The sequence below is a fragment of the Neobacillus sp. genome (assembly GCF_031988165.1).
GTDB lineage: Bacteria > Bacillota > Bacilli > Bacillales > Cytobacillaceae > Neobacillus > Neobacillus rhizosphaerae.
The window spans coordinates 57,672-115,342 of the sequence record NZ_DALZYO010000014.1 but is presented as its reverse complement, the minus strand read 5'-3'; the positions used below and the strand labels follow the sequence as shown (position 1 = coordinate 115,342).

Sequence of the window (57,671 nt, the reverse complement as noted above, 5' to 3'; positions counted from 1 at the left end):
TGTTTGATCACCAAAAGTAACGGTTATTTCAGTTGTTCCTGGAGCCACTGCTGTGACAAGACCGTCTCTCACGCTTACAACCTTACTATTGAAGCCGCTGTATGTGGCTTTTTTCGTTACATCTGTCTTTGTAACCTTATCTCCTTTTGTCGCTACAGATTCCACAGATAACAGTGAAGTCTTACCTTTAGCAAGCTTAAGTGAGTTTTTGTTAACCTTAAGCTCTGTGATCGTTTTATGGTCGACAGTTACTTTTACGGTGGCTTTATTTCCACCATGTGCTACTGTAATTTCTGTAGTACCAGGTGCTATTGCTGTGACAAGACCGTCCTTCACGCTTACAACTTTACTATTAAAGCCGCTGTATGTGGCTTCTTTCGTTACATCCGTTTCTGTGACCTTGTCTCCTTTTGCCTCTACAGATTTCAAGGTAAGCTGTGCGGTTCCTCCTTCGATTAGGTCAAGGGAGGCCGTGTTAACCTTAAGTTCCTTGACCGTTTTATGATCGACAGTAACTTTTACGGTGGCTTTATTTTCACCATGTTCTACTGTGATTTCTGTAGTACCAGGTGCTATTGCTGTGACAAGACCGTCCTTCACGCTTACAACTTTACTATTAAAGCCGCTGTATGTGGCTTCTTTCGTTACATCCGTTTCTGTGACCTTGTCTCCTTTTGCCTCTACAGATTTCAAGGTAAGCTGTGCGGTTCCTCCTTCGATTAGGTCAAGGGAGGCCGTGTTAACCTTAAGTTCCTTGACCGTTTTATGATCGACAGTAACTTTTACATTTGCTGAAAAATCACCATATACAACCGTTACAGTGGTCTCTCCTGCGCCCACTGCCGTAACGACCCCGTTTTTCACTTTTGCGATACTTTCATTAGCACTTGTATATGTTGCATCAGCCGTTACATCCTTTTTAGTTGTCGTTCCATCCGGTTTTGTTGTCGTTTCCGTTACTTTAAAATGGCCCGTATCTCCAACAAGCAAGGATAGTTCTTCCCTATCGACAGAAACTGTGACAACATCTTTCGGAGTTTCCTTCACATTGAAAAAGACCGCTGATTGCGAGGTATTTCCGGCAATATCTTGGGCAATCACTACCACTCTATTTTTTCCTTCAGATAGCCCACTTAGTGAAGCAGAGAAAGTGCCGTCTTGCCCAAGCACCACATGATTAGTGGTTTCATTACCACCGGCGTCAAAAACAAATGCTGTTAATTTTACATACTTGTTCAAGTCATATTCTGTTTTAAAGGTGTCTTTTACAATTAGGCCAAAGCCAATGAATTGGTCATCGATTGACCCTGTTAAAACAGTTTCCTTCGTTTCAAGCTCTGCCCCTTGGACATTGATTTTGGTCGGTGTTGATTTTACAAAAATCGGCCCGACTCTTGCTTCCATCTTTTTAAATCCTGTTGCATATGATGAAACATCAAAGCCGTACACTCCATCTTTTAGAGGTCCCTTTTTAAAATCACTGCCATTTGTGTAAATACCATCAAATGTTCCGCTTCCTTTTTGCAACTTATTATAGTCGAAGAGAATATCCCCGATGATGCCATTGCCATTTTTACCTGATTTAGGATTTGCAGCATCAAATACATTCACATATACGGCCGAAGTTGGGGCCTCTTTGAACTCATACTGATAATTCGTTTTGTCCATTCGACCATCTTTATTTGGAGAAATCGCAATATTATCGAATCCAAATGTTTTTACATATGGATGGTCCGGACTTACTGGTTGTGATGGAACGGGATCAAGTAATCCCACTACAATTGGCGCATTCACATCTTTCCCAAAAATCATCTGCTCCATTTTGTTGCCGGCTGCATCGTTCACAAACATTTTTACATAGTCCGTCTTTTCGTTTAACTGAGCTGTTTCAATCGTAAATGAACCATCCTTTTTTAATGAAGCTTTATTTGTCGATTTTTCGCCATTCTTTGATAATTCGTAGCTGACAAACAATTTTGTGTTGATGTCATAATCCAAACCGTATTCTGCAAGTTTTTGATTGTAATCGAGATATTTGTCGGTTACTTTACCGGTAACTTTCCCATCTGCATAGCTTGCAGCAACCTTTGCAGAAGTTGTCTTCACGACAATCGGTCCAGCAAAATCCCCTACAACCGCGGGATTACCGGAGGCGGTTTTACCAGATAGATCGATTGTGTATAGTCCATCAGGAATGGTTGCTGTTGCAGTTCCTGGGCTCCAAGGTTTATATGTTCCTTTTATCGGAAGTTGATAGGCACCAGCTTTCAAGGAATTCGCTGCATGTAGGTACCCAATATACCCATCACCATATTCCCCGCCTTTAGGATTATTGATATCCCAAAGTTCAATAGAGTTTTCTTTCAAATCGCCTGTTATTTTAAATGTTAATAATGCTTCATCCTTCACACCATCACCATTAAAGGACAGGTCTGTTTCAGATAGATTCATATATTCAATGGCCGTAGGCGGTTCGCCATTGAAGTCAGCTGCAAATGGCAGCGAAATCTCATTCTCGCCACTCGTAATATAGATATAACCCAGAAGTTCATCACCTGGTTTTGGAGCAGCCTTTGAAGCAGTCAATGTCACTTCCAGCATTTGTGAACCATTCAATGTAAACATTGGCTTGTCCACTGTTACCTTCGCATCTCCGAAAGCTTTGGTCGTTTGGACCCTTACGGAATAATCTCCACCTTTACCCGCTAGATCTTTCACACGGATTTGTCTGGTAACGCTTACATTTCCATCCTTCACCTGAGGGAGTTTACCAAAGGTAATGGTGCCTTTTTCATGCTCAACTTCTTTATTATCGAATAAATCTTTGTCAAGTCCGTAGGCGAGTACGTCCGGGAATGCTGCCTTATATGGTTGAACACGTCCCGGTCCTTGCGCAAATACATCATATTTTTTGGTATCAAGTATTTTTGCCGTATTAGACAGTGCTACTTTTACATCAAATGGTGTCCAATCCGGGTTTGCTTGACGAATCAACGCTGCAATTGCTGCAATATGTGGTGCTGCCATTGATGTTCCAGTTTTCCGATCATAGGCTGCATCATATTTAGCTTCTGGAAAATCCTTTTTATATTCTGGAATAGTGGACATAATATTCGTTCCCGGTGCCGTGACATCCGGTTTAATATCAAACTCAGGGTTAGTTGGTCCGCGTGAACTGGAGTCATTTACCTCATCTCCCTCAATCGCTGTACTAACGATGCCTGAAAAAGAAACCTTGCCTGAAGTCGTTCCAAGTGCGGCTCTAAGTGCCGTTCCTTCTGTATAACTCATATCAATGGTTGGGATGAATTCAAAAGAATCACTCAGGAATACGTTAGACGGACCAGGAGAATTGGTTCCCGCTTGTGAGTTGTGAATGATGGCTGCAACCGCACCAGCAGCTTTTGCCGCACTAATTTTATCAACAAACGCGATTTCTCCACGTGCAATCAGTGCCACTTTTCCTTTTACGTCAATTCCTGTAAAATCAGCAGGTTTTCCTACACCAGGAATGGCAACAACATCAAATTCACCTTTTACCTGCTCCTCAAGATTCTTGCCAAAGGTTATAGCCATTAAATTCAAAGACGCTTCTTTTGCATATGCTGCAGCATCAATCTTTACATTAGCTGTATACATTTTTTCCGGATTGGTCGAGTTACCTACTGCAATTCCCAGCGCTGCGGTTGATGGATTACCAATCGTCCCGCGGCCAGGGCCTGAGTTTCCTGTAGCCACTACTGCTACTGTACCAGCGATCATTGCATTGTTAATCGCGATAGAATCAGCCTCTATAGCGCTATTTGAATCTCCGCCAAGTGAAAGGTTGATTACATCCATTTTATCCTTTACAGCATCATCAATTCCTTTAATAATACCTGAACTGGCCCCGCTTCCATAGGCACCCAGTACGCGGTAAGCATATAAATCAACTTTCGGTGCAAGTCCTTTGATTCCATATTCATTTTTCCCCGCAGCAGCAATTGTTCCGGCTACGTGCGTACCATGAGAAGTATAGAATGCGCTTCCTTTACTGTTGAATTCCGGTGTAGCAGGAGCACGATCAAGTGGTGTGGTTTCGTACGGATCATTTGCAGCACGACCTCTTGCATACTCACTGCCATGTGTAATATAGTTTTTTCCCCCTTTATAAGCATCGACAAGGTCAGGATGGTCATAATCGATTCCTGTGTCTAACACACCGACTTTGATCTTTTGTCCTTCAAACCCCTTCTCCCAAAGCTTTTCGATACCAAGATGGGAAGCACTTGTATTCATTGCAGCATCAGCTTTACCCTCTTTACTCGGGTTTTCTAGTGCATGCATCATAAGGTCAGGCTCAACTAATGTGACACCTGGAGTTTTAAGCAGTTTATCTAGATCATCCGCTTTAATAGACATTGCGATCCCGTTGAGGACCGTATCATAAGAAAACTTTTCCTTAATCTTTACCTTCTTCGCTTGTAATGTCTTTTTCACTTGTGTTTGTTGTGCATTAACACTATTTTTCACTTTTACTTTCTCAGCAGCCGTAAGAGTTTGGTTTGTTAACTTTTTCTTACCCTCTGCGAGTGCGACTGAGTCTTCAGAAAGATGAACAATTACGTTCACTTCCTTTGCCCCTGTTACCCCTTGTAAATCATGATGTAATGATGGCCCCTGTTGTAATAAATCTTCTTGCTGAGCTACCGCCGCTTTCAGTTGCATAATACTTTCGTTCGACAGTGTTTGTTTCACACCTTTCAGTCCAGTATTCGCACTAGCGTATGGTGCCAGTAACGAAAATACTAGAAGAATAGATAGTAAACTACTTATCTTTTTCCAAAATCTTCTTTTCAAGTAAAAACCTCCCCTTTTTTCATAAAATAAACAACATTTTGAATATACCATATTTTTCAAACAATATACACAAAATGTAGAATTTTGTGAAAATATAATAATTTCTATACTATTAAGTGGTATTTTAAGAGCCCGAAAACGTAGAAAAAGAAAGAATGGTCGCTTAGAGGGGTTATAAGAGCCCGAAAACGCAAAAAAGAGGGAGGGAAACTAGTATGGTAGTTTACAGAAAAAAGGACTAACTTTCAGCTTTGTGCTAAAGTTAGTCCTTTTTATTTAATCCAAGCCCCACGACAATTTTCTAACGATGCCTGCCACACTTTTTTTAGTTATGAACTTTTTTCTATAGCTGAATAATAGATAATCGAAATGCAGGGAGTCCCAAAACCATCGAAAAAACACAATGAAAGGTTACTATTTCGAAAAATTTCAATCCACGCACTCACGAGGAGTGCGACTGCAATACTAATGATTAAAAAATTTCCTATTTAAGTAGAAGGTTTTTTTCAATAGGTTCAACAGAATTTCCCTTTTCATTAAGTACATTCATACTCGGGAATTGGATGGTAAAGATGGTCCCTTTCCCAAGTTCACTTTCCACCTTAATTTTGCCTTTCATTGCCCGAATAAGCTGGAATGAAATAGTAAGCCCGACGCCGGTGCCTTTTTCCTTTGTTGTAAAAAAGGGAGTTCCAATCTTCTTAATTTGGCTCTTCGTCATCCCTTTTCCACTGTCAATGATTTCGATAGTGATGGAACCACCCATCTCAATCGTATTAACCGTAAGAGTGCCTCCTGTTTTCATCGCTTCAATGCCATTCTTGATAATATTGACTAACACCTGCTTGATTTCACTTTTGTTTCCTTTTATGTAAAGAGATTCTTGAATATTCGTCTCGATTGTTATGTTCTGAATATTCGAATAAGAAGTCATCAGGGCAATCGTCTTCTTCACCTCATCAGATAGATTGATAGAAGATAATTCTTCCGTATTGGGCTTTGCTAAAGACAAGTAATCATTAATAATAATTTGGGCATGATCCAGTTCATTTAAAGCAATTTCAATGTAATTTTTCTGAGCAGTTTGCAAGTTTTCGTCGTCGGAAATTAACTGCAAAAAACCTCGAACAGACGTCAGTGGATTCCTTACCTCGTGGGCAACCGAAGCTGCTAATTGACTAATCACATTTAATTTTTCATCATTCTTTAATTTCTCACGAAGCTCTATTTGTTGATTAACATTTTCGATGACAAACACAACCATCATCAAGCAGATCCAAGTAATGAAATAAAAAATAACCATAAAGAAAATTTGCTCGAATTGATTCGCTTTGAAAAGGGTAACCATGACTATTATAGTATTAGCTAAAAATACTAAACTGACAAACACTATCTTATGGTTCTTTTGGAAGTCTGTAATTTTATTTCTTAATAGGATAAGAAACAGACTTGTGAGTGAATGATTAATTAAAACGACATAAAACCCGTCTCCACCTATCATAAATCGATAAACTAATAAGACCATTACCGTGATTAACCCTGGAATCGTTCCTCCATAAACAAAAGAAATGATAAAGGGAATGATTCTAAAATCATAGACATATCCCTCGCAAAATTTCATTGGAAAAGACATAGCAAGTACTAAAATTATCAATAAAGTGAGGGTTAGTTTCGAATAAGCTTTACTTCGTTCACTGCTTTTTTCATGAAAAAATAAATGATAGACTACCATTGGAAAGAATACAATTAATATTTGATATAAAATTACTTTGACATCAATAGCCATTAAATAACTCCTCCAAATAGGTAGTCATACGAATCAAAGCAAAACACTAAATACTTTTATTAACATTACAGCAATTTATTTCAAATTTATTATACACCAACAGACGAAAAAAAAGAGTGGCAGTTTCACCTCCGCTCTTCAAATTACTTAGACTAAAAAAAAATTGTCATGCTTTAGACAAGGAACAAGCCATCCAAATCATCCAAGCAGTGATTGGCAATCAAGCACCACCCAAAACCAGCCGTCGTCGTTTGGAGGAATGGCGGTGAGACGTTATACGTCTATAAAAATAAATATTTTTAAAAATAGAGTAATGTAATATTCTTATTATTAGGCCCTTTTCGTAAATACTGTTGCTTTCTTACTAAATTCGCATAATTTCTTTGATTAGGATGGTAATTTTTATTCGCTTCATGATTTTAAATAATAATTCCACCCATTTTTCGCTAAAAGGTCTTTCTATATTCATCTTATCAGGAATTTAAATGGTTTATCAGCGACTTAGTTCCATTTATCAGCACTTTTATGGTTTTATCAGCGACTTAATTACTTTTATCAGCGACTTTTGCGGTTTTATCAGCGAATCGAAGGGTTATGGTCAGATCGTCCTTAAATTTCAATAAAAGCAACCAACTATGAAAAAGAAACGATTTTTAATACCTAAGAAAAAAGTAAACCCTCCTAATTGTTAGGAAGGTTTACTTTAGTTGGATCACGAAACCACGCCTGCTTCTCGCTTAAGGGAACGCTCCCTTTTTAGTTGAGGATGCGCCTTCCTGACGACAGCCGGTCTCGCAAGCACAAGCATAACGCCAATTAATAAACTTGCTGACAAAAGTAAGATCCACTGTGCCTGAAAAACATCGTAGAGGAAGCCATATAGGACCATTCCTAGTGGCATCAACGCCATTGACATCGTTTCAAGAATGGAAAAGATGCGACCTTTATAATCATCATCGATTTGCTTTTGCATCATAACCATCAATGGTGTATTGACAATGATGATCAGTGCACCAAGACTGAACATCGTAATCATGTAATAACTAAAAACCAATCCATACGTCATTTTGATCATTAAGGGCAGGGCAATCGACCCCATAACGATGCCCATTCCAATGATAGCTCGCTTTGATACAAGAAACGGAAATTTCACTTCTTTTCTTATCGAGAAATAGATAGATAGCAACAGCATTCCTATGGCAAATGCCCCTTGTGTAAAGCCAAAATGTTGGGAAACCATTTTCATTTTTTCAATAAGGATGAAAGAATAGCCGACCTCAAAAGCACCAAAAAGGAAATTAATTAACAGTGATATCCAGATGATTGTCATAAGCAACGGTTGTAATTTCAAATAGCTAATTCCTGCCTTCATACTTTGCCACATCGATTCGTTCGGTTCCCCTATCACAGGTTCTTTTCGGTTCGCAAACAGTTTAAAATTCATAGTTGATTCAAGCGTCACTGCGATTGTCGAAGCTGCCATATACATGATGAGGAATACAGGCATTGAAACGGCTCCGTACAATAATCCCCCTACTGCTGGGCTGGCAATGGCCGCAAAGGAAATGGACATCTGGTTTAATGACATCGCTCTGTGAACTCTTTCCTTATCAACGAGTCCTGTAATCGAGGACGTAAACGTCACCCCGGAAAACATAGAAGTTAGGGACAAAATACACGAAGTAGTATAAATCGCGGAAAGTGACAATCCTGATGTAAAACTTACGGCCAGTAATCCTCCTATTGCCAGTGTTGTGGCTATTTGCGCAATAATGATAATCATCTTTCGCGAGTATTTATCCACCATATATCCTGCGAATGGAGCAGCAAGTGTTCGCGGTAAAATGTTGCAGATTAAATTCGCGGCAAAACTAGTCGCTGAACCGGTAGCTTGTAAAATATAAAAGCTGATCGCGAAAGCATATACTTGTGCTCCAAACGATGAAATCAATTTACTAATCGTGAATGTCCAAAGATGATAGGTTGCCTTTTTAAGCTTTTGATGATCATCCAACACTATCTCCACCCCTAATGTTTAATTTAATTAAACAAATCATACCACTTAATCTCTTCCATTTCAAGGAAAAGTTTAATATAATTAAACTAACTAAGAATCTAGGAGCGTGCTTTTTTATGTTTGGAGAAAGAATACGGGAAATAAGAAAAAAGAAAAAGATGACCCTTGAGGCACTCGCGGGTGAAGAACTGACAAAAGGGATGCTTAGCCTAATTGAAAATAACAAGGCAAATCCTTCAATGGATAGCTTAACGTATATCGCTAAGCGGCTGGAGGTGGAAGTAGCCGATCTGCTGGAAGAAATAAGTTCACAGGAATTGCATGAAACCCTCGAAAAAGCGGAGAAGATATACAATTTACCGTCTGAAAATATGGTTGATAAAAATAAACAGCTAATTACTCTAATTGATCCTTATATCACAAACCTTACTCAGGGATATGAGTCAGCACGATTGTTAGACATATATAGCCGTTGTCTTTACCATGAAAAAAAAGCGGGCTGGCAGAATCATTCGGAAAAGGCTGCAAAAATGTACGATCAAATGAATTTAACAAATAAGCGTGCTAACATTGGTATCTTTTGGTCCATGGTGAAATTTATCGAGCACGACTACTTACAGTCTTTACAGATTCTCTTAAGTGAACGGAAGAAAATCGAATTAAACCACGCTTTCATTGACCCGATGACACGAGTGGATTTTGACTATCACGAGGCCATTTTACATTTTGCTGTCGGTGATTCGGATTCAGCCGCCCATGTGATGGAAAACGCCATTCATTTTTCAAAAGAGCATCGAATCTTTTATCGCATAGATGATTTGTATAGACTCGCGGCTGCGCACGCAGAAATGACTCGTAATAAAGAAGCAAAAGCACATTATTCGTTGAAGTTAAAACAATACGGAGAGTTTGCAGATGACAAGCAGTCTATCCTCGTACATGATTTTTTTCAGGTTATGTCGTTCATCTCAGAGAAGCATGATTATATAAAAGCATTAGAAATCATCGAAAAGCATTTAGCAGATCCAAAAATAATAGAAATCTACCGGTATTTGTACCTACAAGAAAAAGGTAAAGCCTTGTTTGGACTTGGTCGCTTTACCGAAGCCATTACATGTTTAGAAAAAGTTGAAATACCGACCTATATGCATCATCCATTTGATTTATCTTTGTTTTATGTAATGGACTCCTATAAAGCACTTTGCTACCTTGAGCTCGGAAACATGGATAACGCTCTTCGATTCGCCAAAATAGCTGTCGATAATTTCGAATGGCTTCCCCATACACCTTATAAAGACTTTGCTGCTGAGACGTACAATACTGTCAAAGCGACGCAATAGTTCAGTAGATACAGACCTCGAACCTCGGGGTCTTATCCGTCACTCCATATCCGAAGCCGAGAACACTCATGATTGAAATCACAAGTGTTCTCGACTAATTAATATATACTCCCCTTTCGTGAGTATTCCTGATTATTAGATAGATTTGCCTCCGACATAGGATTATAATGATAGAGTTTTGGGACATCCTTTATCAAGGTTTCCTTATCATTACATAAAATTGACAACAAGGAGATAAAAGGATGTGGTTTGTATTTTCACTTTTAACAACCTTTGCTTGGGGAGGAGGATAAAAAAGGCACAGATAGTAATGACAAATTCAGCCATCTCAAAATTATCATCACGGTAGGATTGGTCAACTGCCATCATAAATTGCTCCACCCCATCATTCTCCAACGAAAATTCCTTAACCGCCATTGAATCTGGCACAAAAAAATCTCCCTTCTATGGAGGGAGATCTTAGACAACCATATTTTCATTTTTATTCGTCTAAACTAGAGTAATGAACAGAATTCTACATCTAGATGGCAATTGTCACTAAATTGTGATGGAGGGGTTAATATTCTAAATCTCCACGACATTTCCCACATTATTTTCTATCGCCTTTTTATAGATTTGATGGGCGGTAACGACATCCAGTACCGCTGCACCAACAGTTTTGAAAAGGGTAATTTCTTCGTCGGTTTCTCTTCCTAAAATTTGTCCTAGAATAACCTCACCTAATTCACCATTGAAGTCCTGCTCAGAAACGATGCCCTTTTCCATTGGGATTAAGAAATCTCCTGCTTCCGCCAGTACACCCTCTTTTGTGTCAAAGAAAACTTTATCTGCATTTTTGACGATATTTTCATCAAGCTCTTGCATTTGTGGTGTATACGCCCCTACCCCGTTAACATGTGCCCCCTTCTTCACCAAAGTACCATCAAAAACTGGTCTTCTTGAAGTGGTCACACAAGTGATAATATCCGCATCCCTAACTGCTTCATTTCCATTTTCAACTGCCACAATCTTGGTATCATAGGCTGCTAATTCACGCTGCATCGTTTCTGCGAACTCTTTTGCTCTTTCATAATTGATATCGAATACCCGAACTTCTTCTAAATTTCTTACACAAACCATCGCTTCAAGCTGTGTAGCCGCCTGCCCGCCAGTTCCAAATAAAACGCCAATCTTAGCATCTTTTTTAGCAAGAATATCAGTGGCCGCACCTTGAACCGCACCCGTACGCAATTGCGTTAAATACGTTCCATCCAAGATGGCACACACTTCGCCCGTCGTTCCATCCAAAAGGATCATTTGGGCCGGAACGGAAGGTTTACCTTTTTCAATATTTTTTGGAAAAACAGAAACGATCTTAATTCCCGTAGCATCAAATTCTTCTACATAGGCTGGCATAAATAAGCTTTGTCCCTGTTCCTTTGGAATATCAATATTCACCCTTAGCGGAGATACACACTTTCCGGCCGAATAGATTCTTAACGCATCTTTATCCGCTTCAATCGCATCTTTCATCGTAAATACTTTTTTGATATCTTCCTTTGTTAAAACTAACATATATAATCACTCCTATTATTTTGCAGCTGCTAGCTGTTCATTTTCTTCTTTTTTGCTTGAAGATTTTAACTCATTTATTAGCATGCTTAATCCGCTATAGAGTAGAATCGCAGCAACGACCCATTGGATCATGGCAACGTCTAAACCCTTAACTAGATAAACGGCTACAAGAACACCGAGTACACCGAAAGTTGAAGCAAATAACGTGATTTTTCTTCCATATTCTCCGAATTTAATAAATTCCATGCTGCCCACAGGTACAGAGAAGGTACATGCACCCATCATAATTGGGAAAGCAACTGCTGGGTTCATTCCGAGCGCATAAATGGTAGCCATTGTTAAGGCATAAGATCCGATTCCGATATTGTTTAAAGCTCCGAAAATGAATAATGCTACGGCTGCTGTGACAAGTTTACCACCAGTAAGAGCTGTTTCTGTGCCACCAGAAGGGACAAGATTGAATTTACCAGCTAATATAAATGCCGTGGCAACCAACAATCCTACACTAATAAATCTTCTAATTACCTTAGGATCTAATTTCACGACAAATCTTGGTCCAATATATGCTCCTATGATTTGAGCAACTATACAAACGATTAATGTAACGGGACTTACTTCGATAACGGATATGTATGCTAGCGCCATTACCGCTACTGGAATAACACATTGGGCATTTAGGGTACCTGGAAGCTTTTTATCTGAAACTAGTTTCTTTTTTCGATAAAGAATCGTAGAAATAGCAAAGTCTGAAACACCAAAGGTTGAGAAAAAGAAGATGACGGCAGAAGAGATCGATAAAAATATATTGCTGCCTGGCTCTTTCTTTAGTTCACTTTTATTTTTTCGTAAATCCTGTACAAGCTTAAATGCGAAAATACCATTAATAATTACTATAAGTGCTAGAATCGCTGTTGCCATTGTCATTCACTCTCCATTTTTATTTTTATTAAGGATGGGCCCTTTTAAAATAACCTTCACGCAGAAGTTTGTGAAGTGTTTCACTAACTTCTATAGCATTAATATACACCCCGCTTTTTCAAACAACAATAGCTTTCACAGTTTCTTAACATATTTAATTTTATTACGTTGCAAATCTTTCACACTTTTTTAACATAATGTTCTCATTCAAACAAAAACTCCCCCAGACTCCAGTCTGAGGGGATAGTTTAGCGCTTCAACAGCTATCAAACACACATTTTGAGTTTGTATTATTAAATACCAACGTCCGTTCCTCTTATTTATAACACCTTTACTTTTTCTTCTTCGTTTTCTTTTTCCTCATCCATCAAGCCTTTAGTGGATTTCTTGAATTCTTTTAAGGATTGACCAACTGCCCTTCCTAATTCCGGTAGTTTCTTAGGGCCAAATATGATTAAAGCCAAAACTAAAACAATGATTAAACCTGGTATCCCGATATTTGATAGCATTTTTTCCATCTCTTTTCATCTTTAGCATGTTTGGCTATTTAAGTATCCAGCTTTCCGATTCTTACAGACCGGACAGCTTTCATCATGTTCACGCAATGTTTGAAAGCTATTTTTGCAGAGACTACACATTTTCGTATATACATCATAGCTTTTCGTAACAGCTGAGGCTATTAAACTTTTCATGGTAATAGCCTTTTCAGGGCAAAGCTCCTGACAAAGCTGACAACCGGAACAGGACTGAAGGTTTATCGTAAAGCCGGTGTCATCTAACTTAAAGCAAGTTTTAGGACACATGACTTCACAGCCCTTACAGAGGGAACACTTTTCACGATCTATTGTCACATCAAAAAATTGATGATTAGGATAATATCGAGTAACATCTAAATCCATGTGGTTAAATCTCCATTTGGCCGGGGTTACTTGCCGTACAAATGACTGGCCTTCCTTCTTCCAGAGCGAAAATAGCTCTCTTCTTGAATAAGAATCCTCGAAACTTGTTTCCGTTTCTGTCATAAAAGGCGTCCTACCAAGCTTACATAATAATGAATTGACTTCTTCCACCATATCTTTCCATTCTAGGCTGAACTCTTTTTCTTCACAGGCAATCGTGTTGATTCCTTTAGCATGGTAGATCAGCAGCTCCTTTGGAGATGGAGGTTTTACGGTTGTGGCAATTATTTTATTTTGAAAAAAGTCTTTCTTTGGAAGTATGCCAGACACAGCTTGAACTGGACAGGCTACGATGCAGCTTCCACATTCGCTGCACTTTTGATTATCTATTACTGGCTTTCCCTGAGAGATGATTAGGGCACCATCATGACAGGCGGTTACACACTTTTCACAGGTAGATCGGGGGCTCTTATGACGCACACAAGCTGATGATAAAACTTCATACTCATAATCAAGACTTTCCATCCACTTTTCAACGAATCCCATTCATTCCACCCCCGATTTTTTAAAAAATACGTAGCAGGTAGCCCATGCTTCATTAATAACCTTATGAACCTAGTACGTAAAACACATATCTGCTCATGCCTTCTGCGAGAACAAAGAAGATCAGTGCAGCATAGATAAAGGCGTAATTAATTTTATTCTTGGTGGTAAGAGCTAAATAAGCCATCAATGAAAGTCCGGCAATTTCAATCACCCACCGAACCCCAATCATACCGGAGTATGGTACCAGTTTATTAGCCGCTGTTTCACTCGAGATTGACTGAATTTCAGGTATATAAGCATTGAACATGGCAGAACCAATTAACTGGACAGCAATTCCAATGATACTAAACGCGAATGCCCACTTTATCGCCTTTAGGATTGCTTTACCCTCAAGGAATGGGGCAATAAGGCTTGCCCCAAGAATAGGACCGATTGAAAAAGCTGTACCATAAAAAACAAGATACGTATTCAAATGATTCCAGCCGTTAACACGTGTAACAGTGTAGGCAGTTGCCATGCAATAAATATCAATAACTCCGACCAGTCCCGTAATCAACATAAGTACAGGATTGATTTTCTTTTGGACAATGGCAAGGCCTGCAGTGATGCAAGCAAAAGCGATAAAAGCACCGGTTACAACAATTTCATTACTCATCCAAGACCTGCCAAACCCTCTAATGGCATTGAAGGCATGGAGTGGTTCGCCAAGATGAAAGAATGCTCCAAATAAGCCGACAATCGATAAACAGGCAATAACAATAAGAGGCAATTTCATTATTTTAATAGGATTAGTGCTGCCATCGGCCATTATTCCATTTATAAACCATAGGAACAATATTCCTCCGACTGCAGCAGGTATGGCTACTGTGAAGATTAATAGCGCCCATTCATGCATCGTTTCTTTCCCTCCCTTATTTTGATTGACTCAATGGTGTAAGCACCAGGTTTGGTTTTGTGATTGAGGAGCTTGGCAGCCCTTTGATATCGGCATTTTTTCCATATTTAGCACGTAGCTTGTCAATCTCGCCAAACTCAATCGCCCGCATCGGACATGAGGTTACACAAACAGGGTCCTCACCCTTCTCCCTTAAATCAATACAAGTATCACATTTCGTCATCATTCCGAGTTCTTTATTGTATTGCGGGGCACCGTATGGACAGTTCCACTCACAATAACGGCAGCCCATACATTTTTCATGGTCGATTAAGACGACACCATCTTCTGTACGTTTGTAGGCTGCGCCTGTAGGGCATCCCTTCACACAGCCTGGCTCGTCACAATGATTGCAGGATATCGATAAATGATACATGGAGACATTTGGATAAGTCCCTTCCCGGTAATCATATACGCGTCTAAAATTCCGGCCAACTTCCAAATCACTTTTATCCTTACACGCAATCACACATGTTTTACATCCAATACATTCTGCTACATTAACGTAAAATCCCATTTGAGGCATTTCACTTTACCTCCTCTCTTTTATTAAAATTTGATGATGCGCTGATCCCATTTATAATCTTCTTCTAGCGGTTTACCGTCCCATTTTTCAAGATTGCACCTTGCAGTATTGTAGCCTGAGGTACCAAGCCCTGTTGGAACAAAGCCTACTAGCATATTATCTGCACCTGCTCGGTCCACTTCATCCTTCTCATCGAGGTCCACCCAAGACCCATGCGGCAGGGCAATCGTTCCTGGCATCAGTGTTTCAACCACAAGTGCCGGTCTAAGCGTCTTACCATACTCATTGGAAAGCATGACAGTATCACCGGTTTTTATACCTTTCTCATCTGCATCAGCCCGGCTTAAATAAACAGGATTTGGCCATGCCTCTCGAAGCTGTGGTACATTGTCAAAGGTACTGTGCGAACGACGTAGATAATGTGGATTAAAGACCTGGAATGGATATTTTCCCTTTTTCTTCTTTTTCCAATCTGAAAAAGTAGATTCATAGCCTTCGGTCCTTGGTTCATATTTTGGAATAGGAGCAATCTCAGTAAAAGCTTTCTTGGATGCTTCATTCATGGCTTTGCAATAGATTTCAAACTTGCCGCTTTCACTTGATACCGGATTCTTAACTGGATCATCAATAAAATCCTTATAGGCTATAAACCCTAAATTGTCGCCTTTTTTCCTTGGTACCTGATAAATACCTGCATCTAAAAACTCTTGCAAACCAATGCGCCCTTGCTGCGGTGTTCCTTTCACGCCCCATTCTTGAATGTCTTTGGCCGTGATCGTGCAAAGTGGTTCGAAGTCTTTTCCGTTTTCTTTTACCACCGTACTTCCCGCAAGCTGATTGAAAAATTGCTGTTTTTCATTGATTGGATAGATTTCTTCAGGGTTTTTTCCAAGTTTCTTAATCAATAATTTAGCAATCTCTTGATCACTCTTTGCCTCGTATAATGGTTCAACGATTTTAGACCAAGCAATTAATATTTCGCGATTTCCGTCTCTAACAGCCCCTTCTCTTTCCCATTCTGTTGTGACTGGGAGAACAATATCAGAATACTTAGCTGTTGTCGTCAGCGCATAGGCATTCGTGACAATAAATTCAACTTTCCGATGTGCTTCAATTCCTCTCATGATATTGCTTCGTGTTTGAAGAACAGCGTTATATCCATGGTAGATGAATTGAATGTTTACGTTCCTTTCTCCTTCGCCTTTTTGCAAATACTTCCCTTTCAAAACTGCGTCAAAGATTTGATTCTCATTAATAACATTTGTGATTGCGTTCGGAATTGCAGGCAATCCGCTGCCCCCTGGTGTCAACAATGCCGGTCCATTATTCCCTGCGTATTCCCAACAGCTAACACCTGTCATATTGCCGGAACTGCCCATATGCCCGGTCATCATCCCTAGTGTAGAGAATGCCTGCACCCAGCCTTCGCCGTTATTAATTCGTGCAGGGGCCCATCCTGTCAATAATGCGACTCTTTCAGTACCACCAATTTCCCTTGCAAGATAACGGATTGTGCTTGCATTGATACCACATATTTCAGAAGCCCACTCAGCTGTTTTCGGCTGCTTGTCATACGTACCTAAAATATAATCTTTGAAGTTCTCCTTCTTATCAACACCTGCCGGCATATGATCGGCATCAAAACCAACCGTATATTTATTTAAAAAGTCCCATTTTACAAGTGGATTTGTTATCGGGTCATCCTCTTCAAGTAAAGTGTGCATAATACCAAGTGCCAATGCGTGATCAGTGCCCGGACGAATAGGGACCCACTCCGCTCCAAATACATTGGCCGAATCCGTATATAGTGGGTCAATTGTGATGAAACGAGCCCCTGCCTTTTTAGCCTGCAAATAGTTATATGTGGCGCTTCCCATCGTGCTCCATGCGGGATTGGCACCCCATAGAACAATCAATTGGGAATTCCTTAAATCCACACGGTCATTAATCCCTTGAACATAAAGGCCTTCGCCGACACCCAGCATTTCATACGTATAAAGCCAGGCGCCCCATGAAATGGTGCCGTCGCTGGAAGTGTAACCGCCCACAGTGGCCATCGCATTTTTAATATCGCCCCCGCCTGAAACCCAAATAGATTCATTCCCATATTTACTACTAATTCTTTTCGTTTCAGAGGCAATATGATCAATCGCTTCCTCCCAGGAAATCCGGACCCATTGATCCTTTCCACGGAGTTCTTTCTTCCCTCCACCTGGCTGCCAATGTTTCCGTTTCATTGGGTATTTTAAGCGATCAGCATTAAAGACCTGATGGCGCTGTGAACGCCCCCGTAAACAACCACGTTGTTGGGGAAAATCCGGCGAATCTTGATGGGTGTCATCTGTCTTTTGACGAATCACTACACCATCTTTGACAAGTACTTTATTTAGACATCTACTACCACAATTGTGCCAACATGCGGCTGTTTTCCATACACCTTCCCCATTGGTAGCCTCTGCACCTATGTTTACCTCTGCTTTGGCAACAAGACCTCTGGAAACCGGAACAGCCACAGTGGCGGCGGCTGCGGAAGTCCAGCCAATGAACGATCTTCTAGTCAACTTGAAATCTTTAATTTTATTAATTAGATCAATCATCATGACCCTCCTTATCTATTTGTCTTGGATAATCTCTATATTCAATAGTTCTTGAAGAACTTTTGAATCCATTTGTAAAAAATGTTCTAAGATTTTTGCTAATCCTCTAAAAAAGTCTGTCTCAGCATGTGTTGCGATCTTTTCTGCTAACATCGGAATAAAAGCTAACAAATGATCATTAATAAACCTCTGTTGTTCTTTAAGTAAATAATTTATTTCTTTACTAGCATCGGGTCTTTCCGATTCTCCAGCTTGAATACACAGCTGATTAAGGCGATAAACAAAATCAAGCTCAAGACCGACGTGATCATCTGGTTCAATATTGAAATCCGCTGTTTGAAAACCATATTTCTCGTAAACCTTTCTTACATCCATCGTTGTTTTTTGGAACAGCAACTTATCTTTCCTGACATAGACGGATTCCCAAGGTTGTGCCAGTATTTCAAAGGGACCGATAAACATTCTGGTATAGTCCCAATGTAAATTCTCAAAATGGCTGTCAATATGGATAGGGTCATGCTGGGATAAATACTTTTTCATCACCTGCACTCCATCAAGGACTCCATCTGATTCATCTTGGAAAGGAAACTGATCAATCATGTTTCTTTGAATAAATTCTTTAATGTACTCCTTTGAAGGCTCCTCGATAAAGAATCTTCTTAAGATGTCATAAGCAAATTCCCTTACAAAAAATACGTTAACAATATCTTTGAACGGTAGGGACTGTTTTACTGCTTCCATGTTATCGCTCCTTTTTCAACCAGTTAGATCCTATCTCTTCAAGAACAAAATTTTTAGGTGTGGTCAATTCTAGCTGCACTTCCCGGATGACCTGTTCTTTTTCTTCTATCTCGACAACATTAGATGAAAGAACGATATCCACATCTCGATTTTTTAATAATTTTATAGCTTCAATTGGAAATTGCAGAAAATCGTAATCCTCATTGATTGTGAATGGGACATCATGCTTTTCGAAAACCTTCTTTACTTTTCCCTTGTCCTTGCCGAACACCTTTGCCGTTTTAAAATAAAAATCTCGTGTGGAAAATTGATACGTCTCATCCAGCACTTGATCATGGTTTTGCTGATAGATTTGCCCAGTAAATTTGTTTTCCAATGAGCAGTAATGCACCCCGAGCTTGAGCTTTCTATCTATTGCAAAATCGACTAGCTCCAGGCAAAGATTTTCACTTTCTGCCACAGCCAATCCGCCTGCATACCAAAAGTTGTAATACACGTCATAGGGTGGATTTTTTAGTTCTAATCCTTTTTCTTTGAAGGTCTGGGCATTCCCAAGAGGAAAACAAAATTCCAAAAGATTTATACCAAAAACATCAAGCTTATCGAGCTCTAACAAAAGCTCCTTCATTTCTTCTCCTGTCCCTGGAATTACCGGCATTTCAACCAATACATCCGGAATATATTTCTTCGCAAGGGCAATTTTCGTAAGAATGTGTTTCCGCTTTTGTATGGAGTCTTCCATTTTGATACTAAAGCGAATTTCATTTAAATGGGTGGTGTGCAAGCCCTGTAGAATTTCTTCGCTAAGCAAGTCACCCGCTGTATATAATCTCGTATGTGCATCTGGCACTAGCTCGTCTGCCAGTTTGAAAAAGGCGAGTGTTTCGTCCGGATGCAGCAGCGGCTCCCCACCGGTCAAGGCGAGATGTGTCAATAGGACGCCTTGTTCAACTAAACTCTTTAAATCTCCATTCACATTTTTCTTGTTTTGTAAGTAGAAATTGTATTCATCTTGATTTTTGTTGAAGCAAAAATAACAATCTCTGTGGCATTTTAAAGAAACGAAGGTCGTATAGCTTCCTGTTCCTTTCGTACAGGCTTCACAAGCACTAGAAATCCTTTCGTTTGATAGAATGCTTTTGTTATTATTCCTGTATATCGCTCCCATATCACGCAATTTATTGTGTACTTCAGGACCTTGTTGCTTCCGTTTGGAAAGCGGCAAGCCAAAGGACTCAATCTGCTCCAGGGTAGCTTTCTCAATATTTGCGTATATATCTGCATACTGAACAAGAGATTTGTTGTTTATGGTCCTTAAATTGGCTTTTGTAAGATTTTTCATCTTATCAAACTTCCTTTTTCGGATTTTTAGGGTTGTTTCATTTTGTTCACATTGTGAATAACTTCACATTTTATTCATGGATTCATTATATGTTTTTACAAAACGAGTTAGTATGGCCCTGCTACACGAATAATCATCCGTATTTTTGTGCGAGCAGACGAAAGGATTTAACGATTCTGTGACATTCATTGTCCGGTCCATCTACTTGCTATAAGATGATAGTAGACAACATAAAGATAGGAGAAAGGTGAATAATCGATGAACAATCATTTTGCCATTCCAGAATTTATCCAAGAATTATCGACTGCATCAAGCCATGGTGTTAACCAGATTGTTCAAAAACTCTCCACACTTTTATCTCTACCAGTCCTCGTAGTGGACCCACTCTATCAGGTTCTCTCTTGTTCAACTGGAATAGAAGCGATAGATGAAATGGTTATCATGCCTGATCAACAGCAAGAGTTCAATCCCCACTTTTCTGTCTTCAGTTGCCAGATTTCAACTATTGACTCGTTAAAAAAGGGATTGGTTAATCCCATAACCCTTAATAATCAAAACCTTGGTTATCTCATTATATTTAGTAACGACACACCGCTAGTTGCTGGTCTTTATGATGATGCACTTATTTATACGGCTTCATTATGTGCCCTGCAAATGCAAAAAAAACTGGAATTAAAGCAAGAGCGGCAGAAATTCAAAGATGCATTTCTTTTTGACCTGCTTTATGGAAACATCAAACAAAAGAAGGATATCACTGAATATGGAGAAATTTGGGGGTGGGATTTTAGCATTCCTCATATTGTAATCGTATTTTCATATAAAGAAGACAATCATTTTTTCACCCAAAAGCAAACGATTAACATGCTTTTACAAGTTGTTGAAAATGAATTGATTTCACAAAATTTCAAACCAATTGCAATGGCCAAACAAAGTCAGGTCATTACCATAATTCCGCTGGTTGACACTGATTATGATGAGAATAGGGCCAAACTGGAAGCCTTTGCGATGACTGTCCTAAAAAAGGCTACAAAAATCAATCCAGAGTTCGAGCTCGCTTGCGGAATTGGAAAAAAGTACAGGAACCCAACAGAGCTTTTCAGAAGTTATCAAGAAGCAAAAGTAGCTTTTGAATTAGGCATCCTGTTGAACATTACCACACCATTATTCTCTGATTTAGGATTAGAGCGGATTTTATATAAACATGACCAACAAGACTTAAAGGAGTATTACAACCATACATTAGGAAGCCTGTTGGAACACGATAGGAATCATGATGGAAATCTGATCGAAACACTTGAAGTACTTGCCGCTAATCAATTTGATATGGGAAAAACGGCCAAGGCATCGTTTCTTCATCGAAATACTCTGCGTTATCGTGTGAAAAGAATCGAAGAAATTCTGAATATGAAATTGGATGACTTACATGTTCGCTTAGATATTATTGCAGCTTTTAAAATTAAACAGCTACGAAAAATATGAAGAATGAAGGTTGTTCATAATGAAAGATGGTATATACAGAAATACTTGTCCGCGGAATTGTTTTGGAACCTGCGGCATATTGTCCTATGTCAAAAATGGCCGGCTCGTGAAAGTGACAGGGGACCCGAAACATGGATATACAAAGGGGAGACTTTGTGCAAAGGGCTATGCTTCCACGCAATTTGTCTATAATAAACAACGACTTAAATATCCAATGATTCAAAGCCCTAGAGGGTCTGGAAACTGGAAGAGAATTTCATGGGATGAAGCTTATTCGATTATTGCTGGTAAAATAATCGAATTGAATCAACACTATGGTTCCAACCTTGCCAGTGGCTACAACAAATTCTCAGGGAATCTCGGGTTCCTGCACTATGCGGTTGAAGGGATGTTCAATAGTATTGGCCCTCATACGAAACCCGTTGGCAACCCTTGTGCTTTAACCGGCAAGCTCGCAGTTAACCAAGCCTTTGGACACAATTTTAGCTCTAATCCCGAGGATATGGCAGATACAAACCTCATCGTCATCTGGGGAGCGAATCCTGCTGTTACAAATGTCCATCAAATGAAGTTTATTTTTGAGGCACGACGCAGTGGCGCAAAATTCATTGTAATTGATCCGATTTTTACCAGAACAGCTGAAAAAGCGGATGTCTATATCCAAATCAATCCCGGAACAGATGCATGGCTAGCGTTCGGAATCGCCAAGATATTAATAGAAAAAGGGATTGATGACGAGGAATCCATTCGGGAGCAAACAATTGGTTGGGATCAGTATAAACACTTTATTCAACATCAAGTTGATCTATCTGATGTATCCAAACGAACAGGTGTCCCAACGGAGGCAATGGAAGTACTTGCTGAATTTTACGGAAATTTAAAACCGGCCGTGACCTGGAATGGATTAGGGATTCAGCGTAACGATAGAGGCAGCCACAGCATCAGTGCCATCAACAATCTGGCAGCAATGACAGGTATTCTGAGTAATCCAAACAGCGGTTTATATTATATGCATTTTGACATTGACCATTTCCCGCAACTCCTTTTAAACCATCAGGGCCCTGTTCATCCAAACATCACTAAATCTAGAGATATTGATATTAGTAATTTTTCAAAAAACGCTCTCACCTTAACAGAACCGCCGCTTAAATTCCTTTGGGTGGCTTCACGAAATATCATTACTCAGGATCAAAACCTTAAATCTTGGCATCAATTGTTCAATCAATTGGAACTCATCGTGACAGTGGATCTTTATTTGACAAAAACAGCGAAACAGTCCGATCTTGTTTTACCAGCAGCCTCTCATTTTGAAGAAGAAGACTTAAATGTAGGTTATTGGCATTATTGGCTATCCATAAACCAAAAAGTAATTCCTCCTTATTACGAAGCAAAAAGTGATTTACAGATTGCTAGGGAATTGACCAAAAAACTGAATGATCTCACACCGGGGTTTTCTAACTTCCCTTTTGAAAAAGAACCCATTGACTGGATCAAAGAAGAGCTTACACCGGAGATTATGCGACAGTATTCCCTTACTAGCTATGAGGATTTATTAGAGGGTCCACATAAAAAAATAGAAATAGCTCACTCTATGCCAGATTCAGAGAAATTCAGACTGCTTACATCAAAGGAAACGGTTTCCGAGCAGTTACAAAGTGAAAATCTAAAGAAACCATTAACCTATAGACTGTTAACACCACAAACATTGTTGAAAATCCATTCTCAATATGAACTGGTGCCTTGGTTAAATCAGGAGCAGACTGAAGATATCATTGAACTTTCCTATAATGCCGCTATTCAACATGAAATTGATGAAAATACGAAGATTGAGATTTACAATCAACATGGATTTATTATCGGTACCGCTAAAATTAATCCTACCTTGCCAAATAATGTGGTCCTTGCAACCCAGGCTGGCAATAACCCCATCAACCAATTGATTACTCAAAAGGACGAGCAGGATGCAAATGGCTCCAGTACTTTCTTTTATGACAGCATGGTGAACATTAGGAAATGGAGAGAGAAGAATGTTTAAACGAACTGGATTCATTTTCAATGCCGATGATTGTATCAATTGTAAGGCATGCGAAATCTCCTGCAAAAATGAAAATCAAACACCAATGAACATCCAATGGAGAACGGTAAAGAAGGTAGCTCCTGAATTATATCTATCTCTTTCCTGTAATCATTGTGACAGCCCTGAATGTTTTCGTGTCTGTCCAGAAAGAGCGTTCATAAAGCGTAAGGATGGGATCGTCCAAATAGACGAAAATCTTTGCACAGGCTGCCAGCTATGTGTTTCTGCCTGTCCCTATCAGGCACCACAGTTTAATCCTGAAACACGGAAGGTTAGCAAATGCCAAATGTGCTATCCAAGACAGGATATTGGAATGGTCCCAGCTTGCGTCGAAGCTTGCACAACTGGTGCGCTAAACTTGGTAGATTTAAATACTTTCGAAGATGAGCAAACAGTCCGTAACCTTCCGGGTTTTTCCGATGTTACCGTTACCAGCCCATCCATCATCTTCTATCCTTTAAAACCAAGAAAGAGGTATTTTCTTCAATAAAGAATCTTCTAGTTAATCGCTCATTTGTTAAGATGAGCGATTATTTTTTCGACAAATGCTATGAGGCTATTAAAATGGCTTCATTAAAAACTCTGATAAATTCCAACTCGTACTCTTTTAAGGTCACGCTTTTTCGCGAAGAGGGACTGATCCTTTAACTTACACAGTGCCAAGTGTAACGCCAAGTTTAGTTAAATATTGTCGATAGGCAATGCTCATTCTGTCACATTTCAACGAAAGTTCTACCTGCAAATCAAGTGGTAAGTCCTCTGGTTTCTGGTTTTCGACGATAGGCTTGTCCTGAGCGAAAATCATATCCTGAAACTCTACGATTTCCTGATCAGTTGTACCCGTTTCATAGTTAAATGACAAAATTCCATAGGCAATGGACTTGCATTCTGCAATAGGCAGGATGGTGAGTAATATGGTCATCTTGTTCTCAGTATCCGGATCTCTTTTTGTGAACCGAACGGTTAATGGTCGTATTACTTCATACGTATAAAAAACATCTTTGGATTGTCCGGTGCCGTCAGGGTCTGGCTGAAATATGGCGATTTCATCTGAAAAAATCCGATCTTCTTCCATATGAACATCGTAATCCCCAATGATAGGATGCTCCTGTACCCCAAGAAACCCTTCATGTATAAAGGAAAGATGGCCTACATCCAGGAAATTTTCAACGATTCTTGGAGGATTGGCATTCACTTCCTGTGGTCCCCATAAGACATTACGGAAGTTATCATCTGTATATTCAGGATAAGAAAAGAATTTAGGATTATTGTTGTTGAGATTAATCCACACAAATCCATATGCTTCTTTACATGTATATTTAATCGCTTTCGCTTTTAATGGAATGGCTCTTCCTTCAGGGAGCTGTGGGATTTTTGTACATGTACCGGCAGAATTATATTCCCAACCATGGTAGGGACATACGATATTCCCATCTTTCACGCAGCCTAGGGATAGAGCAGCACCTCGGTGAATACATAAGTCCTTAAAAGCGTGGATCCCTTCTTCATTGCGGAAGAGAACGACCCTCTCGCCCAATATCGTTACCTGTAATGGCTCTTCTTTTACGTCCTCTCTTTTACAAGCAACGACCCAGTCACTGCGTAACACGTTATCTTCCAAAAGCATGTTTACCATCCCTTCATTGATGAATTCTTTTTATTACCTATATTTTATGAAGCCAATTAACCAAAGTCAACACAAAAACACGAACATTATTTAAAAATTATATAAAAATATACGTAATTTACTGTTTACAACTTCTAAATTGTTATTTATAATTCAATTAAAGTTTTTAATACACCAGTAGTAAAAACTCCACAAATCATCTCAAAAACAATTGCTTCTACATCAATGCTTTACTGTGATTTCAACATGATTGAAATGCTATTTTCCTAATATCTTTACTCTTTTAATGTTTATTTATTTCAAACTAATTTAAAGTAGAGGAGAATAATCAAGTGGACCAAAAAGAGCAAAACACGAACATTGTAGTAGGCATCAATGAAAAAATTAGTTGGGGAAGAGCTTTTTTGCTTGGGATGCAGCATGTACTTGCGATGGATTTGTATATCGCACCAATCATTATTGCTGGTTTACTTTCATTGGATTCATTGAATACAACATTTTTCATTCAAATGTGTTTTTTGGCAGCAGGACTAGCGACACTCATTCAAACCATTGGCGGCTTGCGGTTGCCAGTCGTTCAAGGCCCTTCCTATGTCCCTATCGGTGCGTTGGCAGCAATAGGAGGAAAACTTGGATTAGGTGCTGTTTTCGGCAGCCTCCTTCCTGGGGCATTAATTATTGCGCTCCTTGGGTATCCGTTAAAATGGTTTGCTAAAGCCGTACAGAAAATTATCCCGCCGCTTGTTGGAGGAACCGTCATTGTTATTGTAGGAATCTCATTAATGCCAAATGCATTTAATAGTATTTACCATGCACCCGGAAATGTAGGACACAATGTATTGATTGCATTTGTTTCTGCAGCGGTTTTAATTATTTGTATTCTTCTTGGACGTAAGGCAAAGGGGTACGGTACATTTTTCCGCCTAGTTTCGGTTATTCTAGCCATTATCGCTGGCACGATTACCGCATCACTATTTGGAACCGTTGATTTCTCCTCTGTAAAACAAGCATCTTGGATTTCGTTTCCGAGCTTTTTCCCATTCGGAAAACCAATATTTAATTTACAAGCGATTTTAACAATGGTATTTATTTATTTGGTTATCTTAATTGAAACAACAGGGACTTGGTTCGTGGTATCAACCGTTACTGACAGTGAATTAGATGAAAAACGATTGAACCGTGCATCTGTCGGTGAAGGAATCGGCTGTTTCGTCGGATCTCTTTTCGGTGGAACACCTATGACAGGGTATTCATCTAACGCTGGAATTATTGCAATTACTGGTGTTGCCAGCAGAATGGCGATTATCGCTGCCGGAATTATTCTGGTTGCATTGGGGCTAATCCCTAAATTATCTGCTATCATTACATGTGTTCCTGAACCGGTGATTAATGGAATCTTTGGTGTCGTGTGTGTGGCGATTGTCATGAATGGTTTAAAAGTCATTCAGCATGTTGTCATAGATGACCGCAATATGATGGTGATTGGAGTTCCAATCTTACTTACAGTAGGTACTATGGTTCTACCGAAGGAAATCTTAAACAGTGTCCCTGATTTTGCAAATTATATCCTATCTTCCGGAACAGCTGTTGGGGCGATCGCTACGGTCATACTTAATCTAATCATCCCGCACGATCGAGATAAAACAGTTCCGACGGGACAAGGTTCATTAACTTAGTCAGATAAACCAAAAACAACATTGAAATAAACCAAAATGAAAGAAGGATTAGTCATTAAGACTAATCCTTCTTTCGTTTTGACTTATTGACTAAAGGCGTTGCGGCCTTCGATAATTGGCAATGTTATTTCGCTGCGGGTTGGTGTTACCGTAATTTTTGTACCAGCTTTAGGACGAATGGTATAGTCGTAATCACTTGCGATGAGAACAACACCAATACGGTGCCCCTCCTTAAATACATAGTCTTTAGGCTGCATGTCCCATTCGAAGGTGTAGTCTCTGCCTGGAACAAGTGATTCGGAACGATCTGCCGAATGAAGATTTTGCGGGTCTACCCAACCGCGCGATACAATTACTGGGTTGGAACTGCTGTAGTCAACCAAAAGTGCTGTTAAGTTTGCAACAGGACGGTCGATACTTGCACGGATACTTACTTTAGGCGTACCGCTTAACCGAACTTCCCCATTTAAGTTCGGAGTGAGATAAGCTAATCGGTTTGAAGAATTTAACTCCGGATTCGCTATCAGTGTATTGGCCTTCTTCAGTGGATCATCAATAACTGTTTGCGTATTATGCGGCTTATTAGGAACAGGATTCAGCTGCAGTGCCCCTAAATCATTTCCAGTGCCTGTTAAATGAAGCCTTGTAGCTACCGTTCCTGGTGCAGGCCAGCTGGCTTCCTTGCTCCAAGTTTTGTCCTCACGCTGGATATCAACAGCAGGCTCATTCATTATTCCGTTTTCAATTCCGTACAGATAAAAGTCAAACCATTTATTTTGTGTTTGTGGCCAGTTATTCCCAGAAGGACTTGAATGGCCTCCCTGATGCAGCCACAATTTACGAGGGACATTATTTTCTCCTAATGCTTCCCACCACTGGGCAAATTGTTTTGTCTTAACATTCCAATCATTAAGCCCATGAACGACAAGAACACTAGCCTTCACTTTTTTGGCATCCTTAACATAATCCCGGTCGGCCCAGAACTTGCTGTAGTCACCAGTTTCTCTGTCTTGGGCAGCTTTCAGCTCGGCAATGACATCTTTACAAACTTGAGGATTGTTTCTCGTTAACACAGCTTCAGCCATATTATCAGTGTCTTCACCTTGATAGGCGCCAGGCGCAATAACCGCGCCGTTAGCACGATAATAGTCGTACCAGCTGCTGATTGCGGCAACTGGAATAATCGTTTTCAATCCATCCACACCGGTAGCTGCAACCGCATTTGGCAATGTCCCATTGTAGGAAGCACCTGTCATTCCCACATTCCCTGTTGACCAATCAGCAGAAACTTCTTTTCCATCTCCGGTAAATGCTTTAGCCCGGCCATTTAACCAATCAATAACAGCTTTTGTACCAAGAATTTCCCGATCATCCCCTGTTGTCGGACACCCTTCCGATTTGCCTGTCCCAATACTCTCCGCAAGAATAACACCATAGCCACGTGGGACATAGTAATTCCCTAAAGAGCCGAGATTGGCAGCTTGTCCTTCCGCAAGTGCAAATGGCTTGCCGCCACGTCCGTTCCCATTTCCTGGGTGCTTAACTGGAATTAAGTCAACATCAACATTAAAGACAGGGACATCTAGAAGGCCTGAGCGATAAGGACTCATCTCATAGATGACAGGAACTTTAATCCCCGGCTCGGTTTTAGGACGGTATACTTTAATGGAGACCTTGTCACGCTTACCGTCTCTGTCACTATCAATCGCTGTCTCAACAAACAAGTTTTCAATAATCGCCTCGTCGGTAGAGTAAATTGGTTTGGTCATTCCATTTTCAAGTTCAATTTTTGTTGCCTCTGATGCTGTTTCTGGAATCAATCCATTCAGTGGGATTCCATTCCACTCTAAAAGTCCCCCCTTGGTTTTTGACGCCAATGCAGTTGTCACTGTTTGATGTTGCCTAGTTTCTGCTTTTACTGTCCAAGCATCTACTCCTGCTACTAACGAAAGAGAAAGAACAGAGCACAAACTGACGTTCAAGATTTTTTTCCTCACTACTTTTCCCCCTTAGACATGGTTTTAGGCGGTTATCACCATTTTCTAGTATATAATTGAATATTCTAAATTTTTGTTAAACTATGTCGAAAAATTAAAAAAGGGAAAAAGTACTATCTTTTTTACAAGGTAAACCGCAAAAAGTCCTGCTTTTCAATTCGCGAAAAGCAGGACTTAAATCACGCTAGATCATCATTTTTGTAAAATCAATTATTTTCATAATACGGATAACCTAACCACTCCGATCTCGAATAAGAAAAACACTAACATTCGGGTGTCCATACCACGCGGACAAGTGTACATTTATGGTGCCTCATTTATGGTGCCTGACACCGTTAGTTCATCACCCATTTATCCTTTAAGAATAGGATTCTTCCGATGATAAAGAGAAGGATCATGCAGACTAGGTTGCTTGTAAAGGCGACTAGGATGTGTTGGTAGTCAATGATGCCGAAGACTAGTTCTTTCAGCAAGCTGAAAAGGTTCAAGATTGGTATCGCAAAGTGCTGAAAGGACAATTCGTTTGTCCCGATGCTAGATAGGATCATTGCCGGGAACATCGCGAGCATCATCACCGGTGTACTGTAACTTTGTGATTCCTTTACGGTCTTGCCGATGATGCTTGTAAGCATGAGAAGTGAAGCAGTAAACATGGCATAGATGATGGAGACCAACACAGCTAACGCAACAATAACGACTGCATTGTCACCCAAAGAAATGGCTTTTTTTAGATTTTCTGTCAGTAAGTTAATCTCTAAAGCTACTACAATTAACGTGATTATTCCTGTAATCGACCCGACTGAAGCAATCGTCAGCCATTTCGAGAACAACAAGGTCGACCGCTTTACTGGTGTCATTAATAATGCTTCCATCGTCTTCTTCTCTTTTTCGCCGGCAAATAAATCGGAAGCTGCCGGACTAGCACCCACTCCGATGGCTATAGCTAAAATCAACGGTATAAGCATTGCCAGTAAGTTTGCATTTGGATTTTGATCAGAAACTTCTTTTTGTTCAATTGTGAACGGCTCGACTAGATTAGGATCTGTTCCTTTTGCTTGCAGCCGTTCTGAAATAATCGACTTCTCATAAAAGCCCAAAGCATTTTGGACAATGTTCTTCAGATTAGATGACTTTTGGCTGAAGGAATCTCCGATAATCGTTACCGTTGCTTTTTCCCCGGTTTCGATATTGCTACTAAAATTAGGTCCAAGAATAAGAGCTGCCTGTGCTTTCCCATCCTGGAGCGCTTTTTCAGGATTAGAAGATTTGACGAGTTCAATATTCTTAAAGCCAGTAAAAATAGCCGCTGCCTCACGATTAAATGATTCGTTTACGGCAAGCTTATAGCTTTCCTCTTTCCCATCTGAGATCAATTTCTCATAAAAAAAGGTTAATCCTGTCATCATAATAACTGGTAATAGCACGGTTAATAATAATGTCCGGCGGTCGCGGAAGCAGTCTTTTATTTCTTTTAAATAGATTTTAAGAAGCATAGTGTTCGTTCCCCCTTACAAGCTTGCTCATGAAAATATAGTTCAAATCGCGGCTGCCCTCTGACTTGTACAGTGACTCTAAGTTCCCCTGATAGACTAGTTCACCTTTATGCATCATGGCTACGGAATCACACAGTAGAGAAACTTCCTCCATTACATGACTTGAAAAGATTATCGTCTTTCCTTCCCGCTTAAGCTGATGAACAAGCTGCCGGAACACATTGGAGGAGGTGATATCTAATCCAGTTGTCGGTTCATCAAAGAGAATAATCTCGGGATTATGAATGAGTGTTCTTGCAATCGCAACTTTTTGGCGCATTCCTTTTGAGAACCCGCTCACTTTCCGGTTCAAGTAATCGCGCATGCCAAACATCCTTGACAAGTCATCAATGCGCACCTTCGTTTCGTGTTTACTTAATCCGTATAGCGTTGCAAAGTATTCCAGATTTTCTCGGGCGGTCAAGCGGTCATATAACCCCGTTTCGCCGCCAAACAACACGCCGATTCTTTTTTTCACTTCATCCGCATTCTTTATCGTGTCATATCCGGCAACTGTTACCGTGCCCTCTGTCGGCGTCAACAGCGTGGCAACCGTTCTTAGTAACGTCGTTTTACCAGCGCCGTTTTCTCCAAGCAGGCCCACCACCTGCCCAACATTTACGGAAAAGGAGACATGTTTCAGTGCCGTGATGAATTTCTTTTTATCTTGAAATTTTTTCGTTACCTCATGGATTTCAATCATTTATTTCCACCCCATCTGTTTTGTTTCTTGATGTCATCATACAAATAAACCAACGGGAAATCTGCACTTATGTCGCGAATCGTCCATTTCATGTCGCGAAAATGCCAAATTTCACCTTAAAGATGGTAAGATATAAAGAAGATTCTAGCAATAGCGGATTTTAACATTATTGTTGGTTAAAGGTGAGGCGGTCATTATGAAGATTGGTCTAGTCGATGATCGATTCATTGATTTAGATAAATTAAACGGGATCATCGCAGGAATACCAGATTTAGAGATTGTTTTCTCTACTACTTCAGCAGAGGAAGCTTATGAGCAGATTAAAAAAGAAACGATTGATTTATTAATTGCCGATATTGAAATGCCGAGTTTATCTGGTTATGAGCTTGCTGATATTATCCATTCGCACGCTTTAAATATTTCGGTGATTTTTGTAACGGCGAACAGCGGCTATGCCGTTCATGCATTTGAATTGAATGTCCATGATTATATCATGAAGCCTTATCCAAAGGACCGTTTAATTAAATCGATTGAGCGGCTGAAGGAAAAGGCACAGTCAGCTGAGATTGCTGGTCGACTTTATTTAAAACAAAAAAACGATATTCATATTATTCAGAAGAAGGATATTATTTTTATTGAAAGATCCGGGCGCTCTTCTACGATATATACAAAGTCCGAAGCAATAAAAACCTATCAAACTCTTAATGAATTAGAAGGTGAACTAAGGGAACGCGATTTTATCCGCTCTCACCGATCGTTCATTATCAATATCCACTATGTAAAAAACTTTTCCCTGTATGCAAAGAATTCCTATATCGTGACGTTTGAAGGAATTGAGGAACAAGCGATGATTACAAAGGAAAAAGTAGATTTTTTACAAGAAAATTATTTTTAAAGGCAGGAAATGAACTTGAAGTCGATAATTTTATATTGGTTGGCGTTAGCTGTACTGGGCACGGTACATCTTCATATGCTCTGGCTAATGCTGCTATGGAACATTCCTTTTTATTTAACTTGTATATTCGTAACCGTGATTATCTATTATTTTTATAAAAAAAGCATCACTCACATTTCTATTTTAGGGGTAAAATGGAACTCCTTGTTATTTGGCTTGCATCTGCTACTTGTAGTGATTTATACGGACTTGAAGCCATCGTGGATGTATCTTGTGCTGTTAATCCTTTTTATCGGAATTGAATACATTAGGCTTTCCGGTGCACAGAAGTTGGCAGCAATAACCCAAGAGAATCATCTTTTTAAGGAACAAACAGCCCATTTTAATGAAACATTTCGCGTTGTCCGCAGTGAACGGCATGATTTTCTCAAACATGTTTCCGCCATCCACTTTATGCTTGAGACTGAAAAATATGGTGAGGCAAAAGCGTATCTGGATGAATTAGTCGACGGCTATGAAGAAACGAATCTTTCCATTAAAGGAGAACGAGGAATTGTTGCCGGGGTCTTGCATCAAATGTATCGGCGTGCCAAAACAGCAGGAATTGCGGTTGTCTATGACTTCGACCTGCCGCTATCGACATTAACACTCCCTGATACCGTCATGGTGAAACTGCTTGGAAATCTGTTATCGAATAGCATCGATGCTTGTGAAGACTGGCAAAGGGAACATAAGCAACAGTCTGTGATCACACTGCAATTTTATAAACGAAGCGGTTTGTATTTGCTCATTTGTAAAAATAACAGCCTAGCCATCCCCACTGCAATATTAGATGGATTGTTCCAGACTTACGGAAAAACAACTAAGGCGAACGGTCATGAGGGGCTTGGGACGAAGATCATTAAGGATATCGTAAATGACCACCACGGCTTTTTAGACTTTGTCTTTAAAGACCAGGAGTTCACCGTCAAAATAAAATTTCCAGCCATTCAAAAAGAAAAGCAAAAGTGCCTGTATAGCGACGTCTACTAGCTGCTGGGCTCTAGAACTGGACAATTCTAAAAGTCGAAATTTATCCTTTTTAATCTTTGAACAGGAAAAATCCCATCTGCTCGAGTAGATGGGATTTTTCCTTTAGTACGGTCTATTTCTCAATAGCATGTGTACCATTTATTTCGTTTGCAAGGTTTTTACCGGCACTGATGAAAGTTTAATCGATAATGGAAAGGCTAACAGCAGTAAACATATAATAAAGCCAATTACACCACCCCAGCCGAAATTTGACAAAAAAAATTCGCCGGCAGTACCTGCCGTGCTCGATCCAAAATAATAAAAAAATAAATAAAGCGAAGAAGCTTGCGCTTTCGCAGTTTGTGCTTTTCGCCCCACCCAGCTTGAAACAATCGAATGGGAACCAAAAAATCCAAAGGTAAAAATAGCGATACCGATTATCTTTAACACCAAAGGCTCTACAAGTGTCAATGCTGCTCCAGTAACCATAATGACCAGACCAAGCCACAAGACCTTCGATTTTTGTTAGAGCCATTCCCTACTGTCTCTATTATCCTAATAATTAATCAGAATTTTTATAAAAGTTGATAAAATACCTTGACAGTTTGATTATGCTTCGTTATTATTTATTCCTATAAAACATATCGGGATTATCAAATTAGCACCGATGATAAACTAACAGGTTACTAGGAGGGAAATCGTGCTTAACTTATTCGTAAAGACAGAAAAGCAAAAGACCTGGTTACAAAAGTTGCGTGAGAAAGAAGAAAAATTTAAAAATAAGTCGGCTGAAATTGATGAATTGGCCATTTTTCCGGAAGAAAATATTCAGGAGTTAGTGGAGATGGGCTATTCAAGTATTACTCTTCCAGTTGCTTATGGCGGTGAAGGATTAAAAGTCTATGATATGGTGCTCCTTCAAGAAACACTGGCTAGTTTTGATGGAACCACCGCACTTTCGATTGGCTGGAATCTCGGGGTGATCGGCGAGCTCTTTGAAACAAAACTTTGGGATCACGAGAAATTGGATTTCTTTGCGAAAGAAATTCTTAACGGTGCGTTGGTGAACCGGGCCGTAAGTGAAGCACAAACAGGGAGTCCAACCAGAGGCGGGCGGCCCGGAACAACTGCGGTTAAAAAAAATGGTGCTTGGGTGCTGACAGGACGGAAAACATTTACCACCATGTCTCCTGTATTAACTTATTTTCTAACATCTGCCTGGATTGAAGAAAAGAAAAAGGTGGGCTTCTTTCTCCTGCATAAAGATTTAGACGGACTAACGATTGAAGAGACATGGGATGTTATTGCCATGAGAGGCACAGGAAGCCACGATCTCGTTCTCGATAATGTAATCGTCGATGATTCCAATCTTGTTGAGCTCCCGTCCATGCCCAGCGGCAGCAAAATAAACGGCTGGATTCTGCACATTCCTGCCTGTTATCTTGGCATCGCCCAAGCGGCACGCGATTACGCTGTCCATTTTGCCAATCATCATGCTCCCAATAGTTTAAACGGACCAATCAGCCAATTACCTAATGTTCAGCAGCTGTTAGGGGAAATTGATCTAGAATTAATTAGAGCTAGACATCTTACCTATAGTGTTGCAGCGGCATATGATGACGTATCGCTTAGAGAAAACCTCGAAAATGAACTTGGAGTTGTCAAGCATACGGTTACGAATTCGGCGATTACCATTGTTGATAAAGCCATGAGGATCGTCGGGGCCAAAAGTCTTGGGCGCAGTAATCCCCTGCAACGCTACTACCGCGATGTAAGAGCAGGTTTGCACAATCCTCCAATGGATGATATGACGATAAAAAAATTAGCACTTTCAGCCATTGAACAGGAGAAAATAAGCAAAGCGTAATCTTCCTTCGCGCGGCGTTTGGACTTGAGAGAATCGATCTTGACTTATCGTAGGGAGAAGAGCGAAGTCGTCTCGCCGCTGGGTGCTCCTCGAAAAAGCTACGCTTTTCCTTCAGGCAAGGTATCGCTTCCGAAGCTTATTTTTATGGAGCTTGACAATTCTCAAAGTCAAAATTCTCTTGTTTAGAGTAGGAATTTCACCCATTCCTACTTCTTAAAGCGTTGAAGGTTTTTTTGGATTTAAATCCAACTATTTTGATACGAAAACTTAAAATAAAAATAATTATTAAAAAGGAGATTGGTATGATGAGAAATAAAAAGTTTTTAAAGGTAATCGTAACAGCTTTATCGTTGTTCATTCTGTTAGCAGGATGCGGCATCAGTTCCACCTCTGGTGAATCATCTGATGCAAAAAATAATACTTCAAAGGTAAGAAAGGTAAAGATCGCCTATGACCAAGCTTCAAAACCCATCTCCTATATCGATGATAAAGGAAATCCAACTGGATATGATGTAGAAATGATGAAATTGGTCGATAAATTACTTCCCGAATACGAATTTGAATTCGTGGGAACATCAAGTGATGACTTATTACTAGGAGTTGAACAAGGGAAGTATCAGGCAGGCGTGAAAAATGCCTTCTGGACACAGGAAAGGACAGAGAAATTTATCTTTCCAAAAGAATTCCTTGGACTGAGCAGCGCAGGTCTTGTCTTAAAGAAGAAAAATGAAAACATTAAATCACTGGCAGATTTCGCTTCCGCTGGCTTAACCTTAGCGCCAATAGCTGCTAACAACGCACAATATACCATTATTGATGAATATAACAAGGCCAATCCAGATAATAAAGTCAAATTGAAAGCTGGAGATTCCTTTACAGTTGACGTTGTTCAATGGGTAAACGAAGGACGGGTTGACGGTGGTGTCATGATTGAAGGTCCATTTCAAAAACAGGTCATTGCTGATGACGGTCCTTATCATAATCTAAAAAACGAGGTTGTTTACAATGAATTCGCCGTCATCAAAACTTGGCCATTATTTAACAAAAAAGAACAGGAATTTGCCGATGCTTTTGATAAAGCCATCAAAAAGCTGAAAGAAGAAAAGAAACCGAACGAATTAAGCAAAAAGTTCTATGGCAGAGATTTGTTCGAGGTATTGGATACTGTCAAAAGATAAATACTATTTTCATAGTGAAAAAACGTCTTCAATCATTGAGGTTACATCCTTATGAAAGGTTGTAACCTTTATTTCCTATAGATAGACAATCTATCTATGAAAATGCTGCTGCTGGAGGTGAATTATGGAGAAATACTTTGATGCCAAATATATCTGGGAGTCATTCCCGCTGTTAATCCCTTATATAAAAGTGACATTTCTAGTTGCCGGTCTATCCGTCCTGTTTGGAACACTCTTAGGTTTCATTTTAGCTGCAATGAAGTTAGGAAACAGTAAGATTGCTCAGAAAATCGCCAATGGGTATACAACAGCATTAAGATGTACACCCTCGATTGTCCTGCTCTTCCTTGTTTACTATGGGATTCCGAAAATCGCTGAAAATTTTGGCCTAAACTTTAGCGACGTTGATAAAATCGTCTTTATTGTCATTACCTTTTCCCTGCAATTTGCCGCTGCCATGTCTGAAGTGATCCGCTCAGCTTATCAATCGATTGATCGAGGACAATTTGAGGCTGCCGTTAGTGTAGGGTTAAGTAACACACAAGCATACAGGAGAATTATCTTTCCACAGGCGTTTGTCGTTGCCTTACCAAACTTCGGCAACAGTTTACTTGAGTTGATAAAAGAGGGTTCTTTAGCGTATACAATCGGATTAATCGATGTAATGGGGAAAGCAAGCCTGATTATCGATGGTCGTTTTAATGCTCATGCCTTTGAATCGTATCTGGCATTATCGATTATCTATTGGGTGATTTCCATAGCGATTGAGCAGTTTTTCCTAAAGCTAGAAAAAGGCTTTAGTAAAGGAAAACAAGTCATAAAACCAACATAGAGGGGGTGACAGAGTGTCCGATAATATAAATTATCAGTTTTTAGTAAAGACATTTTTTACCGCTTTATCAGGAGTACCCACCGCACTCATTATAACAATTGTTGCCTTACTAATTGCCCTTCCGCTAGGGTTCCTACTTGCCTTAACAAGAATCAACCGAATTCCCTTGCTCCATCGTTTTACACAGGTTTATGTATCTTTTGTAAGAGGAACACCTGTCATAGTACAAATTTTTATTATCTATAGCAGTGTCCCCCTGGTACTAACTTCGATCTTTAAAAAGTTTCAGATTGAAACGAATGTTTATGATATCGATCCGATTTGGTACGCCTTCATTGTTTTCTCATTGAATACGACTGCTATCTTAATTGAGGTGTTTCGTTCAGCGATTAGCACGGTTAGCAAGGGTCAGCTGGAAGCCGCTTATTCAGTCGGACTAACCAATGTGCAGGCATTTAGGAGAATTATTATCCCTCAGACATTGGTTGTCGCCTTACCAAATATATGTACAGCAACTGTCAATCTGATTAAAGCTACCTCCTTGGGATATGCGATGTCCTTGCAGGAAATTACACTACGAGCAAAAGTAGCAGCTAATGTCGGCTACAATTATGTTGAAGCGTACATCGATATCTTTCTGGTCTATTTGATTTTATGTAGTTTAGTAGAATATTTATTTAAATTATATGAAAAACGGTTACGGAAATATAAAGCAGCAAATGCCTAAGATTGAAACTGGAGGCAGAACGATGTTAGAAATTAAAAATATTCATAAATCATTTGGTAAAAATGAGATTTTAAAAGGCGTGGATTTACGCATTGACAAGGGTGATGTGGTTGTCATCCTTGGACCAAGCGGTTCCGGTAAAACCACTTTACTCAGGTGTATTAACTTTCTGGAAAAAGCAGATCAAGGGCAGGCCATTTTTGGAACTGCGGATGTGAATCTGAAATCAGCCTCTAAGAAACAAATCCATGACATCAGACAAAAGGTGGCTTTTGTCTTTCAAAATTATAATCTGTTCAATAATAAAACAGCACTAGAAAATGTAACAGAAGGACTGATCATCGGCAGAAAGGTTCCGAAACATGAAGCAATCGAAATAGGAAAAGGGGCTTTGGATAAAGTCGGTCTGTCAGAAAAATATCATGCCTATCCAGTTGAATTATCTGGTGGACAGCAGCAAAGGGTCGGGATTGCCAGAGCTGTTGCTTTAAATCCGGATATCATTTTGTTTGATGAACCAACCTCTGCCCTCGATCCGGAATTAGTAGGGGAAGTATTAACGGTGATGAAAAATATCGCCAAAGAAGGAACCACCATGTTAGTCGTAACCCACGAAATGTCGTTTGCGAAGGATGTAGCCAACCGTGTGGTCTTTATGGATGGCGGTGTCATTGTTGAAGAAGGATCCCCTAAGGAGATTTTCACCAATCCAAAGGAAGAAAGAACTCAGCAATTCCTAAGGAGAGTTTTACCAGAGGATTATATCTTTTTCATTTAGACGAAAGGGTCAGTCCCCCGCCGCATTAGTGAAATGGGAACTGACCCTTAGTTGTTTTATTTTTGATACTTAGATAACTTAGATGAAATGCTTCCTGTCTTTCTCTCTTGTGGTCTAGCTTTTAGATTGGAAGCCCGTGATATTCGAGACTCATACCTCTGGGAATATTCCTTAATGACTAAGTTCTGTAACCGATCCTTGTTTTTCTCAAGCGATTCCTCTAGAGCGAGCATGCGCCGTGCAGGAAATGGCAGCCCAGCTAGAATAGTCATTACAGTGGGGTCAGATTCGGAAATATAGGTTCCTTCAAACAATTCCAGCGGTTCTCCCACCCTTTCATAAACTGCTGGGACATTAATTAGTTTAGCCATTTTCTCTGGTCCTTCATAGATCAAACCTGCACGAATGACTCCTGCTGCTTCAACAGGACAAAATATCGAGTTTGCCCAGGATTGCTGTATTTTACTTGCTACGTCTGATGTTGTCTTAGCGTCCGTTATCGCAGCTGAAGATATAATCGTTACCCCTCTTGTTCCCAGTATATTCATCAGATCGGTTTCATCAAAGTTTCCGTAAAAAGAACTCTTTTTCGTAACTTGTAGCAGATGTTTAATTGCTTCCATGACCTGATGATTAGAAGAAAGATAGATTTGATGTTTACTGGATTGAGGGTTTAATTTCCGCATTTGATCATTGTCAACAAGGAACACGGTTGATAGCGATGGACCGATCTTGCCCGGCACCATTATCACGCTAGATCATCATTTTTGTAAAATCAATTATTTTCATAATACGGATAACCTAACCACTCCGATCTCGAATAAGAAAAACACTAACATTCGAGTGTCCACACCACGCGGACAAGTGTACATTTATGGTGCCTGACACCCTAGCTGTTCACTGTCAAAATTAAATTCCCAGCGATTCAATGAACATGATAAAAGCCCATCCCTCAGGATGGACTTGATCATGTTTATTTTGATTCTATTTGCTCCCAACTGTAAAGGTCGTTTCAGCCACAGCATCATACCCGCTGCCATAGAAATAAACGAATTTATACGCTCCGCCTTCTTTATATCTTGTTGGATATAGAATATTTTTTGGATCAAAGGTAAATTTACATGATCCATCCGTCACTTTCGTATACGTCCACCAGATGGAAGCTGCTTTCCCAGGATTTTCACTAGCTTCATAGAGTCCAATCCAATCACCATTAGGAACTCTAACATTTTCTACGGTAACGTCTACTTTGTCTTCTAGTCCATTTAAGATATCTTTGGAGAGAGAAATAACTGGCCCTTGTGCTGTTTTCCCCAAAACCTTCAAAGAGTTTTGACTTTCATTACCAAATGCATCAACAGCATGTACCTTAATCTCATAAAGAGTATTTGATTTCAATCCATTGATTGGTAAAGTAATCGGATTAGGGATTGGATCCTTATAAAACTCGGAAAATGCGAGAATTTCTTTCTCTATTTTCCCTGTTTCAACATTGATCGCCTTCATTTTATAATCATGGACAAGCAGATCATCTTTCGCTTGAGTGAACATGACAGTTAGGCCGGCAGCTGCCGATTTGTCATGGACAATGGAAATCATCGCTTCTTTCGTAAAGAAAGGTGCCTTTTTGTCTCGATCCTCTGTATATGTAAATTTATTCGTCTTTGCAGGATAGCTGATTTCAAATGGCTCGCCTGTCCAGTCATTGTTATGAATATCGCGGCGTTTAATCAATACTTTATTATTGTGGACCTCAACAATTAAAGCTTGGTTAAGAATATCCGCTCCTTCCGGTACTTCTCCTTGAATCCTTCCACTTTCAAGCCACACATAGGCAGCCGTTGAAGTTCCAATCGAGGTAAAATCCTTTTGATGGATGATTCTCGGATCATCTAACGGATAATGGGTATGACCAGAAAAAGAGATAACCTGCGGATAAGCTTTTAACGTATCGTAAAAGAGGTCTCTATTTTTCGAAAAGCCCCATTCACTTCCATAGATGGTCCCTTTAATGGGCTGATGATGGAAAACAAATATAGGTTTATGTGGGTCATCAGCATTTGCTTGCATAAGCTGCTCAGCCAACCAGCCAATTTGATTTGCAGAAAAAGTGCCTTCCGTTACTCCATCTTCCGTACCAAGGACAATAAAATGGTACCCTTTAATTACTTTGTGATAGTAAATAGATTCCATTCCTGCTTTCTCGAGGAAGAGCTTTTGGGCATTTGCAACAGATAATCCATTCCAGTAATCATGATTTCCAATGGCGAACATCGAAACGGCTTGTGTTTGTTTTTTCGCATGATAAGCGGTGAAAAACTTATTATATTCTAACGTATAACCATTATCAGTAAGATCTCCAACAACAACAAAGGCATCTTGCTTGGGAGCTGCATGATTCAATTGTTCCAGTGTAGTGACAAGCTTATCCAAGTTTAGATTATTGCTAGATTGAATATGTACATCACTAATAACGGGAAAAACTAAATCGGGTTTGTTTCCATTAGAATTCATAATCGATGAACTGGATACGGCACTGACAGGCAAACCCGTTAGTGAGTTTACTAGTGTTGCCCCCACTGCAGCTCCGACAACCATCGTTGTCTTCTGTAAAAAGGTTCGGCGGTTCATTTCCTTCTGATGATACGGTTTTACTTCTTCGTCTACGTTTTTTTCTTTCAATATTCCTACTCCTTTCTATTAAAAGCTGAAAGAATTCAGGTCCATAAAACTCTTCTACCCCTTCAGCAAGTTTAGCCAATGGAGTCATTCATTTCGCCCACGGACAATAATTTCATGTTTTGAACATTTTTATTATAAAACAGTTCATATTTTGAATCTATTAATTTTATTTCTCTTTATTAAAACAATACATAATATTCATTAAAGCAATGTTAAGTTGGGGTAGTAATTACGTAAAAATTCTGTGGGCTTTTCAGCCGCGTTATGACAAAAGTCTATTATGGATCTAGGTTTCAAGTTATTACCTGCTATCTCTATCATTTTCATAATCAGTCAGAATTTTTACTAAAATCCACAAAACTCCTTGACAGTTCCATTATGCTTCGTTAATATTTATTCCAATAAAATACATCGGGATTATCAAATTAACATCAATAATAAACTAACAGGACACCAGGAGGGAAAACGTGCTGAATCTATTCGTCAAAACAGAAATTCAAAACACATGGTTACGAAGATTGCATGAGCATGAACGGAAATTTAAAAATAATGCGTTAAGCATGCGATTACTAATTCGGCCATTACGATTGTCGATAAAGCCATGAGAATCGTTGGGGCAAAAAGTCTTCAACGCAGGAATCCCCTGCAACGGTACTATCGCGACGTAAGAGCGGGTCTACACAATCCACCCATGGATGATATGACGATTAAAAAATTAGCACTTTCGGCAATTGATCAATCTAAAATTAATTCATCTTAGAAGGCTTAGAGTAGGAATTCTCCTGTATCTGCTTCTTAAAACATTCGGAGAGTTAACATGCAAAAGTATGACCCCCGGCGCCGTAGGGCTTTTGTGTGCCGGGGGTCATACCTTTAGATCCTTTACCTTTGGTACTTAGATAACTTGGATGATACTGATCCCGTCTGTCTTTGAGATGTTTTTGCTTTTAGGTTGGAAGCCCATGAAATTCGCGACTCATACGTTTGAGTTTGTTCCTTGTTGACGAGGCTTTGTAAACGATCTTTGTTCTTCTCAAGCGATTCCTCAAGAGCCAGCAAGCGACGGGTAGGAAATGGCATCCCCGCTAGAATGGTGGTAATAGTAGGGTCAGTTTCGGAGATATAGGTTCCCTCGAACAATTCCAAAGGTTCTCCAACCCTTTCGAAAATCGATGGAACATTAATTAACTTAGCCATTTTCTCTGGCCCTTCATAGATTAAACCTGCACGAATGACACCTGTTGATTCAACAGGACAAAATATCGAGTTTGCCCATGACTGTTGTATTTTACTTGATACTTCTGAGGTAGTCTTTACATCTGTTATCGTGGCTGAAGATATTAAGGTTACTCCTCTTGTACCCAGTATATTCATCAGATCCGTTTCATCAAAATTACCGTAAAAAGAACTCTTTTTTGTTACTTGCAGCACAGTATGAATGGCTTCCATTACTTGATGATTAGAAGAAAGATAAATCTGATGCTTACTGGATTGAGGGTTTAACTTACGCATTTGATCATTGTCCACAAGAAACAAAGACGAGAGTGAGTCAATCTTGGAAATCTCTTCAATGCATTCAGTCGCATTGATTCGGTTACCGGCAATTACGTTTCGATCAGGCACAATCGCAATGGCACCAATGTTGACACCTGGAAGTTGGTCTAATAACAGATCAATTAATAATGGGCTCATACCAGATCCAGTACCACCGTCGGTAGAAAAAGCCACAAATAAAAGCTTTATGTTCTTAAAGGACCGCTGCACAAAGTCAATTATCTCTCGATAGTTTTCATTAACCGCTCTTAATCCTATTGATCGATCTTGCCCAGCACCATTAAACCCAGGGACAAAATACTTTCTATCCACCTTCGTGTTCACTAAGCCATCACGTTGGTTAGTATTGATAAGCGCTGTTTGAAAGCCCATGGTTGAAGCTATCTCAGCTATATTACCGCCTGCTTGGCCTACTCCCAAGATTCCAATTGATTTCATCAAATCGCCTCCTTATTTAATATGATAATACTCATGTTTTATAAATTTAGACGTTTTCATTTTAGAAAAATAAAATTGTTTGTGCAGAATGCTTCTGTTCCCCTACCGATTTCACGCGATGCGGGACTCGGCTATGTTATTTTTCACTATGATTGGGTGAGAATAGAGAGGAATATACAAAATATGATGAAATATAAAATACAAAAAATCGTTTTGTTCCCCTCCGCTTTTGCTAAAATGGAAACAAAAAAATCACCCTAGCTCCCGATATTGGATAGAGCTAGGGTGATTTTTTTGGAAAATAAGCAGCAAAGCAAAATCAAACTGATTGTTTCACTTTGCGCGTCTGGGTACTATATATTTGATAAAGCAACAAAGCAAAAATGGATAGGATTGCTCCAGAAATGTACGGTAAACCAATTGAAATTGAAAATAGCCATCCACCTAATGGAGGACCAATAATTCTACCGAATGAATCAAAGGAAGAAAGCAAGCCTGTTACACTGCCATGCCCTGTACTAGAATTTTTGGTCAAAAGGGCTGATATCGCTGGACGGATCATTCCATTTCCTAAACCAAAAATCGTTAAAAAGACTGCCGAGGTCCAAAAACTATTAGCAAATAGGATAAGAACAAAGCCAATAGCCGATACGAAAACCCCTATTCGTATGACAGTTCCTTCCCCAAATCTCTTTGTCATTGGACCAACTAATCCACCTTGAACGATGGCGCCGCCAAATCCCATAATCATAAAGATATAGCCTAATTGTACCGTGTCAATCGTTGCCTTTTTAGCAGCAAAATAGGCGAAGGTCGCTTCGAGCCCAGCCATTGAAAGGGTGACAATCAATTGTAAAATAAAGATGATCGTAGTCGGACCTTGGAAAGCTTTCCACATTGATTCTTTATTTTCCGTATGTTGGCTTCTTTTTTCTAACGAAAGTGATTCTTTCAATAGGATCATGACTAAGACTAAAGTAATGACAGATGAAATCCCAGCAATATAAAAAGGAACATTTAAACTTATTTTCGAGAATATGCCGCCAATGGCTGGACCAAAAACAAAGCCAAGTCCGGTAGCGGCTCCGATAATTCCCATTCCTTTTCCACGTTCTTCTGGAGTCGTGATATCAGCTACATAGGCCATTGTAGTTGGCATATTGGCTGAGGATAAAATCCCACCAACAATCCTTGCTACGAATAAAACCCATAAAGAATTTGCCATGGCCATGATAAAAAAGGAAAGCGCTAAGCCAGCAATTCCAATCATCATTACAGGTTTTCGACCGATACGGTCAGAAATACGCCCCCACATTGGCGCAAAGAACAATTGCATTAATGAATAGACAGCCATTAACAGACCAAGCTCTGTGGGATTGCCACCAACCTTTTCAGCTAAAAACGGAAGAACCGGAATAATGATACCAAAGCCAACCATCACTAAAAACATCACTAAAAATAAAATAGGTAGAACTTTTTTTGTCTCCATGATTTTTTCCCCTCTTATCATTCCGAGTAGTGGATCTAGTACTTTCTTGTAGAGCAAGGAATTTGTAGTTGCAGGATAAAATCAATCCATATCCTTGTAATCCGATTCCTGATTATTCTTCAGACGACAATCCAGCAAGTTTCTTATCTTTAATAAGAATATCTCTTTCATATGCTCGAAGCAATGCTCCATGTATCGAAAGTGTATCAGAAAGACTAGCAATTAGTCAAACGTGACTAATCAACAAAAAAAACAATAAATCACCTGTAATAATAAACAGCTAAAAGGTGTCAGGCACCACAAAAAGACATTTGTCCACGAGTGGCGCACGCTCGAATATCAATAATAATTATTATTCATTTGATACGGCTATATTATACGAGTATCCTAATTATTTGAGATTTAGTGTGAAATTAATTCTCAATTAAAATATGTATTTCTCAATCTAAATTGACAGTACTTTTCCCTTACAGTAGAATCTACATTGTATTAATAGATGCAGTTATTTCCTCAGCTGCAATCGGAAGAATATGAATAATACAGAGCAGAACACGGCGATTGTGTTGCTTTATTTCCTATACCTATAAGGAAGTGTATCGGATGATAACAGACTATAAACCAGCAGTGAATTTTAACCATATCAATTATTCTGTTGATGGGATACATATTTTAAAAAATATTACGGAATCTTTTCCCGAAGGCAAAATCACAACGTTAGTCGGTCCTTCAGGAGCGGGAAAGACGACCTTGCTCAAATTATGTAATGGACTGCTATCGCCTGATACGGGAGAGATTTATATTAAAGGCAAAATCATTAGCAGCTATGAGCCGGTGGAATTAAGACGGCTTGTTGGGATTGCGCTTCAAAGTGCACCAATGATCAATGGTAGCGTCCTAAAAAATCTAGCATTGCCTCTAGAGCTGCAAGGACAGGAATTAGTTGAAAAAGAGGCAAAGAATTTATTACACGATGTGGGTTTAGAGGAGGAATTTTTGCATCGACCGATCAAAGATTTGTCGGGGGGACAACGCCAAAAAGTATCGATTGCCCGCACTCTCGTTAACCGTCCCGAGGTTCTATTGCTCGATGAAATCACTTCTTCACTAGACCGGATCTCGCAGCAGGAAATCGAAGAACTGATTGTAAAAATTAACCGAAAATACGAAACCACGATTATTTGGATTACACATAATTTACAGCAGGCAATGACGGTCGGAAACTATACTTGGGTCATGATGAAGGGAGAAGTCATTGAAACCGGAAATAGCGACTTGCTTCATTCACCTGTTAATGAAAAAGTTAGGCTCTTTCTAAAGGGGGAAGTGGAATGAGTTATGTTCATTTATCGATCGCACTTATTTTCGTCATCCTTCCGATCCTTTTATCCAAAGCGCTGCATTTAGGCCTAGAAAGAGACACCATCATTGCAGTGGTCCGTTCCATCGTTCAATTGCTGGCCGTAGGCTATATTCTTAAATTTGTGTTCGATTCCGAAAATATGATTTATATTTTACTGATGGTGACGGTCATGATTGCCGCTGCCACGCAAAACGCCCGAAAAAAGGGAGTATCTATTCACGGCATCACATGGAAAGTGACGGTCACATTAGTCGTGATTGAAGTGCTGACGCAAGGTATTTTACTTGGATTCAACATCACACCGCCAACGGCGCAATACATCATCCCGATTAGCGGTATGGTAATCGGAAACTCGATGGTGCTCGCTATTCTCTTCCTAAACAGATTCACGGCAGAAGTAGAAACGCATCAAGATGAGACCGAACTCATCCTGTCACTCGGTGGAACACCAAAACAAGCCATACACAATCAACTCATCACTGCTATAAAATCGAGCATGATTCCAACCATTGAAAGCCAGAAAACAATCGGTCTCGTCCAGCTACCGGGAATGATGAGTGGCCAAATCATTGCAGGAGCCGACCCTATGCACGCGGTGCAATTTCAATTGCTCATCCTTTTCCTATTATTAACAACCGCCTCCGTCACAAGCGCTATGCTCGGATATTTATCATACCCAAGTCTGTTCAATCAACGGATGCAGCTGTTGAGGGGAAAGTAGAGAATTGGCGGGCAGACCCCTACTCAGCTAAAGTGAAAAGAAGTAAAGTGTGCAGTCAAGATGTTATCGGGTTGAAACCCTGGCTCACCCACAAGGTTCATGTCATTGTTCTCTATCCTTTTCCACAAAAGAAAAGCGCAAGGCGCTGGAGCTGGACATTTCTCGAAGTCCAATGTTATAAATTCTTATATGATAAAAGGCAGGCAACCCATTGAAAGCAATGTTTTGCCTGCCTTTTTGCATGTTACCATGATTATTTCAAACTGCGATTTAAGAATGCTTTCGTTCTTTCAAACTGTGGATTGGTAAACAACTCTTCTGGTGCACCAGATTCAACGATCTCCCCATTGTCCATGAAAATGACCTTAGTCGCCACTTCCTTGGCAAAGCCCATCTCGTGGGTTACGACAATCATCGTCATATGCTCTTGGGCCAAATCCTTCATGACTTGCAAAACTTCACCTGTCAATTCCGGATCCAATGCAGAAGTAGGTTCGTCAAAGAGCAGAATATCCGGGTTCATCATCAACGCCCTGGCAATGGCTACTCTTTGTTTTTGTCCTCCAGAGAGCTTTGCTGGATAGGCTTCAGCCCAATCAGTGAGTCCGATCTTTTCCAGAAGCTCTTTACTTCTTTGCTTAATTTCAGTGGAGGATTCCTTCTTTACCATTTTCGGAGCGAGCTCCAAATTCTCTTTGACCGTGAGATGTGGAAAGAGATTAAAATGCTGAAAGACCATCCCCATTTTGGCTGTAATCTGTTTGATCTCTTGCGGTTTCGTATAGACTCCATCCCTTACCAAATACTTGCCGGACACATTGATGGTGCCTCCATCAATTTCTTCAAGATGCACCAAACTACGGAGCATCGTGCTTTTTCCAGAACCGGAGGGACCGATTACGGCTATTACATCGTTTTTATTAACATCAAATGTAATCTGCTTGAGGACATCCAGCTTGCCATAAGACTTTTTAAGGCTGGATACTTCCATGATAGTCATATCCATCACTCCTTTTTATTCAAATTTCAAGCGTTTTTCGAGCCATTTAAAGATTACTGTTAAAAATATCGTCATAATCAAATAAATGACGCCGGCAACGACGAATGGAACAATTGTAAAGTCACGGTTGACCGCAGTCTGGGCAAAGTGCAGTAATTCTGGTACTGCCACCGCATAAAGCAGCGCCGTATCCTTGACCAGTGTCACCGATTCGTTCGTCACTGCAGGGAGTGCAATGCGGAACATTTGCGGCAGGATAATCCGTGTCATCGTCTGCCATTTACTCAAACCAAGTACTTGGGATGCTTCATACTGGCCTTTATCAATGGCCAACAGTCCACCGCGGAAAATTTCAGCGAAATATGCGGCATAGTTCAAGATAAAACCTAAACAGGCAGCGACAAAGCGATCTAGTACCAAATATTGTCCAATCACAGGGATCATCGGCAGCCCAAAGCATATAAACAACAGTTGGAGCAAGAGTGGCGTCCCGCGCATCAGGTAAATATAGCCCTGTGCAAGCCATGATAACGGCTTGAAACTACTTTTGACAGCCAGCGTTAATAGAAAGCCCAACGGAATGGATGCCACAATGGCAATCAAAAACAAGAGGACCGTCATCTGTGCCCCTTCCAGCATTGGCTTAAGTATGGAGATTAAATAATCAAAAGACATAGGGAAGCCTCCAAAATAAGAAAAGCGCAAGCGCCCGGTTAGCGGCGTATGGACTGGAGCACTTCGACTGAGATAAAGAAAACACGGAAAGCGTTAGCTTTTCCGATGTTGACTTATCGTAGGGAGAAGAGCGAAGTACAATAGCCGCTGGGCGCTGGAGCTAGACAGTAATTAAAGTCAAAATTTTATACTTATCTTTTAAAAACAGGGTCCCCATAAGGAAATCCTGTTTTACCTTATAATCGTTACTACTTTATTACTTTATTTTCACCAAACCATTTTTTTGAGATTTCTGCGGCAGTGCCGTCTGTATTCATATCGTCGAGTGCTTTTTGAAGCTTTTTAAGTAATTCTTCGTTCCCTTTTTTCACACCTATACCATATTCTTCTGGAGCAAGTGATTCATCGAGTACCTTAAAAGTATCTTTCTCTTTCGCCATGTAATAATCAATGACAACCTCATCGATAACAACGGCATCCAAGCGGCCGCTCTTTAAGTCGGTTAATGCCTGAACATTATCGGCAAATTCCGTGACGGTCTTTACTTTGGATTTAATCGGATTCGCGTTCAAAGCATCTGCTGCGGAAGAAAGAGATTGAAGACCAACAACTTTTCCTGCTAAATCATCAAGTTTTGTAAGTTTTGAATTTGCCAGGGTGACCACCACCTGCGCATTTTTTAAATAAGGTTTTGTGAAAAGAACCTTCTTCTTCCGGTCATCCGTTATAGTGTATCCGTTCCAAATAAGATCAATCCGACCGCTGCTTAGCTCAGATTCTTTTGTTTCCCAATCAATGGGCTGAAATTTAACCTTAGCGCCCATTTTTGCTGCAGCTGCTTTGGCGTAGTCAATATCAAAACCAGTGATCTCATTATTTTCATCCCGGAATCCCAAGGGAGCAAATTTATCGTCAATGCCAATCACCAGCGTGTTGTCCTTTTTATCAGCTGATTTAGAACAGCCAGTAACAATCGAAAATACCGCTAATATGACTAAGACAAAAGTTGTTAAACGTTTCATCATTATCGAATACCACCTTTAATAGAATATCATTTCGCTTTAGTACGTTACCATATTATCACGCTATCACATTATAACATTATACTATTGCAAAATACAATATCTGTCGAAAAAAACCAAAATTTGTTGTCATGCCCTCAAAATGCAAATTATAAAGCCATTTGTGACAAAAATGTAAGTTTTCGGTTTGTTTTGTTCGTTAAAGTTATGGATGAAATTCTTCCTGACAAGTATGCTTTTCCTATAAGAGATTGTTCAAAAAGCCCAGGAAACGAAACTATAATTTCTACATTTGCTTTTGAACAGGTATGATAAGAGTTGTTATTTGAAAGGGGTATTTCAATGGATACAGTATTAATAGGAAGTTCTATTTATAAGGTTTATGGGTCAAAAAATCAAGTTTTTAACGCTTTGCAGGAAGTGAGCTTAACTGTACATAAAGGTGAATTTGTTGGAATTATGGGACCTTCTGGGGCAGGAAAAACGACTCTCCTAAATATTTTAGCGACCATCGATAAAGCAACTTCGGGTAATGTTGTGATAGGTGGTAAGAATCTTATCACGATGAATGAAGAACAATTAACGCAATTTCGTCGCGAACATTTAGGGTTTATTTTTCAAGACTATAACTTACTAGATTCATTGACAGTAAAAGAAAATATCCTATTGCCGCTATCATTATCCAATCATCCTGCTAATGAAATGGAAAAGAGAGTGAATGAGTTATCACATGTATTAGGAATCGATGCCATTTTAGAAAAATACCCGTATGAAATTTCAGGAGGCCAAAAGCAGCGAACATCGGCTGCAAGAGCCATTATCGCAAATCCAAGCTTAGTACTTGCTGATGAGCCAACAGGGGCACTTGATTCAAGATCAGCAACGGATCTTCTCAATACATTTAAACAACTAAATCGTGACTTTCATTCAACGATATTAATGGTTACTCACGATGCTTTTGCTGCTAGTTATTGTGACCGAGTCCTTTTTATGAAGGATGGGAGCCTGGTGACAGAGCTTGTTCGAGGTGATAAGGATCGTAAAGAGTTTTTCCAGCAATTATTAAACACGCTGTCGACTCTAGGGGGTGGGAGTCATGACATTATATAATATCGTATTCAAAAACATTAAGCATAACTTTTCCCAATACATCCTCTACATTGCATCAATGACATTCAGTGTTATGATTTATTTTACCTTTGTATCGCTACAATATAATGAACAAATCACGGCTGCTTTACCAGAATCAGAGAAGTTCGAATCTGCTTTTCTCGGCTCGTCTTTCGTACTACTTCTCTTCGTAGCAATCTTTATTTCTTATTCCAATTCTTTTTTTATGAAGCGAAGAAAAAAAGAGATTGGTCTATACTCACTTTTTGGTGTTTCTAGAAAAAAGATCGGTAAAATGCTATTTTGCGAGAATTTCATAATGGGAATCCTCTCACTTCTCATCGGAATTCTCGTTGGGGAATTATTTTCTGTCTTTTTCACCATGATACTAATAAAATTAATGGGTTTTTCGATCGTGGTAAAATTCTCCTTAAGTACAAACGCGGTGTTGCAAACAGTTATTCTTTTTTTGATCATCAATTCATTAACTTCGTTGCAAGGATATTTCATTATGTACCGCTTTAAATTGATCGAGCTATTTCATGCTGAAAAAAAGGGAGAAAAGCCTTTTAAACCCTCTTTTATCATTGCGATTCTTGCATTAATGCTAATTGGAATCGGCTACTGGCTTCTACTGAATGCATATGAATCAAAGAGTTGGAATGAACATTTTGGACGAAATCTTTTAATTACTTTGGTGATGATTGTTGCAGGATCGTATTTCTTGTTTCATTCCTTGAGCGGATTCTTTCTAAAAATGCTTCAAAATAACAAACGTTTTTATTATAAATGGTCAAATTTATTAACGATGACGCAATTAACGAATCGATTAAAAACCAATGCCGTCATGCTAACAATGATTTCCGTCTTGAATGCAGTCACTCTCATTGCCTATGGATTTGCTTTTAGTATGTACTATAATTCCTTAGCGACAATCAAAGATTTCACCCCATATAGTTATCAATACACTGTTACGGGTACAGAAGTAGATGATCGGATCAATCGGATAATTATCAATAATCAAGAACACCCTGTTCTTTTTTCAAAAAAATGGGATTATCTTATGATCAAAGCAGATGCCACTAACTTACCGAAACTTCCTGGCGGCTACTATTATTTTGATGAAAAAGTTGCTTTAATTCCGCTCAAAACATATAACCAATTGGTAGAGAAGTTAAATAAGCCGAAAATAGCAAGCTTAAAAGCGGCGGAAGCCGTCTCCATAGTAAAGAATTTTATTGGATCGCAAAATGACAATGAAAATGTCAACAAAAGGATTTTGTTGACATCACCTACGGAAGATCAATCGGTAAAAGTAGTCGATACAAAATCACTCAGTTTATTAAACGGAGATGTTCAACCATTTTTAATCGTTATCCAGGATCAATTGTACGAAAAGCTAGCGAAAGAAAATGAGCGAAAAATAGTTCAAGTGTTCAAAATAAAACAGGAAGAAACATCAACTGAACTTACAAACAAAATTAAACACGCGCTCCCTGCCGAAACCGAATTCTCCAGCTTTTCAGCTAATTACGAAGAAATTCAATCTACATATGGACTAGTTATTTTTATTAGTGGATTTCTTGGCCTAGTTTTTCTCGCGGCAACAGGTAGTATCATTTACTTTAAAATGCTCACAGAAGCAACCGAGGATCGGACAAGGTATTTGGTTCTACGAAAAATTGGCATTAACAAGAGAGAAGTAAGGAAAGTCATCAGCAAACAATTCAGTATAGTCTTTATATTGCCATTGATCATGGGAATTGCCCATAGTAGTATCATCTTAGCCGCACTATCAAAAATAATGGACATTAATTTTCTCATACCTGTAATGATTTGTACCGGAACATATACATTACTTTACGGTTCCTACTATGTGTTTACTGTGATTTCAGGATCCAAGATTGTTAATCAATAACAGAAAAGGTTCGAGGGCAGCTGTCTCGAACCTTTTTAATTCTCATTCATTTGATAGTAATCAGTTAATTTGGGAAAGTGAATCGTAACCGCTGTGAACTTGTTCTCTTCAGAATCGATTGTAAGGCCATGCCCTAGCTTATTTGCTAGCTTTTTGGCTAAATAAAGGCCCATCCCAGTAGAATTTCCGAACATTCTTCCGTTTTCTCCTGTAAATCCCTGATCAAATACACGTGCAATATCTGCTTTCGATATTCCAATCCCATTATCTTCTATAACTAACCGTGTTTCCTTTTGATCCTCTTCCACCGAAATGGATAATTTCCCCTGATTCGCTGTATATTTGAGTGCGTTTGTCATTAGTTGGGAAAGAATGTATAAGAGCCATTTCTGATCTGTTAAAATGTCAATTTGTATTAATTGAAGATCAAGCTGAATTTTTTTCTTAATAAATATCTTCGAATGCTGCCTGATAGCAGAATGAACAACTTTGGATAAATCTACCTCAGTAATGAGATAGTCACGATGAACATGATCACTGCGAACAAAGTATAGCGCCTGTTCAACATAAGCTTCTATTTTATCGATCTCTTCTTCAAGACTATTAATCGCATCAGATTTATCATTATGCTCAATAACTAAACGACTAACAGAAATCGGCGTTTTAATGTCATGAAACCAAGAGGTCATAAATTCCAAATTATCCTTTTTTTCTTGGAGAATTTCGGTAATCTTTTCTTGATGATGTTGCTCCATCTTTTGCAACATGCTGTGAAATAGATATTGTTCATATGTTTTGGCTTTTCTAACCATATTACTTTGAATAGATTTAAAATGCTTATTAATTATGAAGTATTCACTTATAAGATAAAAAGTGAAAAGAACAGCTCCAACAAGCTGAATATATAATAGATTGCTAATGTCCATTTTGAGCTTTGGTTCCACCCAAATCATGATGGTAATAAATGTCATGATGAACATATAAGTGAAGATTAACCTTCTTTGATAGAAAAGATAGTGCTTCAAGTTCATGCTAACATATATCCTTGTCCTTTTTTGGTTTGAATATAATCGCCAATTCCTGCTTCATTTAGTTTTCGTCGTAAACGATTTACATTTACGGTTAGCGTATTATCGTCAATATAGCTTTCACTTTCCCATAGTGCTTGCATCAACTTGTCGCGACTTACAATCTTATTTGTATGCTCAAAAAGAACGGAAAGGATTTTGAATTCATTTTTCGTCAAATCCATTTCTTTATCATCAACGATAGCAGTTGCTGTTTTTAAATTTAACGTTAAATCACGATGGCAAAGAAGTTCAAGACTTTTCGCTTGATATGTATACGTCCTTCTTAAGATTGCATTTATCTTCGTCAATAACATCTCCATCGAAAAAGGCTTCTGAATGAAATCATCTCCGCCCATATTAATCGCCATCATCATATCCATTTGCTCCGTTCGCGACGATAGAAATATTATAGGTACATTAGAAAGCCGTCTTATTTTCTCACACCAATAAAAACCGTTATAGTATGGAAGATTAATATCCAACAGAATCAGGTGTGGATTCGTAAGCATAAACTCTTCATCGACCTTTTGAAAATTGTTAATATAGCAAGGCTCATAGCCCCAGCTTTTCATGGTTTCACCAACAATTTCGGCAATTTTCCTTTCATCCTCAACAATTAACACTTTAAACATCTGATCCACATCCTAAAACCTAGTTAGTGTTATTCTATCAAAAATCGCCTACCACTCCTACCACTTGAAAATGCAAATCACCAAAATTAATCCATTTACTATTATTTTTTTAAAATAATTTAGATTTTTAAAACGGAGTAGTCCATTTCCTTTAACAAAAAAACTCCCTAATTACATTAGTACGAGGGAGCATAATACTTTCAGCAAAAAGAACTGGGTATTTACCCAGTTCCTAAGTTTTTCTTTAATACTCCCCGTCGAATGGTGCACGAAGCCGCTGATTTACTCGTTGGAGACGCCGTTGAAGTTGGTTAATTTCTCTTTCTTGCCTCTGCAATGACACACATCACTCCTGCTAGTTAAGCTGCGGACCTTTGCAGTGGCCACCGTTTTAATTGGGACTATTTTTATATAAAACCAAAAGTAATTACAAGACTTGTTGTAAAAATCTACGTGTTCTTTCTTCCTTAGGTTCTGTAAAGAATATTGTTGGGGGACCCTCTTCGATAATTTTTCCATCTGCCAGCATAATTACACGGTCTGCTACTTCCCTTGCAAAGCCCATTTCATGTGTGACAATCACCATTGTCATTCCATCTTTTGCGAGATTCTTCATTGTTTCAAGCACTTCACCTACAAGCTCCGGATCTAACGCAGATGTAGGTTCATCAAATAGCATAACGCTTGGTTCCATGGCGAGTGCTCTGGCAATTGCAACTCGTTGCTTTTGTCCACCAGATAATTGTTCAGGATAATAGTGGGCTTTATCAGCTAAACCTACTTTATGCAATAGCTCCCTTGCTTTATTGATTGCTTCTTGGTTCTTTTTCTTTTTAATATGAACAGGTGCTTCAATCACGTTAGCTAGTGCTGTCATATGTGGAAATAGATTAAAGTGCTGAAAGACCATACCCATATCTTCTCTTACTTTGTTTAAATCTGATTTATTAACATCGATTACTTTTTGATTAATCTCAATTTCTCCACTATCTTTTATTTCTAAGAAGTTCAAACATCTTAACAAAGTACTTTTGCCTGAACCACTAGCTCCGATTAGCACCACAACTTCTGATTTATTAATCTCAATGGAAATATCTCGTAACACTTCTAAGTTATCAAACGTTTTGCATAAGTTTCTTACTTTGATCAAATCCACTACCTCCCCTACTCTTGCTAACGTCTAATTTCTTTTCCAATTTGTTAAAGATTAGAGTGAAAATTAGAACAAGAATTAAATAATACATACCTACAACGAAATACGTTTCAAATGGCATATAGTTCTCAGCTTGAGCAGAAAGCGCATGGTTGAATAACTCTGTTACGGCAATGTATGCGACAAGGGAAGAATCTTTTAATCCGATAATAAATTGGTTACTTAAAGATGGAATGGCTCTTTTAAAAGCTTGAGGTAGTATAATACGGCGCATCGATAGGGAATATGGCATTCCTAAGGAACGAGCTGCCTCCATCTGACCACGGTCAATGGATTGAATGGATCCTCGGAAAATTTCAGCTATATAGGCACCAGAGTGAATCCCCAAGGCGAGTGCGCCTGCGGTGAAATCAGATAATACTAATACACTCGATATTCCATAATACAAAAACATAAGTTGTACGATTAAAGGCATGCCACGTACTAGAAAAATATAGAGATCGGCAATCTTTTGTAAAATGGTAATGTTAGAGACTTTAAAAAAAGCAAAAATCAATCCGATTACTACTGCAATCAATAGTGAAACAACGGTCAATTCTATCGTAATTAAGGTCGCTTTTAAAAATTCAATACCATGTGTTTGGAAAATAGAATATATGCTATTTATAAAATCCATAAACACTTCAGCTCCTCAGTTCAATAAAAAGGCTTGGTCTTTATTTTTCTAATAGATTTACTCCAAACCATTTCTTACTGATTTTTCCGTAAGTACCATCTTCAACCATGGATTTAATGGCTTTATTGATTGCTTTCAAGAGTGCAGGATTGTCTTTATTAACCGCAATTGCTATATTTTCTTTTTTAAGTACATTGTCTACGTCTTTAATTTTTAATTTCCCTTCTTTCATTGCAGAGATACCAACAATTTTATCTGTAATGACTGCATCAACACGTCCTGGTTCAAGATCTTGTAGAGCATAAATATCGCTTGGGTAATTTTTAATATCTTTTGTATATTTTTTAGCATCTTGTTGATACGTACTTGCTTGCATAACACCTATTCTTCTATCCGTTAAGTCTTCTTTCTTTTGTATAGTATCATTCGATGCTGCTACAAAGACTTGCGCGCCAGAAATATAGTAAGGATCGGAGAAATCGACTTGTTTAGAACGTTCTTCTGTAGCTGTCATACTTCCGATAATGGCATCATATTTTTTACCCTTTAAACCTTGGATGATGGTTTCCCATGGATTTGTAACAGGGTTCGCTTTTAAACCAATGCGCTTAGAAATTTCTTGGCCAATTTCAACATCAAAACCCACTAGCTTGTTGTTCTCCTTATAGTTGAGAGGTTTAAGCAAACCACTCATAGCAAACGTTAATTTGCCTTCGTCTACTAGCTCCATTTTTTCCTTATTGTCCACTGATCCAGATACTTTAGAATCATTCGATCCACAGCCACTCAATACAAAAAGTAAGGATAAACCTAATAGTACCGTTAAAGATGCTACTCTCTTCTTCATAAAATACACCTCTCATTAATATTATTATTTCTTTCTGCGGATAGGATGGTTAATCGAGTATTAGTGATGTAATCGTTTACAAATTATCCCTGCTAAAGTCTCATTCCTCAAGAGGCACTACCTTTGTCTTTTTAATGAATTTATAACCAAGCCAAAGAATAGCAAAGAATCCTCCTTTAAATGGAGCTTCACCAGTTGTAAAGTTATGAAATCCTACTGCCGAGGTAAAAAATATTCCTAAAATCATTAATAAACCAATAACTAAAAAGACCAGGAGGTTCTTACACACTTAACGTATGTTCTATTTGTGGATTGACACGCTTGGCCCACCATGCCGTAATAATTGGTACTAAGATAGCCGTAATGATAGCACTTGCTGCAATGATAATTGTTGCGGAAGCAGCAACTGGTGCATAGACTGGATTGGCTGCAGCCACAATAGTTGGAACACTGGCTGCGCTTCCTGCAGTTGATGCAGCAGCAAATCCTGCTACCCCATTTCCTCCAGCTAATCGGTCCATAATAAACAGAATAGTTCCTGTAAAAAGAATGACAGATAGTCCAACTATTAATCCAATCCATCCTGCATCAATCACATCTTTAAAATTGAGACCAGACCCTAGTGCAAATGCAAAGAAAGGAACTAAGGCAGGTACAGCTTTGCTTAATAATGCACGTAAGTCTTTATCTAGATTTCCAAGAATCATGCCAATCACTAGAGGTAAAATCGCACCAATTAGTGTTTGCCATGGGATTGTAGAAAGACCTACGATGCCAAGCGTTACCATCGTTATGAATGGTCCTCCTTCTATTGTCATAATAGGATAAGCAGCGATTTCTTCTTTTTTTCCATACTGATGCATTAAGGCTAAGAATAATCCTCCATTGGTATCATTCATAGAAGCA

Annotated in this window: 48 protein-coding genes and 1 pseudogene (2 of these 49 cut by a window edge); 18 read left to right on the top strand and 31 right to left on the bottom strand. The window is 39.3% G+C overall.

Annotated elements, in window-relative coordinates:
- The 3 genes from RTR43_RS10535 to RTR43_RS10525 form a co-directional block, all read right to left on the bottom strand.
- Positions 1–4,839, bottom strand: partial view of a S8 family serine peptidase gene (locus RTR43_RS10535; RefSeq protein WP_312471679.1) — the 5' portion only. Its footprint begins 444 nt before the window's first position; 4,839 of the gene's 5,283 nt are visible here — the first part of the coding sequence; the start codon lies at positions 4,837–4,839; its stop codon lies beyond the left edge, outside the window.
- Positions 4,840–5,323: 484 nt separating this feature from the next.
- Positions 5,324–6,625, bottom strand: coding sequence for an ATP-binding protein (locus tag RTR43_RS10530; RefSeq protein WP_312471678.1), 1,302 nt, complete (start codon positions 6,623–6,625; stop codon positions 5,324–5,326).
- A gap of 712 nt (positions 6,626–7,337) precedes the next feature.
- The gene (locus RTR43_RS10525; RefSeq protein ID WP_312471676.1) at positions 7,338–8,639 is read right to left on the bottom strand and encodes an MFS transporter; all 1,302 of its coding nucleotides are present in this window, start codon (positions 8,637–8,639) and stop codon (positions 7,338–7,340) included.
- 119 nt (positions 8,640–8,758) lie between these two features.
- Here RTR43_RS10525 and RTR43_RS10520 point away from each other — a divergent pair, with 119 nt between their 5' ends.
- Positions 8,759–9,982, top strand: coding sequence for a helix-turn-helix domain-containing protein (locus tag RTR43_RS10520; protein ID WP_312471675.1), 1,224 nt, complete (start codon positions 8,759–8,761; stop codon positions 9,980–9,982).
- A gap of 210 nt (positions 9,983–10,192) precedes the next feature.
- Here the strand turns inward: RTR43_RS10520 and RTR43_RS10515 are convergent, their stop codons facing one another.
- The 10 genes from RTR43_RS10515 to RTR43_RS10470 form a co-directional block, all read right to left on the bottom strand.
- Positions 10,193–10,411 carry a hypothetical protein gene (locus RTR43_RS10515; RefSeq protein WP_312471673.1) on the bottom strand — a complete coding sequence of 73 codons (219 nt, stop codon included), beginning with the start codon at positions 10,409–10,411 and terminating at the stop codon, positions 10,193–10,195.
- A 135-nt stretch (positions 10,412–10,546) separates the two neighbouring features.
- Positions 10,547–11,536, bottom strand: a complete 990-nt coding sequence (locus RTR43_RS10510) for an ornithine cyclodeaminase family protein (RefSeq protein WP_312471671.1) — start codon at positions 11,534–11,536, stop codon at positions 10,547–10,549.
- 15 nt (positions 11,537–11,551) lie between these two features.
- Positions 11,552–12,460 (bottom strand): sulfite exporter TauE/SafE family protein, encoded by a 909-nt coding sequence (locus tag RTR43_RS10505; protein ID WP_312471670.1) that lies wholly within the window; start codon positions 12,458–12,460, stop codon positions 11,552–11,554.
- 314 nt (positions 12,461–12,774) lie between these two features.
- Entirely contained in the window at positions 12,775–12,963 is a 189-nt protein-coding gene (locus RTR43_RS10500; RefSeq protein ID WP_248737052.1) for a twin-arginine translocase TatA/TatE family subunit, read from the bottom strand.
- 21 nt (positions 12,964–12,984) lie between these two features.
- Entirely contained in the window at positions 12,985–13,899 is a 915-nt protein-coding gene (locus RTR43_RS10495; protein ID WP_312471668.1) for a 4Fe-4S binding protein, read from the bottom strand.
- Between the two features lie 61 nt (positions 13,900–13,960).
- Positions 13,961–14,794, bottom strand: coding sequence for a dimethyl sulfoxide reductase anchor subunit family protein (locus RTR43_RS10490; protein ID WP_312471666.1), 834 nt, complete (start codon positions 14,792–14,794; stop codon positions 13,961–13,963).
- 16 nt (positions 14,795–14,810) lie between these two features.
- The gene (locus tag RTR43_RS10485; RefSeq protein ID WP_312471664.1) at positions 14,811–15,359 is read right to left on the bottom strand and encodes a DMSO/selenate family reductase complex B subunit; all 549 of its coding nucleotides are present in this window, start codon (positions 15,357–15,359) and stop codon (positions 14,811–14,813) included.
- A gap of 23 nt (positions 15,360–15,382) precedes the next feature.
- Entirely contained in the window at positions 15,383–17,959 is a 2,577-nt protein-coding gene (locus RTR43_RS10480) for a molybdopterin-dependent oxidoreductase (RefSeq protein ID WP_312471663.1), read from the bottom strand.
- Positions 17,960–17,971: 12 nt separating this feature from the next.
- The gene (locus RTR43_RS10475; protein ID WP_312471662.1) at positions 17,972–18,697 is read right to left on the bottom strand and encodes a TorD/DmsD family molecular chaperone; all 726 of its coding nucleotides are present in this window, start codon (positions 18,695–18,697) and stop codon (positions 17,972–17,974) included.
- A 1-nt stretch (position 18,698) separates the two neighbouring features.
- The gene (locus RTR43_RS10470; RefSeq protein ID WP_312471661.1) at positions 18,699–20,039 is read right to left on the bottom strand and encodes a radical SAM protein; all 1,341 of its coding nucleotides are present in this window, start codon (positions 20,037–20,039) and stop codon (positions 18,699–18,701) included.
- 258 nt (positions 20,040–20,297) lie between these two features.
- Between RTR43_RS10470 and RTR43_RS10465 the strand changes: the two genes are divergently transcribed.
- The 3 genes from RTR43_RS10465 to RTR43_RS10455 are packed head-to-tail and all read left to right on the top strand — an operon-like array spanning position 20,298 to position 24,085.
- Positions 20,298–21,518, top strand: coding sequence for a PucR family transcriptional regulator (locus tag RTR43_RS10465; protein ID WP_312471660.1), 1,221 nt, complete (start codon positions 20,298–20,300; stop codon positions 21,516–21,518).
- Between the two features lie 19 nt (positions 21,519–21,537).
- Positions 21,538–23,553 carry a molybdopterin-dependent oxidoreductase gene (locus RTR43_RS10460; protein ID WP_312471658.1) on the top strand — a complete coding sequence of 672 codons (2,016 nt, stop codon included), beginning with the start codon at positions 21,538–21,540 and terminating at the stop codon, positions 23,551–23,553.
- Positions 23,546–24,085, top strand: a complete 540-nt coding sequence (locus RTR43_RS10455) for a 4Fe-4S dicluster domain-containing protein (RefSeq protein WP_312471656.1) — start codon at positions 23,546–23,548, stop codon at positions 24,083–24,085. Before RTR43_RS10460 ends, RTR43_RS10455 begins: the two co-directional genes overlap by 8 nt.
- A gap of 159 nt (positions 24,086–24,244) precedes the next feature.
- Here the strand turns inward: RTR43_RS10455 and RTR43_RS10450 are convergent, their stop codons facing one another.
- Positions 24,245–25,222, bottom strand: coding sequence for an aromatic ring-hydroxylating dioxygenase subunit alpha (locus RTR43_RS10450; protein ID WP_312471654.1), 978 nt, complete (start codon positions 25,220–25,222; stop codon positions 24,245–24,247).
- A 332-nt stretch (positions 25,223–25,554) separates the two neighbouring features.
- On the opposite strand from RTR43_RS10450, the gene RTR43_RS10445 reads away from it, so the two are divergent.
- Positions 25,555–26,898: a uracil-xanthine permease family protein gene (locus RTR43_RS10445; RefSeq protein WP_312471652.1), complete on the top strand. Its 1,344-nt coding sequence runs from the start codon at positions 25,555–25,557 to the stop codon at positions 26,896–26,898.
- 83 nt (positions 26,899–26,981) lie between these two features.
- Here the strand turns inward: RTR43_RS10445 and RTR43_RS10440 are convergent, their stop codons facing one another.
- The 3 genes from RTR43_RS10440 to RTR43_RS10430 all read right to left on the bottom strand — a co-directional run bounded on the left by RTR43_RS10440 (position 26,982) and on the right by RTR43_RS10430 (position 31,130).
- A complete protein-coding gene (locus tag RTR43_RS10440) occupies positions 26,982–28,895 on the bottom strand; it encodes a Xaa-Pro dipeptidyl-peptidase (protein WP_312471649.1) in 1,914 nt (637 codons plus the stop codon).
- Positions 28,896–29,230: 335 nt separating this feature from the next.
- Positions 29,231–30,388: an ABC transporter permease gene (locus tag RTR43_RS10435; protein ID WP_312471647.1), complete on the bottom strand. Its 1,158-nt coding sequence runs from the start codon at positions 30,386–30,388 to the stop codon at positions 29,231–29,233.
- On the bottom strand, positions 30,378–31,130 hold the full coding sequence (locus RTR43_RS10430) for an ABC transporter ATP-binding protein (RefSeq protein WP_312471644.1): 753 nt from the start codon (positions 31,128–31,130) through the stop codon (positions 30,378–30,380). Before RTR43_RS10430 ends, RTR43_RS10435 begins: the two co-directional genes overlap by 11 nt.
- 193 nt (positions 31,131–31,323) lie before the next feature.
- Between RTR43_RS10430 and RTR43_RS10425 the strand changes: the two genes are divergently transcribed.
- A complete protein-coding gene (locus tag RTR43_RS10425; RefSeq protein ID WP_312471702.1) occupies positions 31,324–32,025 on the top strand; it encodes a LytR/AlgR family response regulator transcription factor in 702 nt (233 codons plus the stop codon).
- 15 nt (positions 32,026–32,040) lie between these two features.
- Positions 32,041–33,057: a sensor histidine kinase gene (locus RTR43_RS10420; RefSeq protein WP_312471642.1), complete on the top strand. Its 1,017-nt coding sequence runs from the start codon at positions 32,041–32,043 to the stop codon at positions 33,055–33,057.
- 138 nt (positions 33,058–33,195) lie between these two features.
- Here RTR43_RS10420 and RTR43_RS10415 read toward each other — a convergent pair whose 3' ends face one another.
- A complete protein-coding gene (locus tag RTR43_RS10415; protein WP_312471641.1) occupies positions 33,196–33,525 on the bottom strand; it encodes an MFS transporter in 330 nt (109 codons plus the stop codon).
- A gap of 211 nt (positions 33,526–33,736) precedes the next feature.
- Here RTR43_RS10415 and RTR43_RS10410 point away from each other — a divergent pair, with 211 nt between their 5' ends.
- The 5 genes from RTR43_RS10410 to RTR43_RS10390 all read left to right on the top strand — a co-directional run bounded on the left by RTR43_RS10410 (position 33,737) and on the right by RTR43_RS10390 (position 38,418).
- Positions 33,737–34,903, top strand: coding sequence for an acyl-CoA dehydrogenase family protein (locus tag RTR43_RS10410; RefSeq protein ID WP_312471639.1), 1,167 nt, complete (start codon positions 33,737–33,739; stop codon positions 34,901–34,903).
- Positions 34,904–35,205: 302 nt separating this feature from the next.
- On the top strand, positions 35,206–36,081 hold the full coding sequence (locus RTR43_RS10405; protein ID WP_312471636.1) for a transporter substrate-binding domain-containing protein: 876 nt from the start codon (positions 35,206–35,208) through the stop codon (positions 36,079–36,081).
- Positions 36,082–36,205: 124 nt separating this feature from the next.
- Entirely contained in the window at positions 36,206–36,913 is a 708-nt protein-coding gene (locus RTR43_RS10400; RefSeq protein ID WP_312471635.1) for an amino acid ABC transporter permease, read from the top strand.
- A gap of 13 nt (positions 36,914–36,926) precedes the next feature.
- Positions 36,927–37,640, top strand: coding sequence for an amino acid ABC transporter permease (locus RTR43_RS10395; protein WP_312471633.1), 714 nt, complete (start codon positions 36,927–36,929; stop codon positions 37,638–37,640).
- 22 nt (positions 37,641–37,662) lie between these two features.
- On the top strand, positions 37,663–38,418 hold the full coding sequence (locus RTR43_RS10390) for an amino acid ABC transporter ATP-binding protein (RefSeq protein ID WP_312471632.1): 756 nt from the start codon (positions 37,663–37,665) through the stop codon (positions 38,416–38,418).
- A 56-nt stretch (positions 38,419–38,474) separates the two neighbouring features.
- Here the strand turns inward: RTR43_RS10390 and RTR43_RS10385 are convergent, their stop codons facing one another.
- Together RTR43_RS10385 and RTR43_RS10380 are read right to left on the bottom strand one after the other, a co-directional pair.
- Complete coding sequence (locus RTR43_RS10385; RefSeq protein WP_312471631.1) at positions 38,475–39,170, bottom strand: hypothetical protein; 696 nt, start codon at positions 39,168–39,170, stop codon at positions 38,475–38,477.
- A 232-nt stretch (positions 39,171–39,402) separates the two neighbouring features.
- Positions 39,403–41,100, bottom strand: a complete 1,698-nt coding sequence (locus RTR43_RS10380; protein WP_312471630.1) for a metallophosphoesterase family protein — start codon at positions 41,098–41,100, stop codon at positions 39,403–39,405.
- A 467-nt stretch (positions 41,101–41,567) separates the two neighbouring features.
- On the opposite strand from RTR43_RS10380, the gene RTR43_RS10375 reads away from it, so the two are divergent.
- Both RTR43_RS10375 and RTR43_RS10370 read left to right on the top strand, forming a co-directional pair.
- Positions 41,568–41,705, top strand: a complete 138-nt coding sequence (locus RTR43_RS10375) for a hypothetical protein (protein WP_312471629.1) — start codon at positions 41,568–41,570, stop codon at positions 41,703–41,705.
- Positions 41,654–41,860: pseudogene (locus RTR43_RS10370) on the top strand (acyl-CoA dehydrogenase family protein); the annotation flags it as partial. The gene RTR43_RS10375 and the pseudogene RTR43_RS10370, both read left to right, overlap by 52 nt.
- Before the next feature lie 122 nt (positions 41,861–41,982).
- Here RTR43_RS10370 and RTR43_RS10365 read toward each other — a convergent pair.
- Together RTR43_RS10365 and RTR43_RS10360 are read right to left on the bottom strand one after the other, a co-directional pair.
- Positions 41,983–43,092 (bottom strand): tubulin-like doman-containing protein, encoded by a 1,110-nt coding sequence (locus RTR43_RS10365; protein WP_312471628.1) that lies wholly within the window; start codon positions 43,090–43,092, stop codon positions 41,983–41,985.
- 319 nt (positions 43,093–43,411) lie between these two features.
- On the bottom strand, positions 43,412–44,581 hold the full coding sequence (locus RTR43_RS10360) for an MFS transporter (protein WP_312471627.1): 1,170 nt from the start codon (positions 44,579–44,581) through the stop codon (positions 43,412–43,414).
- Between the two features lie 600 nt (positions 44,582–45,181).
- Between RTR43_RS10360 and RTR43_RS10355 the strand changes: the two genes are divergently transcribed.
- Entirely contained in the window at positions 45,182–45,913 is a 732-nt protein-coding gene (locus RTR43_RS10355) for an ABC transporter ATP-binding protein (RefSeq protein WP_312471626.1), read from the top strand.
- On the top strand, positions 45,910–46,662 hold the full coding sequence (locus RTR43_RS10350; protein ID WP_312471624.1) for an ABC transporter permease: 753 nt from the start codon (positions 45,910–45,912) through the stop codon (positions 46,660–46,662). Before RTR43_RS10355 ends, RTR43_RS10350 begins: the two co-directional genes overlap by 4 nt.
- Positions 46,663–46,915: 253 nt before the next feature.
- Here RTR43_RS10350 and RTR43_RS10345 read toward each other — a convergent pair whose 3' ends face one another.
- The 3 genes from RTR43_RS10345 to RTR43_RS10335 all read right to left on the bottom strand — a co-directional run bounded on the left by RTR43_RS10345 (position 46,916) and on the right by RTR43_RS10335 (position 49,359).
- Entirely contained in the window at positions 46,916–47,662 is a 747-nt protein-coding gene (locus RTR43_RS10345) for an amino acid ABC transporter ATP-binding protein (RefSeq protein WP_312471623.1), read from the bottom strand.
- 15 nt (positions 47,663–47,677) lie between these two features.
- A complete protein-coding gene (locus tag RTR43_RS10340; protein ID WP_312471622.1) occupies positions 47,678–48,337 on the bottom strand; it encodes an amino acid ABC transporter permease in 660 nt (219 codons plus the stop codon).
- Positions 48,338–48,585: 248 nt separating this feature from the next.
- Complete coding sequence (locus RTR43_RS10335; RefSeq protein WP_312471700.1) at positions 48,586–49,359, bottom strand: amino acid ABC transporter substrate-binding protein; 774 nt, start codon at positions 49,357–49,359, stop codon at positions 48,586–48,588.
- A gap of 342 nt (positions 49,360–49,701) precedes the next feature.
- Between RTR43_RS10335 and RTR43_RS10330 the strand changes: the two genes are divergently transcribed.
- Entirely contained in the window at positions 49,702–50,469 is a 768-nt protein-coding gene (locus RTR43_RS10330; protein WP_312471621.1) for an ABC transporter ATP-binding protein, read from the top strand.
- On the top strand, positions 50,456–52,387 hold the full coding sequence (locus RTR43_RS10325) for an FtsX-like permease family protein (protein WP_312471620.1): 1,932 nt from the start codon (positions 50,456–50,458) through the stop codon (positions 52,385–52,387). The genes RTR43_RS10330 and RTR43_RS10325 overlap by 14 nt, the downstream gene beginning before the upstream one ends.
- Positions 52,388–52,422: 35 nt before the next feature.
- On the opposite strand, the gene RTR43_RS10320 is transcribed toward RTR43_RS10325, so the two are convergent.
- The 6 genes from RTR43_RS10320 to RTR43_RS10295 all read right to left on the bottom strand — a co-directional run.
- A complete protein-coding gene (locus RTR43_RS10320) occupies positions 52,423–53,418 on the bottom strand; it encodes a sensor histidine kinase (RefSeq protein WP_312471618.1) in 996 nt (331 codons plus the stop codon).
- Entirely contained in the window at positions 53,415–54,089 is a 675-nt protein-coding gene (locus RTR43_RS10315) for a response regulator transcription factor (protein ID WP_312471617.1), read from the bottom strand. The genes RTR43_RS10320 and RTR43_RS10315 overlap by 4 nt, the downstream gene beginning before the upstream one ends.
- A gap of 427 nt (positions 54,090–54,516) precedes the next feature.
- Positions 54,517–55,239, bottom strand: coding sequence for an amino acid ABC transporter ATP-binding protein (locus RTR43_RS10310; protein WP_312471614.1), 723 nt, complete (start codon positions 55,237–55,239; stop codon positions 54,517–54,519).
- Positions 55,205–55,918: an amino acid ABC transporter permease gene (locus RTR43_RS10305; protein ID WP_312471611.1), complete on the bottom strand. Its 714-nt coding sequence runs from the start codon at positions 55,916–55,918 to the stop codon at positions 55,205–55,207. Before RTR43_RS10305 ends, RTR43_RS10310 begins: the two co-directional genes overlap by 35 nt.
- Positions 55,919–55,958: 40 nt before the next feature.
- On the bottom strand, positions 55,959–56,765 hold the full coding sequence (locus tag RTR43_RS10300) for an ABC transporter substrate-binding protein (protein WP_312471610.1): 807 nt from the start codon (positions 56,763–56,765) through the stop codon (positions 55,959–55,961).
- Positions 56,766–57,046: 281 nt separating this feature from the next.
- Positions 57,047–57,671, bottom strand: partial view of a 2-keto-3-deoxygluconate permease gene (locus RTR43_RS10295; RefSeq protein ID WP_312471608.1) — the 3' portion only. 332 nt of this gene lie beyond the right edge of the window; 625 of the gene's 957 nt are visible here — the last part of the coding sequence; its start codon lies beyond the right edge, outside the window; the stop codon is at positions 57,047–57,049.

Excerpts from the sequence above, each read along its gene's own strand:
- RTR43_RS10300 (WP_312471610.1), bottom strand. The coding sequence starts at position 56,765 with ATGAAGAAGAGAGTAGCATCTTTAACGGTACTATTAGGTTTATCCTTA.
- RTR43_RS10350 (WP_312471624.1), top strand. The coding sequence starts at position 45,910 with ATGAGTTATGTTCATTTATCGATCGCACTTATTTTCGTCATCCTTCCG.
- RTR43_RS10465 (WP_312471660.1), top strand. The coding sequence starts at position 20,298 with ATGAACAATCATTTTGCCATTCCAGAATTTATCCAAGAATTATCGACT.
- RTR43_RS10450 (WP_312471654.1), bottom strand. The coding sequence starts at position 25,222 with ATGCTTTTGGAAGATAACGTGTTACGCAGTGACTGGGTCGTTGCTTGT.
- RTR43_RS10455 (WP_312471656.1), top strand. The coding sequence starts at position 23,546 with ATGTTTAAACGAACTGGATTCATTTTCAATGCCGATGATTGTATCAAT.
- RTR43_RS10320 (WP_312471618.1), bottom strand. The coding sequence starts at position 53,418 with ATGAACTTGAAGCACTATCTTTTCTATCAAAGAAGGTTAATCTTCACT.
- RTR43_RS10400 (WP_312471635.1), top strand. The coding sequence starts at position 36,206 with ATGGAGAAATACTTTGATGCCAAATATATCTGGGAGTCATTCCCGCTG.
- RTR43_RS10495 (WP_312471668.1), bottom strand. The coding sequence starts at position 13,899 with ATGGGATTCGTTGAAAAGTGGATGGAAAGTCTTGATTATGAGTATGAA.
- RTR43_RS10435 (WP_312471647.1), bottom strand. The coding sequence starts at position 30,388 with ATGCTTCTTAAAATCTATTTAAAAGAAATAAAAGACTGCTTCCGCGAC.
- RTR43_RS10470 (WP_312471661.1), bottom strand. The coding sequence starts at position 20,039 with ATGAAAAATCTTACAAAAGCCAATTTAAGGACCATAAACAACAAATCT.
- RTR43_RS10390 (WP_312471632.1), top strand. The coding sequence starts at position 37,663 with ATGTTAGAAATTAAAAATATTCATAAATCATTTGGTAAAAATGAGATT.
- RTR43_RS10325 (WP_312471620.1), top strand. The coding sequence starts at position 50,456 with ATGACATTATATAATATCGTATTCAAAAACATTAAGCATAACTTTTCC.
- RTR43_RS10500 (WP_248737052.1), bottom strand. The coding sequence starts at position 12,963 with ATGCTATCAAATATCGGGATACCAGGTTTAATCATTGTTTTAGTTTTG.
- RTR43_RS10485 (WP_312471664.1), bottom strand. The coding sequence starts at position 15,359 with ATGCCTCAAATGGGATTTTACGTTAATGTAGCAGAATGTATTGGATGT.
- RTR43_RS10360 (WP_312471627.1), bottom strand. The coding sequence starts at position 44,581 with ATGGAGACAAAAAAAGTTCTACCTATTTTATTTTTAGTGATGTTTTTA.
- RTR43_RS10340 (WP_312471622.1), bottom strand. The coding sequence starts at position 48,337 with ATGTCTTTTGATTATTTAATCTCCATACTTAAGCCAATGCTGGAAGGG.
- RTR43_RS10315 (WP_312471617.1), bottom strand. The coding sequence starts at position 54,089 with ATGTTTAAAGTGTTAATTGTTGAGGATGAAAGGAAAATTGCCGAAATT.
- RTR43_RS10415 (WP_312471641.1), bottom strand. The coding sequence starts at position 33,525 with ATGGTTACTGGAGCAGCATTGACACTTGTAGAGCCTTTGGTGTTAAAG.
- RTR43_RS10505 (WP_312471670.1), bottom strand. The coding sequence starts at position 12,460 with ATGACAATGGCAACAGCGATTCTAGCACTTATAGTAATTATTAATGGT.
- RTR43_RS10330 (WP_312471621.1), top strand. The coding sequence starts at position 49,702 with ATGGATACAGTATTAATAGGAAGTTCTATTTATAAGGTTTATGGGTCA.
- RTR43_RS10365 (WP_312471628.1), bottom strand. The coding sequence starts at position 43,092 with ATGAAATCAATTGGAATCTTGGGAGTAGGCCAAGCAGGCGGTAATATA.
- RTR43_RS10510 (WP_312471671.1), bottom strand. The coding sequence starts at position 11,536 with ATGTTAGTTTTAACAAAGGAAGATATCAAAAAAGTATTTACGATGAAA.
- RTR43_RS10305 (WP_312471611.1), bottom strand. The coding sequence starts at position 55,918 with ATGGATTTTATAAATAGCATATATTCTATTTTCCAAACACATGGTATT.
- RTR43_RS10480 (WP_312471663.1), bottom strand. The coding sequence starts at position 17,959 with ATGATGATTGATCTAATTAATAAAATTAAAGATTTCAAGTTGACTAGA.
- RTR43_RS10490 (WP_312471666.1), bottom strand. The coding sequence starts at position 14,794 with ATGCATGAATGGGCGCTATTAATCTTCACAGTAGCCATACCTGCTGCA.
- RTR43_RS10335 (WP_312471700.1), bottom strand. The coding sequence starts at position 49,359 with ATGAAACGTTTAACAACTTTTGTCTTAGTCATATTAGCGGTATTTTCG.
- RTR43_RS10460 (WP_312471658.1), top strand. The coding sequence starts at position 21,538 with ATGAAAGATGGTATATACAGAAATACTTGTCCGCGGAATTGTTTTGGA.
- RTR43_RS10345 (WP_312471623.1), bottom strand. The coding sequence starts at position 47,662 with ATGACTATCATGGAAGTATCCAGCCTTAAAAAGTCTTATGGCAAGCTG.
- RTR43_RS10405 (WP_312471636.1), top strand. The coding sequence starts at position 35,206 with ATGATGAGAAATAAAAAGTTTTTAAAGGTAATCGTAACAGCTTTATCG.
- RTR43_RS10475 (WP_312471662.1), bottom strand. The coding sequence starts at position 18,697 with ATGGAAGCAGTAAAACAGTCCCTACCGTTCAAAGATATTGTTAACGTA.
- RTR43_RS10430 (WP_312471644.1), bottom strand. The coding sequence starts at position 31,130 with ATGATTGAAATCCATGAGGTAACGAAAAAATTTCAAGATAAAAAGAAA.
- RTR43_RS10520 (WP_312471675.1), top strand. The coding sequence starts at position 8,759 with ATGTTTGGAGAAAGAATACGGGAAATAAGAAAAAAGAAAAAGATGACC.
- RTR43_RS10355 (WP_312471626.1), top strand. The coding sequence starts at position 45,182 with ATGATAACAGACTATAAACCAGCAGTGAATTTTAACCATATCAATTAT.
- RTR43_RS10530 (WP_312471678.1), bottom strand. The coding sequence starts at position 6,625 with ATGGCTATTGATGTCAAAGTAATTTTATATCAAATATTAATTGTATTC.